We start from the raw sequence: 55,555 nt of genomic DNA on the forward strand, positions 1-55,555 counted from the left end.
CCAAGCTCGACGCTCGAACGCCCTCATCCGGCGCTACGCGCCACCTTCTCCCGAGGGGAGAAGGGATGCAGCGGGCGGATTCAAACGATCGGCGGTTCGTCGGACTCGATGTCGCGGGTCATCGCTTCGAGTTGGGTAAACGCCAGCGAGGTCACGCGCGGGTCGGCGACTTCGGCGATGTGAAACACCGCGTCGCCCTCGTGGACCAGCGGCAGGCTGAGACGGCCGATCACCAGGCCGTCGTCTGGCGCCACGATCGGCACATCGACGCCGCCGAACGGGTCGCCGACCACGCCGAGTGTCTGGCCGGCGCGGACGTGATCGCCCAGCGCCACCTGGGCGCGCAGGATGCCGCTGGACGGCGAACGCGCCCAGCGGCTGGCGCGTGCCAGCACCGGCGATGGCGCGGCCGGTGCGCCATCGGGCAATCGCGGCAGCATCTCCAGCTCGCGCATCACGTTGAGCACGCCTTGCACGCCGATACGGATCGCCGTCTCGTCGAAGCGCAGCGCTTCGCTCGATTCGTACAGGATCACCGGGATATTGCGCCGCGTTGTGTACTCGCGCAGCGTGCCGCTGGCCGGCTTGGAGTTCAGGAACAGCGGCGCGCCAAAGGCCTGCGCCAGCCGCAGATTGACCGGGTTGCGCAGGTCGGTGCGGATCTGGGGCAAGTTCGGACGATGGATCGCGCCGGTATGCAGGTCGATGCCGTAGTCGCTGCGCTCGACCACTTCGCGAATGAACACGTGCGCCAGCCGCGCTGCCAGCGAGCCGCTCTCGCTGCCGGGGAAGCTGCGGTTCAGATCGCGACGGTCGGGCAGATACCGCGACTGGTGCAGGAACGCCATCACGTTGACCACCGGTACCGCCAGCAGTGTGCCGCGCAGCTGTTGCAGCACTGGCAGCTTCAGCAGCCGGCGGATCACCTCCACGCCGATGATTTCGTCGCCATGCAGCGCCGCACTGACGAACAGCGTCGGGCCGGCGACGCTGCCGCGCTGCACGATCACCGGCAGCGACACCGGTGCGCTGGTGTACAGCGTGGCGATCGGCAGATCGACGTTGCGCCGCTGCCCTGCCATCACGGCGATGTCGCCGATCGTGAAAGGCGTAAGGCTGTCGGTGCCGGAACTCATGTCGGCATGGTAGCGCGCGGTACCGTCATCGGCGCCGTCGTTGGGCTGGCCGATGCCGACGCTCAGCCGCGGCCTCGCGTCCGCGTGCGCCAGGGGCGCGCATTGTTCTCGATGAATTCGATGATCTGCGTGGCGACATCGACCTTGCTGACCCCTTCGATGCCCTCCAGCCCTGGAGAGGAATTCACCTCCATCACGACCGGTCCGTCGGCGGAGCGCAGCAGATCGACGCCGGCGACGTTGAGTCCCATCGCGCGCGCGGCGGCCAGCGCCGTGCGGCGCTCTTCAGGCGTGATCTGTACCGGCAGTGCGGTGCCACCGCGATGCAGGTTGGATCGAAACTCGCCCACCTTGGCTTGGCGCATCATCGTCGCGACGACCTTCTTGCCGATCACGAAGCAGCGGATGTCGGCACCCTTGGCCTCGGCAATGAAGCGCTGCACCAGAAAATGCGCGTCCAAGCCGCGGAACGCATCAATCACCGATGCGGCCGCCGGGTCGGTCTCGGCCAGCACGACGCCCTGGCCCTGGGTGCCTTCGATCAGCTTGATCACCAGCGGAGCCGGACCGACCACCTTCATCAAGTCGCCGGTGTCGTCGGGCGAATGGGCAAAGCCGGTCACCGGCATGCCGATGCCGTGGCGCGCCAGCAGCTGGTGTGCGCGCAGCTTGTCGCGGGCGCGCGTGATCGCCACCGACTCGTTCAGCGAGTAAGTGCCCATCATCTCGAACTGCCGCACCACCGCGGCGCCGTAGAACGTCACCGACGCGCCGATCCGCGGGATCACCGCGTCGAAGCCTTCGAGCTTCTTGCCGCGATAGTGAATCTCGGTGCAGTTGGGCGCGATCTTCATGTAGCAGCGCAGCACGTCGATCACTTGCACGCTGTGGCCGCGCGCCTTGGCGGCTTCGATCAAGCGGCGCGAGGAATACAGCTTGGCGTTGCGGGACAGCAGAGCGATTTTCATTGAACGGTGTGCCATCAGCTGGTCCGCCGTGCCGGGCGATGGCCCAGCACGAAGCTGGCGCCGGGGTCGACCTGCACGCGCCCTGCCAGTGCCGAGCGCCCCAGCAGCATCCTGAAACGCAGGTTGTCGCGCGCCGTCAGCGTCATCTCCATCGGCCAGGTCTGGGTGCCGATCGTCACCGGCGTCAGGATCACCGGCCGCAGTTCGCGGTGGCCGCCGGAGTCGGTGATCCAGCGCTCATCGAGCAAGTCGGTCTCGCACCACACCGGCGCGTCGCTGAGCTGTACCGGATGGACGCCGAAGCGGACGCGGCCCGGCTGCGGCCGCTCGACGGCGAAAGCGTGGATCGTCGACGTGCGCGCACCGGTATCGATCTTGGCCTTGATGTACGGAATCGACAGTGCCGGCAGTGCCACCCATTCGCGCCAGCCGACCAGAATCCGCTGCGCGGGCACATCGCCGCTGCGGCGGCTGCTTGAGAACGTCGTGGGCTTCATGGATCGGGCGGCCGATGGCGGGCGATGACGGGGCCGAAAGCCTAACCGGTCCGCGATGGCCTGCGCGTGAAGCGCGGACCCGCCGGCATCGTCGCCCCGGCGACGGCGGCGATCAGCGTGGCCGCTGCTGCAGTTGCTGCATCCGTTGCAGCATTGCGCGCAAGCGATCGTCGGCGTCACGCGGCGGCGATGCCCGGCTGCCACTGCGCGCGGTATTGAGCTCGCGTTCCAGCGTCGCAATCGTCCAGCGAAGCTCGACCTGAACCATGACCTCCCGAGCCAGCGCTCGCAGCGCGCGCAGCTGATCTTCGCTGAGCTGACGCGGGCGTTGGTCGATCGCGCACAGCGTCCCGATGGCATGACCGCCCGGCGTCACCAGCGGAACGCCGGCATAGAAGCGGATTCCCGGCGCTGACGTCACCAGCGGGTTGCGGGCAAAACGCTCGTCGAGTCGCGTGTCGGGAACCTGCATCACCGCGTTCGGATCAAGGATCGCGTGGGCGCAGAACGCGATATCGCGTGGTGTTTCAGTCGCCTCCAGTCCGATCTTGGCCTTGAACCACTGACGGTGTTCGTCGATCAGGCTGACCAGGGCGATCGGCGTCTGGCAGATCTGCGACGCGATGAACGCCAGGTCGTCGTATACCGCCTCCGGCAGCGTGTCGAGCAAGCGATATTGGTGGAGCGCGGCGAGCCGTTGGGATTCGCCGGCGGGCAGCGGCGCCGCTTGGACGCCATCGGTGTGGGGGGATGACGGCACGGGATCCTCAGTGGATGGGAGCGAGGCGGTTCAGGCGTTGTACCAAGGTTTGGTAGCGCGACAACATCGGACCGGCGTCGGTCAACGCCGTGTCGAGATCGACGGCGGCGCGCAGTTCGACCTGACGGCATAGCGCCGCCAACTGCAGCGCGCCGAACATCTCGCAGTTGCCGCGCATCGTGTGAGCTTGGCGGATCAGTGGTGCCGATTGACGTTGCTCAATTGCCAGGGCGATCTCACGCTGCTGCCGGGGCAGGTCGAGCACCAGCGCGGCGACGATCTCTTGCAGCCCTTCGTCGTCGAACGTCGCCCGCACCGACGCGACCATGTCCGGGTTGAAGTCGCGGTCTTCGTCGACGGCGGCGAGGTCGTCGCGGCGCGGACAGCGCTGTAGCGCGTCGACCAGCCGCTCGGGCGCGACCGGCTTGGCGATGTAGTCGTCCATGCCGGAGGCTTCGCAAGCGCGGCGGTCCTCCAGCGTGGCGTTGGCGGTCATCGCGACCAGCCGGGGCCGCTGCCCCGTCGGCCAGCGCTGCGTGATTTCGCGTGCTGCAGACAAGCCGTCCATGACCGGCATCTGCACGTCGAGCAGCACCAGATCGTAGGTCTGGCGCTCGACCGAGGTCACCGCCTCCCGGCCGTCGCCGACGAAGTCAGCGTTGTAGCCGAGCCGCTGCAGCAGCAGCCGCGCGACCTTCTGGTTCACGGCGTTGTCTTCGGCCACCAGAATCCGCAACGGATGGCGCTCGCCCAAGTCGTGCGGCAGCTTGTAGCTGGCGCTGGCCGCGGGCCGCACGGCCGTCGTCTTGAGCAGCACGGCGTTCATTTCTTCCAGCAGCCGCGATGGCTTGATCGGCTTCATCACGATGCCCGACACCACGCCGGGCTCGTGCACCTCCTGCGCGGCCGAGCTGAGAATCAGAATCGGCAGTTCGGCTTCGCTGCGCAGCTCGCGCAAGGCCCGCGACAGTTGCATGCCATCCATGGCCGGCATGTTGAAATCCAGCAGCGCGAAGTCGAAGGCGTCACCGCGCTGCACCCAGTTCAGCGCCTCGATCGGCGAGGTGGTGCAGACCGGCGTCATGCCCCATTGCTCGGCGTAATGACGCAGAATCCGCTGGTTGATCTCGATGTCGTCAACGATCAGTACGCGACGCCCGCGCAACGACGCGGAGCTGAGCGTCGATGCGGCCACACGCTGCTGCAGTGCCACCGCTTCGGTGCGGAAGCTGAAGCGGAACACCGAGCCGACACCGGGCTCGCTTTCGGCGCCGATTTCGCCGCCCATCAACTCGACCAGGCGCTTGCTGATCGACAAGCCCAGGCCGGTGCCGCCGAAGCGGCGCGTGGTGCTGGCATCGGCCTGGGTGAAGGCGTCGAACAAGGTCGGCAGCACCGCCGGGTCGATGCCAATGCCGGTGTCACGGACGTCGATCATGATCTGGTACGCCTGATCTGCCAGGGCTTGGGCGTGAACCTCGATCGACACCTGACCGCCGTCGGGGGTGAACTTGACGGCATTGGACAGCAGATTGACCAGCACCTGGCGCAGTCGACCGCTGTCGCCCAGCAGCGTGTCCGGAAGGCCCGCCGCGATCAGGTAACCCAGCTCCACATTCTTCTTCTGCGCACTGCCGGCCACCAGGTCGATCGAGGTTTCGATGCATTCGTGCAGGCTGAACGTCGTGTATTCCAGCTGCATGCGCCCAGCTTCGATCTTCGAATAGTCGAGGATGTCGTTGATGACGGTCAGCAGATGCTCGCCGCTGCTGCGAATCACTTCGGCGCTGTCGCGCTGCTCGGCGCTGAGCGCGGTGTCGAGCAAGATGCTGGTCATGCCGATGATCGCGTTCATCGGCGTGCGGATCTCGTGACTCATGCTCGACAGAAACGCCGACTTGAGCTGCGAGGCTTCCACGGCCGCCGCTTCGCGTACTTGTGCCTGGCTGTGTGCGAGTTCGAGCTGGCGCAGTTCGGTGATGTCGTCGCAAATCACCACGCCGGCGAGAATCTGGCCGGTGTTGTCACGCACCGGCGCCGCCGACATCCGCAACAGGCCGCGGCTGCCGTCGCCGCGCTCGATCTCCACATGCTCCCCGCGGACCACATCGCCGCTCAGGATCGCGCGCGCCATCGGCCATTGCCGGTTGTCGTAGCGGCGGCCTTCGGCGTCATAGCCGCGCCATTGCCCGTAGTCGTCGAAGCTCATCACCGGCTGCACGCTCTGGCGCCATAGCGCGTCGAACGGCTCGTTGGCGTACATCAGGCGACCGCTCGGCGCTTCACAGATGAACAGCGCCGACGGCAGCGCTTGCAGCGTGGACTCGAACAGCCTCACGCCCTGATCGCTGATCTCCTGCCAGCGGTTTTCCAGTTCGCTGATGTCGACGCCGATCACCTGCAGATGCACGACGCGACCGTGGGCGTCGCGCAGCGGCGTCAGCGTCAATTCGATCGACCGTTGCTGCAGCTGGCCTTCGGCATCAAGCAACTGGCAGCTGCGTTGCTCGCGCGAGATCACGCCCGCCGCCGCGACGTTGATCAAGTGGCGACCTTGGGCTCGGTTGATCTCGTCGGGATTCCAGCAGGGTGCATCCCAGAACGGCTGGCCGATCAGCACCTCGCGCGGCCAGCCCGACAGCATCACGGCTTGATCATTGGCGGCGATCACGTCGCCGTCGAGCGTCAAGACGGCCTGCATGATCGGTGACTGGTCGAACAGCGCCGCCCAGTCAGGGCCCTGGACCGGCGTGCCGGTCTCGATCGGCCTGCGCAGCTGGGGCGCCTCGCTGATCCGGTCGAGGCCGGCATCGGCGGTGATATCCCGAGCCACTGGGGCGTCGACGTCGGGCGCATGGTCGAGCCCGCCCGCTGCCGGCAACCGCGGCTCGATCGCCACGTCGGAGCGGGTCCAGTCGCGCGGCGGGAGGCCGATGGAGGGTTCGACTCGTCGGCTCATGGAGCACGTCCCTGTGGAATGAAACGGTTTATCGGTCGAGACTCGCCGATCTAAAGCGGGCTGTGGCCGCGGGCGGCCGCTGATAAAATCGCCAACCGCGTCTGATTCCGCAAGTGTCCACCATGTCGACTTCCGATCTGCAGTTCGATGTCATCGTCATCGGTGGCGGCCATGCCGGCACCGAGGCGGCGCTGGCGTCCGCGCGCAGCGGCGCGCGCACCTTGCTGGTCAGCCAGTCGATCGAGACGCTGGGCCAGATGTCCTGCAACCCGGCCATCGGTGGAATTGGCAAGGGTCATCTGGTGCGCGAAATCGACGCGCTCGGCGGCTTGATGGCGCAAGCCGCCGACCACGCCGGCATCCAGTTCCGCATGCTCAATGCGAGCAAGGGGCCGGCTGTGCGGGCCACGCGCGCGCAGGCCGACCGGGCGCTGTACAAGGCCTATGTCCGCAGCGCGCTCGAAAACCAGCCGGGTCTGCAGCTGTTCCAGAACGAGGTGGACGACCTGATCGTCGACGGCACGCGCGTCGCCGGCGTGGTCACGCGGATCGGTCTGCGTTTCACGGCCCGTGCGGTGGTGCTGACGGCTGGCACCTTCCTCGGCGGCCGCGTCCATGTCGGCCTGGCCCACCATCCGGGCGGTCGTGCCGGCGATGCGCCGTCGCTGCCGCTGGCAGCGCGGCTGCGCGAGCTGATGCCGCGCACCGGCCGGCTCAAGACCGGTACGCCGCCGCGGCTTGACGGCCGGACCATCGATTGGTCGGTGCTGCAGCCGCAGCCGGGCGACACGCCGACGCCGGTGTTCTCGTTCATCGGCGACGCCGCTCAGCATCCGCGGCAGGTCGATTGCCACATTACGCACACCAACGAGGCGACGCACGAGATCATCCGCAGCGGCTTCGACCGCTCGCCGATGTTCACTGGCGTGATCGAGGGCATCGGCCCGCGCTACTGCCCGAGCGTCGAAGACAAGGTCAACCGCTTCGCCGACAAGTCCAGCCACCAGATCTTTCTCGAGCCCGAGGGCCTGAGCACGCACGAGATCTATCCCAACGGCATCTCGACGTCGCTGCCGTTCGACATTCAGCAGCGCTTCGTGCGCAGCATCAAGGGGCTTGAGCACGCGCAGATCGTGCGTCCTGGCTACGCGATCGAATACGACTACTTCGATCCGCGCGACCTGCAGCGCAGCTTGCAGACCAAGGCCGTGCAGGGCTTGTTCTTCGCCGGCCAGATCAACGGCACCACCGGGTACGAGGAAGCCGCTGCACAGGGCTTGCTCGCCGGCATCAACGCCTCGCGGTATGCGCGCGGCGAAGCGGCCTGGGTGCCGCTGCGTCACGAGGCTTACATCGGCGTGCTGGTCGACGACTTGATCACGCTCGGCACCAATGAGCCATACCGGATGTTCACGTCGCGCGCCGAGCACCGGCTGTTGCTGCGTGAAGACAATGCCGACTTGCGGCTGACGCCGGTTGGCCGCGACATGGGCCTGGTCGACGAGCGGCGCTGGCGGCACTTCAGCGCCAAGTGCGATGCGATTGCCGCCGAGCGCTCGCGATTGGAGTCGCATTGGCTCAAGCCGGCCGAGTTGGCGGCGCCGGAGATCGTCGCCGTGTTCGGTCCGGCACCGACGTCGAACCGCGTGTCGGCGCTCGATCTGCTGCGCCGCCCCGAAGGCAGCTATGAGGTGCTGCGTCGCTTGGGCCTGGCGCGCGACGATGTCGACGCGGCTGCCGCCGAACAAGTCGAGATCGACGTCAAGTACGCCGGCTATGTGACGCGGCAGCAGGCCGACATTGCGCGCGCCGCGCGCTACGAGCAGGCGCCGTTGCCGCCGGACTTCGACTATGCCGCTGTCGCCGGGCTGTCCAACGAAGTGCGGCAGAAGCTGTTGCAGCATCGGCCGGAGACGCTGGCGCAGGCATCCCGTATCGCCGGCGTCACGCCGGCGGCGGTGTCACTGCTGCTGGTGCATCTGAAAAAGCAGGGCCTGCTGCGGCTGGCCGCTGCCGGCTAGCCCGGGCCGGCGTCGCTCAGACTTCGACGCCCGAGCAGACGTCGCCGATTGCACGCAGCGCATCGCGCCGCGAAATGATGCCGACGACCTTGCCGCCATCGACGACCGGATAGCGGCGGTGCGATGAGTTGGTGAACAGCGAGCACAAGTGGGTCATGCTGGTGTCGGGTGACACGCTGACGACTTTGGTGCTCATGAACTGGCTCACCGGCCCGGCGACGCACGTGTCGCTCGATGCAATGAACGCGATCGACAGGCAGTCGCGCTCCGACAGCATGCCGATCAGGTTGCCCTGAGCGTCGAGCACCGGCGCGCTGGCGATCCGATGGCGGACCAGATCGTGTACCGCCGACATCACTTCGGTATCCGGGGAGAACGACACCAGCGTGGTCGTCATGTAGCTGCGGACGACGACCGAATCGAGTGTGGCCATGAGCGGTTCCATTGCAGGGCGGTGCCGGGCAAGTTACTCCCGACCCCGCGCTGCCACAACCGTCGTTCGGACGAGCCGCGACCCCCGCGGCGCCGGCTGTCGGCCTTAGCCGTTCAGATACCAGTGCAGCCGTTGGCCGTGCTCGCGCAGCCAGCGGCGGTGACGCTCGAAGTCGGGCATGTGGTGCTCGACCAGGCCCCAGAAGCGGTCGGTGTGGTCCATGTGCACGCGGTGACACAGTTCGTGGATCACCACGTACCGGAACACCTCGGGCGGCGTCAGCACCAGTCGCCACGACAGGCTGATCAAGCCCGACGGCGCACAGCTGCCCCACAGCGTCTTTTGATCGGCAATCCGCGGCCCTTCGAAGCTGACGCCGATGCGCGCCGCTTCGACGGTCATCCAGTGCGTCGCGTCATGCAGCGCTTCTTTCTTCAGCGCATCGCGCAGCAGCTTTTCGAGCTTGGACGGCGTCGACAGCGCCGCGGGCGGGCAGAACAGGCTCAGCGCCTCGGGCTCGATCCGCAGCATCGGCGCACGCACTTGCGCCGGGATCACGCGCAGCGGTGTCGGCTTGTCGCGCAGCGGCAGGCGGTCGCTGCCGTCCCAGCGCAGCTGCGGCGACGGACCGGCCTGCGCATCGCGGGCGGCGCGCAGCTTCATCTCGGCGATCTTCTGCCGCACCCAGTCTTCGCGGCTGCGCAGAAACTCGTGCGCCACCGTGCGCGATACGAATCGCGGAATCACCAGCACCACTTCGGTCGGCGAAATGACTTCGACGCGGATGCTGTGCGACTTGCTGCTGATGCGCTCGGTCACCTGATAGGCGTCGAACATCAGGTCGAGCTGATTCGTCGGGTTCACGGGGTCGGGTCAGCGCGCGGGGCGGGGCTTGGAAGCGCTATTGAATCACGCGACAGCCGGCGGCGTGGAACCGCGCTGCATCGGCGCCGGGCCGAAGTACGACGCGGCGCCAGCGGGACTAGCCCAGGCGATTGAATGCATCCAGCTCGGCCTGGTTTAGCAGCACGATCTGCTGCTCCGCGGCGTGGCGCTCGATGTCGCCGCGGCCGACGTTCATCAACTTGAGCCAGTACGGCACCAAGGCCAGCCGCAAATGCTTTTCCAGCGTGCCGTGATGCATGCCGAAGTCGTGCTCGACGACGCGCCGCTGCGGCTCGGTCAGGCCGGGATGCGGGCCGACGCGCACGGTGACGTGGTTGCGCCAGTCCCAGTCCTGCGCGCTGTCGATGCCGGCACTGTCGCCGAGGCCCGGCAGCCCGATGATCCGTGACAGCAGAAAGTCGCGGAAGCCCTGATGTTCCAGCGAATAGGCGCGTGCGTGCCAGCGTCCGACGTAGGCCAGAGAATGCGGTGCGATCTGCAGCGCGCGCGGATCGGGTCGGTTCATCGACTGGTATTCGATCGACAGCCAGCGCTGTTCGCGGATCGCAGTGCCCAAGCGCTGCAGCACACGCACGTCGAATTCGCGCTGCGGCAGTTCGAGAATCTCGGCAGGCACATGACCGGCGGCGGCCATCGCCAGCGGCAGGTCCTGCGCCAGATCGTGATGGCGCAGCACGCTCAGCCATTCCTCGGCGCTGCCGCGCAGGAACGCAGGCTCGAAGCGATCGCTGGCGCGGTAAACGCCGGTGGCGACGTCCAGATCCAAATTGTCCGGGCAGCGTGCGCGGTACAGCGCAATATCTTTCTCGGCTTTGCGCGTGCTGATGTCGAATGCGTCGCGCAAGTCGCCCGCGCGAATCAGCCCGTCCCAGATCACGCGTGCTTCGAGCAGCATCAAGCGCTGGCGTTGGTCCCAGGGCAGACGGGTCGGGCTGAGAGAGTTCATATCGGCTCGTTGAGCTTGCGAAAAAAAACGGCGGTGTCGGCATTGACAGACGCGCAGTATCGGCGAACACGGTGCTGACGGTCGTCGAGCGGTAAAAAAATCGTCATCGGGCTGCGCGGCGTTGTTTTACCGTCATTCGCGCGCATCAAGGCGGTGCTTATCCACAGGCTTATCCCCGCGATCTGTCGATAACTTTGGCGATGGATCGCAATGCAACATGCGCTCTGGCGCAGTGCCGTTCGTCAGTCCGCGCGGTAGCCGATCCGTTCAAGCAGGCCTTCGAGCTCGTCCAGCGAATGGAACTTGACCTTCAGTTCGCCTTCGCCGCTGCGTTCGGCGCTGACGCTGACCGGATAGCCGAGTTGATCCGACAGCGCGCGCTCCAGTGCAGTCCAGTCGCTGGCCTTGCCCGCGGGCTTGAACACAATGCGCGCATCGCGCATCGCCGCGATGCGCCGCTCCAGCGCGCGCACCGTCAGCTTGTGGCGGATCACCTCGTCGGCCATGCCGACCTGGTCGCGCAGTGCCAGGCCCGCCAGCACCTTGGCATGGCCCAGGTGAATGTGGCCTTCGTTGACCAGTGCGGCCACTTCGGGCGCCAGATGCAGCAGCCGCAAATAGTTGCTGACGTATTCGCGCGACTTGCCGATGCGCTTGCCGATCTGCTCATGCGTCAGCTCGAACACTTCGCCAAGGCGCTTCATGCCCGCGGCCGCTTCCATCGGCGTCAGCGATTCGCGTTGCAGGTTTTCGATCAGGCCGACGACGAAGGCTTCGGTGTCGGACAGATCGTCACGGATGATCGCGGGAATCGCGTGCAGCCCCGCGCTCTGCGCGGCGCGCCAGCGGCGCTCTCCGGCCAGCAGCTCGTAGCCCCAGACGCGAGTGCGCAGTACCACCGGCTGGACCACGCCCGACTCGCGGATCGACTCGGCCAGCTCGGCCAGACTCGCCGCGTCGAAGTGGCGGCGTGCCTGCTGCGAGCCGGGCCGGATCAAGTCGACCGGAATCGTGCGGATGGTGTCGGCGGGGCGAGTGCTCATGCTGCAGTGCGGCAGGGAATCCTGATGGTGAAACGGGGAGCGGGCTGAATCCAGCGGGCCGGCGCGACCGAAAGCCTATGCGACAATGCAGAACAAGCCACCCCAGAAGGGCATTATCGTGGAAGAGCACTACCGAGCCATCATCGAGGCTCTGGGCGAGAACCCGGACCGCGAAGGCCTGCTGCGCACGCCGGCCCGTGCCGCCAAGGCCATGCGGTTTCTGACGCAGGGTTACGAGCAGGATATCGACACCATCGTCAACGGCGCCATTTTCGAGTCGAGCAACGACGAGATGGTCATCGTCCGCGACATCGAGCTGTATTCAATGTGCGAGCACCATCTGCTGCCGTTCATCGGCAAGGCGCATGTTGCCTACTTGCCGCAGGGCAAGGTCGTCGGCTTGTCGAAGATTTCGCGCATCGTCGACATGTTCGCGCGGCGCCTGCAGATCCAGGAAAACCTGACCAAGCAGATCGGCGAGTGCATTCAGCAGGTGACCAACGCCGCGGGCGTGGCCGTCGTCATTGAAGCGAAACACCTGTGCTCGATGATGCGAGGTGTCGAGAAGCAAAACTCGGCGATGGTCACGTCGATGATGATCGGTCGCTTTCGCGAGGATTCGCGCACCCGCACCGAGTTTCTGAACCTGGTCCGCGGCTAGACCGACCCCATTCGCTTCCGGCCCGGACGGGCTGGAACGTCAGCTAGAATCCAGGCCGGCGCGCAGGTGCCGCCACCGCCACCGGCCCTGTCAAACCCACAAGCGCGCGTTACCCACGCTGGAGATTGAATCATGGGAGCTGCACCCGGCATTGCTCTTGAGAACTCGGCCCAAGTCGAGGTCCTCGCCTCGATGGAGGCTTTCGTTCGTGACGAAATGGAGGCGCACAAGGAGCGCCGCAATCTGTGGTTCCCGAACGAGCTGGTCCAGGCCGATGCCGACACGGCAGCCGAGTGGGACGAGCAGCTGGTCGAAGTGCGCGCGGGTGCGCGCGAGCTGCCCGACGCCGTGCGCGTCGCCGTGGCGCTGAACCTGTTGACCGAAGAAGGCCTGCCGCATTTTCACCGGCTGATCGCGGTGCATTTCGGCGAGGAATCCGCGTGGGGCGACTGGAACAACATGTGGACGGCCGAAGAAGACCGCCACGGCTGCGCGCTGCGCGACTACGTGCGCGACGCGCGCTTGTTCAACATGGGCGAGCTGGAGCGTCTGCAGTATTCGTACATCGAAGCCGGCTTCAATCCCGAGTGGGAGAAAGACCCGTACCGTCTGCTGGCTTACACCTCGCTGCAGGAAAAGGCCACGCAGCTGTCGCATGCCAACACCGGCCGTCTCGGCTCGGGTCGCGAACCGCTGTTGCAGCGCGTGCTGGCGCATCTGGCCGGCGACGAGTCGCGGCACTACGTGTTCTACCGTTCGATGTTTGGCGAGATCCTGAAGCGCGATCCGAACCGCGCGCTGGTGGCGCTGCAGAAGATCGTCAGCAATTTTTCGATGCCCGGCCATCGCATCGCCGGCTTCGACGACATGAGCGAAGTCGTGCGCCGCTCCAACATCTTCGGGCCGCGCCAGTTCCAGCGCATCGTCGAAGAAGTGCTCGAGGTCTGGCAGCTGGGCGCGATGAGCGGCCTGTCGGCCGAGGGCGCCGAGGCGCAGGACAAGCTGATGAACGTGGCGCCGCGTCTCGAAAAGCTCGCCGACCGCGTCGACGCCAAGCAGAAGCCGCGCACGTTCCGCTTCGCGTTCGCGTATCACCGCGACATCACGCTGTAGGCCGCTGCCCATGACGCTCGCCGGCCAGCGGGTCCTGATCACCGGTGCCGGCAGTGGCCTGGGTCGCGCGCTGGCGCTGCAGTTCGCCAGCGCCGGCGCCCGGGTTGCCTGTACCGACGTCAATTTGGAAAGCGCGCAGCAAACCGCCGCGCTGCTGCCGCCGCGCGGCGCCGCTGCAACGCTGGCGCTGGCGCTGGCGCTCGACGTCCGATCCGAAGCTGAATTCACCGATGTCGTTGCCGCCGTGCAGCAGGCCTGGGGCGGCGTCGACGTGCTGGTCAACAACGCCGGCGTGGCCACCGCGGGCACGGTGGCCGAGTCGCCGCTGGACCAGTGGCGCTTCATCATCGACATTAATCTGCTCGGCTGCGTGCGCGGCGCGCGCGCGGTGATTCCGCTGATGCAGCAGCAGCGCGCCGGCCACATCGTCAACATCGCCTCGTTCGCCGGCATCGCCAATCCGCCGGCGCTGGCCAGCTACAACGCGACCAAGGCGGCCGTGATTTCGCTGTCGGAGACGCTGCGCTTCGAGATGGCGCCGCATGGCGTCGGCGTCAGCGTCGCCTGCCCGTCGTTCTTCCAGACCGCGCTGATGGAAACCTCGCGCGCTGCGGCACCCGCGGCCGGTGGCGATGTGGCGCCGCAGATGAGCCGCATCGTCGCCCGGCTGATGCAAAAGGCGACCGTCAGCGCCGACGACGTCGCCGCCGACATCGTCGATGCGGTGCGCCGCCCGCGGTTCCTGGTGATCACGCATGCCGATGCCCGACAGCGCTACCACCTGAAGCGGCTGCTGCCGGAGCGCTATTTCCGGATGGCGCGCAAGGCGACCGAGGCGTTTCTGGCGCGTTGATGAGCCCGTCGCCGTCGTGCCGCGCGGTGCGGCGACTCGACGGTGGCGACGCGGATGGGCCGCCTCCGCGCGGGTAGGGCGCGGCCAGTTGATCGATTGTTTAATAACGCGGAGCGGGCTCGCCCCGCGCTCCATTCCGAGGTCGGTCGCATGAGTCGCACGCTGTCGTCACCCGGTACCGGCATCGACCGGCGCCAGTTCCTGAAGCTGTCGGCTGGCGGCACGGCGACGCTGGCCCTGCTCGGCGCCAGCAGCCAGCTCACCGGCTGCTCGGCGACCGTCATCGCCGCCCCTGGCATGCAGTTCCTGACGCCGGACGACGTGGCGCTGTTCACCGCGCTGCTGCCGGTGGTCAACGGCACGGCGTATCCGGCGGCTGACGCGGCGGTGCGCGACCGGGCGCTGCAACGGATCGACGAGGCTTGCGCGCTGCTGCAAGCGCCGGCCCGCGCCGAGCTGCGCAAGCTGATCGGCCTGCTGCATCTGCGCGTGTTCCGCCGGCTGGTCTGCGGCGTGTCCACTGGCTGGGATCAGGCCAGCGCCGGCGAGCTGACCGCGTTTCTGCAGCGCTGGCGCGACAGCCGCGTCGGCTTGTTCAACGCCGGCTACCGCGCGCTGACCAAACTCGCAGCGGTGGGTTGGTGGAGCCAAGCCGCGAGCTGGCCCGGTAGCACCTATCCCGGTCCGCCCGCATGGGCGCTGGCCGCCTTGAACGCGCCGTCCGCCTAGACCCCGCCGCCATGTCCACTATCAACGATATTTACGCCGACGGCATCGCCAGCGGCTGGAAGCTGATCAACGCGGCAACGCTGACCGAGTCGCGCACCTTCGAGGCCGATGTCGTCATCGTCGGCAGCGGCGCCGGTGGCGGCACCGCCGCCGAAATCCTGGTCGAAGCCGGCCTGAGCGTGCTGATGCTCGAAGAAGGTGCGCTGTACACGGCAGCCGACTTCAAGGACATGGACGAGTGGCGCGGCTACACCACGCTGTATCAGGAAGGCGGCGGCCGCAGCACGTCCGACGGTGCGGTGGCGATCTTCCAGGGCCGCGCGGTCGGCGGCACGACGACGGTCAACTGGACCACCAGCCTGCGCACGCCGGAGCAGACGCTGGCGCACTGGTCGCAAGCCTTCGGCGTGCAAGGGGCCGACATGGCGACGATGGGCCCCTGGTTCGAGCGCGCCGAAGCGCGGCTCGGCATCGCGCCCTGGGCCGCCGAACCCAACCGTAACAACGCGCTGCTGCGCGACGGCTGCGAAAAGCTTGGCTGGAAGTGGAAGACGATCCCGCGCAACGTGCGTGGCTGCTGGAACCTGGGCTACTGCGGCATGGGCTGCCCGACCAACGCCAAGCAGTCGATGCTGGTGACGACGATCCCCGCTGCGCTGCAAAAAGGCATGACGCTGCTGCACCACGCGCGCGTCGACCGGCTGCTGCTCGGCCCGGCCGGCGTCGAGGCCTTGAGCATCAGCGCACTGGGCCAGGATGTGCGCACCCCGACCGGCTTGAAGCTGACCGTGCGCGCACGCCATTACGTGCTCGCGGGCGGCGCGATCAACACGCCTGCGCTGCTGCTGCGATCCAGTGCGCCCGACCCGCACGGCACGCTTGGCCGGCGCACCTGTATTCATCCAGTCAACGGCACGCTGGCGCTGTTCGACGACAAGGTCAACGGCTTCCACGGCGCGCCGCAGTCGATCTACTCGGATCAGTTCCTGTGGCCGGAGCAGGGCGTCGGCTACAAGCTCGAAGTGCCGCCGCTGCAGCCGATGCTGACCACCGGCTTGTTCGGCAGCCATGGCGCCGATCTGACCCGTGACATGGCGCGGCTCGACCATGCCCAGGTCAACGTCGCCCTGATGCGCGACGGCTTTACCGAGGCCACGGCCGGCGGACGCGTGCGTATCGACGATGCCGGCAATCCGCTGCTCGACTACGAGATCAGCGACGAGTTGTGGGCAGCGTTCCAGCGCTCGTTCCTGAGCATGGCCGAAGCCCAGTTCGCTGCCGGCGCGCGCAGCGTACGGCCCGGACATCTGGACGGCCGCGACTACACCAGCTGGGAACAGGCACGCGAGGCGATCAAGTCGCTGGCGATGCAGAAGCACCGCGTCACGCTGTACACGGCGCACCTGATGGGTGGCTGCACGATGTCGAGCGACCCGGGGCGTGGCGTCGTCGACAGCAACGGCCAGCATCACCAGCTGCCGAACCTGTCGGTGCTCGACGGCTCGATCTTCCCGACCAGCATCGGCGCCAATCCGCAGCTGTCGATCTACGCCTTCGTCGGCCGTAACGCCACGCATCTGGCGCAGACGCTGAAGGCCTGACGCCAGGGCGGCGCTAGTCGCGCCGCAGCTCGAAGCCCTGGAGTCCGGGCGACGGCTCGGCTGCCTGCCAGTCGAGGGCATCGACCCGCGCGGCCGGCGGGCCTTGCAGCAGCCATTGGCGCAGTTGATCAAGCGCGGCGGGCGCACCCAGTGCCAGGCCCTCGACACGGCCGTCGGCGAGGTTGCGCACCCAGCCCTGCAGTCCCAGCCGACGGGCCTGGTCGCAGGTACTCTGGCGGAAGTACACGCCCTGAACCCGGCCGTTCACGCTGAAGCGGTAACATTCGGTCGCAGGCGGGTTCATCGGCACAGGGCTCGGCAGGAGTCGGAAATGGGAATGTTAAAGCGCTGGCGTGATCGTCTGGAGCGTCGCAACGCATCGTTGACCGGTGACGACGACGCGGCTCAGACCGAGCGGTACCGGTTCTCGGCGGCGATTCCGGTCGCGGGCCTCGGCTCGATCTGCCGCATCGACCTGCAGTTGCTGCGCGAGCCGCAGCGCGACGGCGAACGTCTGCATCTGCGTGCCCACCTGCAAACCAACTTCGGCTCGGTGCTGCGCCCGGCGCTGGCCCAGGCCGCCAGCGCCGAAGTGCTGGACGCGCCGCGCTCGGCGTCGCGGTCGCTGGCGCCGGCCGACCGCGCCGCGCGGCTCGCCACCCGCGGCCTGCAGCGCGTGCTGGCCACGCCGCTGGCGCAGCGCATCGGCGATTCGCTGGCCACGCATGACTTCAACACCTGGGTCGAGGTGCAAGCCTCGACCGAGCCGCTGAACGACGGCGCGCATTCGCTGGTGCCGCAGCAGGACAAGCTCGCGGCGATGGGCATCGTCGCGGCGCGCGGCAGCGGCCCGCAGAACTGGATCACGCGCAGCGCCCAGGGCTTTGCGCAGCTGTCGCTGCTGCAGCTGGACAAGTCCGACCTGCCGCCGGACCTGTCGCGCCGCTTCGGCGATCAGCCATTCCAGCTGGCCGCCGCGATCGTCAACACCGCCGAGCGCAAGTAGCGCCCGCCACCGTCAGCGCTCGGCCACACCGAGCGCTTGCAGCGTCTCCACGGTGAGCCCGGCCGGCGTCAGCCCAGCCGCGCGTTGATACGCCCCCAGCGCCTGTGACGAGCGCCGTCCCCAGCGACCGTCGCGCGTGCCCGGATCGTGACCGGCGGCGCCCAGCGCGGTCTGGACGCGGCGCAGCAGTTCGGGCGTGGCGTTGGTGTCGCAGATCACGCTGACCCAGCGCTGCTGCGCCGGCGCGACCTGCACCAGGCGCTCGCGCATCTCGTAGACCGCCGGGACCGGCACGCTGATTTGTCGCTCGGGCTCAACCAACTGGCGCACGCGGCGCATCACAGTGCGCTCCGGTACGTTGACCCAGCGTGTTTCGGCCGGCGTTACCAAGCGCCGCTGGCGCACGGTGCGGGTCACGGCCGCCACCGGCTCGCTGACGCGTTCGGCCGGCGTGATCTGCCGCTGACGGCGGACGATCTGGTACTCCACCGGGCCTTCGACGGCACACAGCTCGCCGGTGATCGGGTCTGGCTTGAGCACGGTGCCGGTGCGCGTCGCGACGCGTTCTTCGACCGTCTCGTACTGCGCCGGGCGCAGCGTGCGCTGACGGCTGCCGGCCGGCGTGACGTCGACGGTTTGCTCGGTGATCTCGTATTCGGCCGGCCGCACGACGACGCGGCGTCTGCCGGCGGGCCGGCGCTCCGGCTGCTCGACCCACTCGTAACGCGCCGGAATCGTCTGCAAGCGCGTGGTTTCGGGCGTCACCAGCACCGATTCGCTATGCCGCTCGAATCGCGCCGGCTCCACCCACTGCGCCCAGCATTCACCGGGCCGCGCTTGCGGCGGCTCGGCCAGCTGCAGCGCATCGGGGAGCGGCTCGGCCATCGCCAGCGGCGCGGCCCAGCACAGCCACCACCACCAGCGCGCGCGCGGCAGCCGGCTGGCGTGCTGGGGCGTCATCGGCCGTCGCGGCCGTCGGCGAGGCGGACGCCGAGGCCCTGCAGCGTCTCCAGCGTGATGCCGCCCTGAGCCAGGCCGTTGGCGGCCTGGTAGCGGCGCACGCCGTCGACAGTGCCCGAGCCGATCCGCCCGTCGATCGGGCCGCTGTAGAACCCGGCACTCTTGAGCGCGTTCTGCAGCGCGCGGACGGTGTCGGGCGTGGCGTTGGTCTGGCACAGCACGCCGCGCCATTCCATGCGGCCGTCACTGATTTTTTCTTCGCGGCTGACGGTCTGATACTCGGCCGGCACCGCGATCCGCTGCTCACGCGCCGGCTCGACGAGCTTGCGCACTTTGACGGTCTGGTACTGCGCCGGCACGGTCTCGCGACGCACCTCGGCCTCCTTGACCAGCACCTGGCGGCGCACGGTCTGGTATTCGGCCGGCACCGTCACGCGCCGCGTCGTGGCCGGCTGATCGACTTCGCTGCGGGTTACGTCGCGGTATTCGGCCGGCGTTTCGACCAGGCACATGATGTCGCCGGTCAGGTTGTCGACTTTCTCGACCAGGCCGCGGCCGCGCTGCCATTGCTGGCTGGCCGGACGCACCAGCTGGCGCTCGGTCACGTTGCGATAGGTCGCCGGCACCTGCTCGATCCGTTCGGATTCAGGCTTGACCAGCACCGACTGTTCTTCCCAGCGGTATTCGGCCGGCACGACTTCGACGATGCGCTCCGAGGCCGGCTTGACCATCACCGTCTCCTCGGCCCACTCGTAGCGTTCGGGGACGATCTCGATGCGCTCCGACGCCGCTTTGCGCAGCACCGACTCGGTGACGGTCTTGAACTGTGGCGGCGTGTAGACGCGCGCATAGCATTCGCCAGGGCGTGCCAGCAGCGGCAGGCTGGCGTCGTAGGCGGTGGTGGTCTGCTGCGCCAAGGCGAGCGGGCTTGCGATCAGCGCTGCCAGCAGCAGGCCGGCATGGATGCGATGCCCCGACATGAAGATCCCCCCAGGTAAGTCGTCAGCCTATCGACGCACGCGGCGCAAGCCAAGCCAAGCCAACAATCCATACCGTTGCCCGGTCGGCGTCGGATCGGCGCCGGTGCGGCCGGTCAGCTCAGGCGCAGCTTGAACAGATCGCGCGACCGCGCCCAGATGTAGCTGACGATGCCCAGCGTCGCCACGCCGCCGGCCAGCACCGACGGCACCGTGCCCATCAGCCGCGCCGCCAGCCCCGACTCGAACGCGCCAAGCTCGTTGGACGCGGAGATGAAGATGCTGTTGACCGACGACACGCGCCCGCGCATGTGCTCGGCCGGCAGCGTCTGCATGATCGTGTTGCGGATCACCACGCTGACGCTGTCGAAAGCGCCGGTGGCAAACAGCGCGGCCGCCGACAGCCAGAACACCTCCGACACGGCAAACACCAGCGTCGATACGCCGAAGCCGGCGACGACGATCAGCAGCGTGCGCCAGGGCCGGCGCGTTGGCGGATACCAGTTGCAGATGATCACCGTGATCAGCGCGCCGGCCGCGGGTGCCGAACGCAGCAAGCCCAGCCCCTGCGGCCCGACCTTGAGAATGTCTTCGGCGAAGATCGGCAGGATCGCGACCACGCCGCCAAACAGAACCGAAAACATGTCCAGCGAGATCGCGTACAGGATGATCCGCGTCTTCCAGACGTAGGCGATGCCCTCCCGCAAACTCGCCCACAGCGCTACGCCCGGCGGCGCCGGCGGCACCGGCTGACGCGGAATGCGGCCGATCAGCACGATGTTGGCGATCACCATGCCGAGCACGACCCACAGCGTGCCGGTCAGTCCGAACAGCACGTACAAAAAACCGGCGATCGCCGGCCCGGCGATCGCGCCGGCCTGGAAGAACGTCGCCGCCCAACTCGCCGCGCTGGAATAGGCGTCGCGCGGAATCAGGAACGGCCGCAGCGCGCCGGCCGTGGGCGAGTAGATGCCGCGCGCCAGGCCGAGCATGAAGATCGAGCCGTAGACGATGCCCAGCATCGTGTTCTGCGGCAGCGCGGCCTGCGTTGATGGCAGCGTGGCCCAGATCAGCAGCAGCGAACCGGCGACGATCACGGCGCCGGCCATCTGCATCAGCCCGGTTTTTTCGCGCCGGTCGGCCAGATGCCCGCCAAACAGCGCCAAGCCGATGAACGGCAGCGCCTCGGCAAGCCCGACCAGCCCGAGTGCCAGTGGGTCGTGCGTCAGCCGGTACAGCTCGTAGCCGACGATCACCTCCTGGATCAGCAAGGCCGTCGACAGCAGCAGATTGGCGGTGATCAGCCGGCGAAACGCCGGAAAACGAAGCGCCGCGTAGGCGTCGTGTCGAGAAGTGGGGGTGCTCATGGAGGCGCGCAGCGTAGCGAGAGCCGCGCTGGCTGTCGCGTCCACGAAAAAGGCCGGACGGCTTGCGCCGTCCGGCCCTGATTCAACGTGCTGCGGTGAGGCTTACTTGCTTAGCACGCGGAACTCGACGCGGCGGTTCTGCGCACGGCCGTCGTCGGTGTCGTTGCTGGCCACCGGAGCGACCTCGCCGTAACCCTTGGCGACCAGGCGGGTCGAGGCGACACCCTGGCTGACCAGATAGGCCTTGACCGAGTCGGCGCGGCTCTGCGACAGCTTCTTGTTGTACGCATCGCTGCCCTTGCTGTCGGTGTGACCGGCCAGCTCGACCCGCATGTCGGGGTCGCTCTTGAGGCCGGCGGCAACGCCGTCGAGCACGGTCTTGCTGTCAGCGGTCAGCGTCGACTTGTTGAACTCGAAGTTGACGTTCTGCAGCACGATGGTCTGGGCTTCGCGGACACAGCCGGTGGCGTCGACCTTCAAGCCGTACGGCGTGTTCGGGCACTTGTCGGCAAAGTCCGGCACGCCGTCGCGATCGCTGTCGAGCGGGCAACCGCTGGCATCGACCGAGGCACCCTTGGGGGTGTTCGGGCACTTGTCGAGGTAGTCGGCCACGCCGTCACCGTCGGAGTCGACCGGGCAGCCCTGAGCGTTGACCGGCGCGCCCTTGGGCGTGTTCGGGCACTTGTCGAGGTAGTCCGGCACGCCGTCGCCGTCCGCGTCGAGCGGGCAGCCGCGGGTGTCAACCGACACGCCAGCCGGCGTGTTCGGGCAGGCATCGTTCGGGTCGACGACGCCGTCACCGTCGGCGTCGAGCGGCTTGCGCTTGCCGATGTCGGCTTGCAGCGCCAGGCCAACCTGCACGTCGTACAGCGGGTCGTCGCCATTGGTGGAGGCGAAATCGTTGAACACGGCTACATAGCGGCCTTCGGTGCGCAGCTTCAGGCCTTCCATCAGCGGCACGAAGAAGCCGACGCCTGCATTGGCGTAGCCGGCGCCTTCATTGCTGCCGTTGACCTTCTCGTCGACATAACCGCCGCCGGCCAGCACGAACGGCTGGAAGCCGCCGGTGGTGAACGGGAACAGGAAGTCGCCGCCAACGCCCCAGGACGAATCCTTGCCGTTGCCGACCTGGCGCTCGCCCTGCAGGCCGAACAGGTTGCCTTCGAACATCAGGCCGCTGTTCAGACGCGTGCCGAGGTAGACGCGAGAGCCCCAGCCATCGTCCATGTTGCGGTTCGAGTCGGGCTTGTTCCAGAACGCACCGCCGCCGACATAGGCCTTGGGTTCTTCGTAGCCTTCGGTTTGGGCAGCAGCTTTTTGCGAGAAACCGGCAACCGCGCAGAACGCGGCGGCCGAGAGCGCAAGACAACGCAGTCGGGACGACATGAGCAACCTCCTGTTAGGGGAAAATCCCACAGCAATAATTTGTTCGAACGGTTTCGCCGCCCATCCGGGAGTCCCCCCGATGCTGCGCCGACCCATCAAGCAGGCGCTATGGTTGGCTGAACCAATTAACTCAACCTGAACGTCAGTGATGTAAGCCCAAGTAAAAAGAGCATTTTTTGCTCTTGGGAGCGTTCTATATCACGCGCCGCCGTGTTCTTTTGTGTCAAGGAAACGCACGTCTGGATGGCGCTCCTGGGTCATCGAAAGGTTGACGCTGCTGGATGCAAGATAGACCAGGTCGCCGTAGTGATCCTTGGCGATCCGGGTCTCGTTCTTGTCGACGAAGGCCTTGAACAGCTTGTCGTCGCTGCCGGTGACCCAGCGCGCGCAGTAGACCTGCACCGGCTCGAACACGCACTCGACGCTGTACTCGTCGCGCAGCCGGAACTGCACCACGTCGAACTGCAGCGTGCCGACCGCGCCGAGGATGATGTCGTTGTTGGTCAGCGGCCGGTACACCTGGGTGGCGCCTTCTTCGCTGAGCTGGTCCAGGCCCTTGTTCAGCTGCTTGGCCTTCAGCGGGTCCTTCAGCACCACGCGCCGGAACAGGTCCGGCGCGAAGTTCGGGATGCCGGTAAAGCGCAGCGGCTCGCCTTCGCTGAACGAGTCACCGATGGCGATCGTGCCGTGGTTGTGCAGGCCGATGATGTCGCCCGGATACGCCTCTTCGACCGATTCACGGTCGGCGGCCATGAAGATCAACGCATGGTTGACGCGCACCGGGCCACCCAGGCGCACGCTGTGCAGCGTCATGCCCTTGCGGTAGATGCCCGAGCAGACGCGCAGGAACGCGACGCGGTCGCGGTGCTTGGGGTCCATGTTCGCCTGAATCTTGAACACGAAGCCGCTGAACTTGGGCTCTGTCGGCGCCACTTCCCGCGATTCGGTGTGCCGCGGCAGCGGGTCAGGCGCCCAGTCGGTAAAGCCGTTGAGCAGCTCGCGTACGCCGAAGTTGTTGATCGCCGCGCCGAAGAACACCGGCGTCAGCTTGGCTGCGCGGTAGCGCTCGAGGTCGAAGTCGGTGCCGGCCATCTGCAGCAGCTCGATCTCGTCGAGCAGCGTCTGGTACGGCGCGCCGAAGCGCTCGGCCAGGCCCGGCGTGTTCAGGCCGTCGATGGTCTCGATCTCGGACACGCGGTGCTTGTCGCCCGAATACAGATAGAAGCGGTCTTCGAGCAGGTGGTAGACGCCCTTGAACTCGCGGCCCATACCCAGCGGCCAGGTGATCGGCGTGCACTGGATGCCGAGCACTTTTTCGACTTCGTCGAGCAGCTCCAGCGGCGGGCGGCCTTCGCGGTCGAGTTTGTTGACGAAGGTGATGATCGGCGTATCGCGCAGCCGGCAGACCTCCATCAGCTTGATCGTGCGGTTTTCGACGCCCTTGGCGGCGTCGATGACCATCAGCGCGCTGTCGACCGCGGTCAGCGTGCGGTAGGTGTCCTCGCTGAAGTCCTCGTGACCGGGCGTGTCGAGCAAGTTGACGATCTTGCCGTTGTACGGGAACTGCATCACCGAGGTGGTGATCGAGATGCCGCGCTGCTGTTCCAGCGCCATCCAGTCCGACGTGGCGTGACGGCTCGCCTTGCGGCCCTTGACGGTACCGGCCAGCTGGATCGCGCCGCCGAACAGCAACAGCTTCTCCGTCAGCGTGGTTTTGCCCGCGTCGGGATGGGAAATGATGGCGAACGTGCGGCGGCGCAGCGCCTGCTCGGCGACGGTGGACATGTCGGGGCGGCTTTCCTGAAGGGCGCCGATTGTAGCCCCTCGACGCTGATGGCCGTTGACGGGATTGTCTGACAGGGCCGCGCCAGGCCTTGGGCTAGACTGGTGGCGATTGGGGGCGGGGGCCATCAATATGAGTTTGCAGCACGACCTGCCTCGCGGCCGGGTCACGTTTGTGATGACCGACATCGAAGGATCGACGGCCTTGATGCGCCACCTTGGCGAAGCCGGTGCGCCGTTGGTGATGCGGCAGCGCGCGATCATCACCGAAGCGGTGTCGCGTTACGTTGGCGTCGTGTTTGGTCACGAGGGCGACGCCTGCTTTTGCGCCTTTGCCGACCCCTTGCTGGCAATGCTGGCCTGCGTCGACATCCAGCGGGCGTTGCTGGCCGAGCCCTGGCCAGATGGTGCGGCGCTGCGCGTTCGGATCGGCGTGCACACCGGCCTGGCCCAGCCTTATGGCGACAACTACATCGCACTGGCCGTGCACCAGGCCGCCCGCGTTGCAGCGGCGGCACACGGTGGCCAGGTGCTGGTGTCGCACGAGACGGTCGATGCGGTCCATGGTCGTCTGCCGCCGGCGCTGTCGCTGGCCGACCTGGGGACTTATCAGCTCAAGGATTTCCCCGAGCCGCAGCGACTGATGCAGTTGCTGCACGCCGACCTGCCGCTCGACTTTGCGCCGGTGCGCAGCCTGTCGCTGACGCGCCATAACCTGCCAAGGACCACGACCTCGTTCATCGGCCGCAGTGCCGAGCGCGCCGAGCTCGGCCGCTTGGTCAGCGACAGCGCGCTGGTCTGCGTCGTCGGCCCGCCCGGGATCGGCAAGACCCGCCTGGCGCTGGAGCTGGCGGCTGATGTGCTGCCGCACTATGCCGACGGCGTGTGGCTGGTCGATCTGGCCAGCTGCGATGACCGCGATTCGTCGCTGGCGGCACTGGCCAGCGCGCTGGGCGTGCTCGATTCACCCGCACTGCCACTCGATCTGGCGGTGCAGGCGTTCGTCGCCTCGAAAGTGATGCTGGTTTGGATTGATCGCTGCGACCACCTCGATGCCGAGGTCGACTCGCTGGTCGAGGTGCTGTTGCACAACCCGGCCTGCCGCGTCGTCGTGACGCGTTGCGAGCCGCTGCGGCGGGTCAACGCCCGCCTGCTGCGGCTAGGGCCGCTGCCGGTCGAAGCCGGTAGCGGCGGCGAGTTGTCGGATGCCGAGCGGCTGTTCGTCGAGCGCGTACAGGAACGCCGCCCGGCATTTCGGCTGGATGCGGTCCAGGCGCGGGCCGTTGCCGATATCTGTCGCGGGCTCAGCGGCACGCCGCTCAAGCTGGAACAGGCGGCGGCCAGCGCGCGGGCGCTGCCGATGGATCAACTCGCGGCGAAACTGCGGCAGGAGGGATTGGAAGGACTGATCCGCAGCGACCGCCGTCGCCGTCTGCTGCAGCGCGCGGCATGGGCCGCCGGTGTCGCCCTGGCCGCGGTCGTGGTGGTGAGCCTGCTGAACGTCCAGCAGCGCCGCTTCACCAGCCGCGAGCAGGCCGAGCAACGCGTCCGGCTGATGGAAGCCGGACGCCAAGAGCTGCTGGCCGGCTCGCAAATGCGCGCAGCAGTGTTCTTGTCGGAAGCTTATCGCCGCGGCGTCGACACGCCGGCGCTGCGGCTGATGTTGCGCCAGGCGATGCAGCCGATCGACGCACTATCGCAGGTGATCAACACCGGCTCGGTGCTGCGCACGATGGAGCTGAGCGCCGACGACCGGACGCTGGTGGCGCTGTCGTCGACCGGTGACGTCAGCGCCTGGGAGCTGCCCAGCGGACGACAGCTTGCGAGCTTTCACGGCTTTGATCTGGAGCAGACGCAATCCTTCTGCGGCCCGACGTTGAGCAACGACGGCCGCTGGCTGTCGCTGTCGTATATGCCGACATCCGGCGGCGACGGCACGCTGCGCGTCTGGCAACTGCCCGAGGGCGTGCTGCGGCTGGAAACGCCGATCGACAGCACCAACTGCACGATTGCCGTGCCGTTCACGCCGGACGGCGAACACATCGTCGCCGTCGCCCCAGACGGCCGGCCGCAGCTTTACCCGATGGCGGGCGGCGCGCCGTTTTCACCGGCCGACGCCGCGCCGGGGCAGGCGACGGTCGCCACGCTGAGTCGTGATGGTCGCTGGCTTGCGGCCGGGGGGCGCGACGGCCAAGTGCTGGCCTGGCGCCTCGGCGAACCGGGCCCAGCGCTGCGCTTGATCGGGCTGGGTCAGCCGGTGACCGCGCTCGATGTGCATCCCGACGGCAGCTTGCTGGTGGCCAGTGGCGCCGCGGGTGCGCTGCGCGCCTGGAGCCTGCCTGAGGGCCGCGTCGCATTTGCCGGCGGCCACGCCCAGCCGATCTACCAGTTGCAGTTCGCGTCGGCGGGCCGCCGCTTGCTGACGCTGGGCGCGGACGGCGAGCGCGTCTGGAGCACCGACAACGGCGCGCTGGTCTATGCGGGGCCCAGCAGCAGCCGTTATGCGTTCAGCTCGCTGCGCGCTGACGGCGAGAAGCTCGGCCGCGTCGATTGGCGCCAGACGCTGGTGTCCGACGTGCTCAGCTCGCGGCCGCTGTTTGCGTTCAGCATCGACACGATCGTGGCGCTGTTCACGCGCCACGGGTCGCAGCTGGTGAGTGCCGACCAGAACGGGCAAGTCGCCGTCTGGGACGAGCGCTTCCGGCCGTTGTCGAGCGCGCGCCATGGTGCGCAGGTCGGTGAGGCGCCCGGCTGGTGGTCGCCGGCCGTCAACTTCACGCAGTTGCCAGACGGCGAGGTGATCAGCGGCGGCCCTGACGGCCGGGTGCGGCGCTGGACGCCGCGCCGGCTGGAGCCGGTTGGCGAGCTGGCCCGGCTCGATGCGCCCATCAGCGCGGTCACCAGTACCCCTGATGGCCGCCGCGTAGCCGCGGCGACGGCGCAAGGCGACCTGGCCGTGTGGGACCTGCCCAGCGGCCAGGTGGTGCAGCGCCTGGCGGTGCCGGGGCGGTTCTTCTCGGTCGTTCGGTTGAGCCCGGACGGGCAGCATCTGTTTGCCGCCGAGCGATCCAACATCGGCCGACTGTGGCGGCTCGACACCGGCGCACTGCGAGCCGAGTGGGCGCTCGATTCGCGCTTCGCATTCGACTTCAGCCCCGACGGCCAGCACATCGCGATCGGCCTTGGGCACCAGGTACAGGTGCTCGATCTGGCCACGCTCACCGTTCGCGAGCAGGCGCCGCTGTCGGCCGACGCGCCGCCGGTGGGCTGCATGCGGTTTGCGCACGATTCACGGCAGCTCGTCGCGATGGCCGATGACGACAGCGGAGCCGCGGCCTGGTATCTGCTGGGCAGCGGGCTGCGCCATTCGCGAACCATCGAAAGCACCTACGGCTGCGTCTATGCCGAGTTCAACGGCGACGACCGGCGCGTGCTGTTGATGCAGGGCGGGTCATCGGCCGTTGTCTGGGAGCCGAGCGCCAGCGAGGGCGGCAGCGTGATCAACATGGGCGAGCACAACGGCACCGTGTTCACAGCCCGCTGGAGCCCGGACGGCAACTTTGTTGCCACGGCCGGCAGCGATGGCGTGGCGGCGCTGTCCGACAGCCACGACGGCCGTCTGCTGCAAACACTCGCCGTGCACGCCGGGCAGGTGGTGAATGTGGCGTTTTCGCGCAATGGCGACACGCTCTATAGCGGCGGCGACGACAGCCGCTTGCAGGCCTGGGAAGCCGCGCTGGAAACCCGCAGCGCCGACGACATTGCCCGGCGCGTGGCCTGCGTGACACCGTGGCGGCTGGTCGGCATGGAACTGCAACCAGCGCCCGTCGACCTGCGCCGCTGCGTCGCGCCGACGGCCGGCGGCAGCTGATCAGCCCGGCCGCGATCCCAGCAGCACGCCGCGCTCCAGCAGCTGCCGCAGCAGCTGCGTGCCGGCTTCGACGACGGCACCGGCGTCGGCATGACCGAGTTCGTCGGCCAGCGTCGCGAGCAGGTCGGCCGCAGCGACGTCGGGCTGGCTGTCGATCGCACGCAACAGCAACAGTGTCAGCGCGTTGATCTCCATGAAACGCACCGCGTCGCTGCGGTCGCGGTAGGCGATCAGATAGGTCGGTTGCGCCGGCGGCTCGCCGGGGATCGCGTCGGGGCCGATCTGGTGGACGGCGTAGCGGTAGCTCAGCGGCCAAGCCAGCGGCGATACCAGCGGCGGGCGGTTCATCGCAAACGCAGCCGCCTTGGGCAGCGGCGTGGTGTCGTCGCCGAGCGCGCGCTCCACCCATTCGTAATGACACAGCTCGGCCAGCCAGGGCGGATCCTGCTGCCGTGCCTCGTCGCTGCGGCCATCGAGCCAGGCGATGAACACCTCGGCCAACTTGCGCAGCTGCGGCTCGTCGATGCCGTGTTCGGCGACAAAGGCGTCGACGCGCGCCGCCCATGCGGCGTCGTCACTGATCGCGCGCAACACCGGGAACGCCCGCGTCAGCGCGCGATCGATGTTGCCGCGCAGCAGCTGCCGGTACAGCGCCAGCGTTGCATCGGGTACGCCGTCGGGCGCTGGCGCTTGCGGGTTGCGCAGTGCCGCCGTCAGCGCGCGCTGGGCCGCTTCCAGCGGGCTCATGCCGCCACTCGCGCAGCGGCGTGATGCGCAGCGACGCGCTGCAATTCCTGCATCAGCTCGCTCCAGGGCGGCAAGTTGAAGTCGCGTTCCAGCACCGTCGGCAGCGTGCCGAAGCGCGCATAAGCGTGGTCGAGCAGCGACCACACCGGGTCGATCACCGGCTCGCCGTGCGTGTCGATGCGCAGGCCGTCGTTGTGGCGCTGCCAATGCCCGGCGACATGGATCGCGCGGACGCGTCCGGCCGGTAACGAGTCGATCAGCGCAAGCGCGTCTTCGCCGTGATTCATCGCATTGACGTAGACGTTGTTGACGTCGAGCAGCAGATCACAGCCGGCACGGTCGAGCACCGCGTTGATGAACTGCGCTTCGCTCAGCGGCGCGGGCCAGCGCAGATAGGCGCTGATGTTTTCCAGCGCGATCGTGCGTTCCAGTACGTCTTGCACGATCGCGACGCGCTGCGCGACGTGCTCGACCGCTTCGTCGGTGAACGGCAGCGGCAACAACTCGTGCAGATAACCTTCGTCGCCGCAAAACGACAGATGGTCGCTGTAGTCGTCGATATCGTGCGCGTCGAGAAACACGCGCACGCGGCGCAGCCATTCGAGGTCCAGCGGCGCCGGGCCGCCGATCGACAGCGACAGGCCGTGTGCGCGCAGCGGATAGCGCTCGGCCAGTGCCGCGAACTGCCGGCCTTGCGCGCCGCCGATGTCGATCCAGTTTTCCGGCGCGACTTCCAGATGCCCAGGCACCGGGCCGGCCGCCGCACGATCGTCGGCGGCGCTCAGCAAGGGCGCCAGCAGCGCGCGGCGCAGGCCCAGGCCGATATCGCCGTCCAGCGACGGCGACGCGCTGCTTGGCGGCGGGTTCAGCGCTTAGCTCTTCGGCGCCGGAGCCGGGGCCGGCTTGCCGCTCTTGTCGGCGTCGGTCTTCTTGCCGTCGTCCTTGCCGGTGTCGCCGCCCATCGCGCCGCAACCACCTTCGCCGCAGGCGTGCTCGCCGCCGGTCTTGCCGTCACCGGCCATCGCCACCGCGTAGCCCGAGGCCAGATCGCGCGCTTCAAACAACGACGTGCTGCCGGCCTGCGCCGCACCGATCACCGACAGGCTCAGGCCCGCGCCGACCAGCAACTGCTGCAGCGACAGGTTCGACTTGCTGCTGCGATTGGAAGCATTCATGGAATCAACTCCGTAGAGAACGAGTGACAAAACCGTCGTCGGCAATACCGCCACGGCCCAAAAAAGGATGCGCCACCGGCCGCGCCCGGCGCCGGGGCAGTTTACCGACCCGAGCCCGCGCCGCGCAGCGCCCGCCTGCCCCCGCCGCCGCAAGCCGGCCCGCCCCCGCGATCGTTTATCATCGCCTCGCTCCCGCCACCCGCGCGGCGAGCCCATCTGCGCCAGGGCCTTTAGCTCAATTGGTTAGAGCAGGGGACTCATAATCCCTTGGTTGTCGGTTCAAGTCCGACAGGGCCCACCAATGGTTGGTTCGGCGTTTCTGACGGTACTCCCGCCTTTTGCAGCCTTCCGTTTCAGAGCCCGCACCTGTTACGCGCGGCATCGCGTCTACCGTGACACTCGCGTTGTACGCACGCCGCTAGCCCGCACCGCCGCCCCGACGTCGTCCGATCCACGCTCGATACGCTGACGGGGTCATGCCGGTGTGGCGGACGAAGGCGCGGCGGAAGCTGCCTTCGTCGCGCCAGCCGCAATCCTGTGCGACGGCCTTGACCGCTGCGCTGCCGGTTTCCAGCAGCGTGCGGGCGGTTTCCAGCTGTACGCGGGCGATGAAGCCTTTCGGTGATTCTTGCCCCAGGCTTTTCAGGCGCCGGTGCAGCGTGCGCTCGCTGGTGGCGAGCTGGGCGGCCAAGGTCTGCGGTGTCAGCGGCGTGTCGCCGCGGTGATTGCGTACCGCCTTCTCTGCCGCCAGCAGAAAGGGGTTGTGGGCCTGCATATGGCGGGGCGGCACGTAGACGCTCTGGGTCAACGGCGCGGTATCCACCACGGCAAAGTCGGCGGCGATGCGCGCGGCTTCCGGCCCGACCAGGGTGCGGATCGTGTGCAGCGCCAGATCGATCCATGACAGCGGTCCGCCAGTGGTGACGACGCGGCCGTCTTCGATCAGCGCACTGCCCCAGGCGGCGTCGGCCTTCGGAAACCGGCGCCTCAGTTCGTCGTGAAGCCACCAGGTCGTGGTGCAGCGACGGCCGTTGAGCAGGCCGGCTTCGCCCATGACGAACACACCGGCGCAGCTGCCGCCGATCAGGGCGCCGTGTGCATGCTGGCGGCGCAACCAGGCCGCTGCTTTGGCGGTCTGCGCGGTCTGCGGCGGCAGGCCGTCACTCGCGGGCATCAGTCCCGGGATCAGTACCGCACTGGCTTTGACCACGTCCTCCATCGCCGCATCCACGGGCAGCTTGCGACCACGCCCATCGGTGACGGGCTTGCCGTTGGCGCTGGCCACGATCACGTCGCACAGCGGCCAGCTCTGCGCCTTGGGCTGGCTCTGGCTGGCCTGCGCTGCCAGCCAGAACACGTCGGCAAGGCCGACGAGGCCGGACGGCAGGTTGCCATCGAGGGCGAGCAGGACGATGTGCATGCAGTCGGACCGGCTTGGACGATTGGCGGATTTTGCCTGTTCCTTGTCTTGCCTGCCACGCAATATCTGCCGCCCGTGGCCACACACTCTCGCCCCGTCAGTCGCACTCCCACGACGTTACCGAGATCGCCATGAAGCACACGCTCACCTTTGCTGCCCTTACGTTTGCCGCCGCTGCTGTCACCGCGCAGGCGGCCCCGGCCGACAAGTCCACCGCCGCTCTGCTGGCCGCCGACCAGTCCTGCGCCGGTCTGCCGACCCATGCCGAGTTCAAGGCGGCGCTGCAGGCCGCTCAGAAGGAAAAGAACGCCGCATTCGGACTCAACATGTGGGGCGCCGTGGTCAATCGCGCGGGCATCGTCTGCGCAGTGGCGTTCACCGGCGACAATTGGGGCGACCAGTGGCCCGGCAGCCGCATCATCGCCGCGCAGAAGGCCGGCACCAGCAACAACTTCAGCCTGCCGAAGCTGGCGATGGCCACTGCGAATCTGTACAGCATCGCGCAGCCCGGCGGTTTTGCTTTCGGCATCCAGGAAGCCAACCCGATCGTGCCCGAGCATGTTTACGCCGGCCCGACGGCCTACTGGGGCCAGGCCAACGACCCGATGGTCGGTGAGCGCGTCGGCGGCTTCAACGTGTTCGGCGGCGGCCTGCCGCTGTACAACGCCAAGGGTGAGCTGCTGGGCGCGCTCGGCACCTCGGGCGACAGTTCCTGCGCCGATCACTACATCAGCTGGCGCACGCGCAACACGCTGAAGCTCGACTACGTGCCGGCCGGGCTCGGGCCCAATGGCGTGGATCAGATTGCGTTCAGCGGCCCTTGGAGTCAGCCAGTCTGCGGCGAGCTCAAGGCGCACGAAGCCGTCGTGAACAGCCTGCCGCCGACCCGCAAAGTCGCTCCGTGATCCGCTGATCGCCACCGAAGCACCGTGCCACGGCCCCGATGGACGATGACCAGTCCACCGGGGCTTGTAGCGTGGCGCGGGCGCGTCGCATGCGGGCCCGAAACCTCCAAGCGCATCCATCACCCTTAACGAGAGAATCACCATGATGATCCCGAATGGTTCGTTGATCACGGCCACACCCGAAGAAGGCCGACAGCTCGCGATGACGATGGCGAGACTCGTCATCAAGGCCACACAACCCGACGAGGCAGTGCGATCGCGGCTGCGCGATGTCTACGCCAATGACGCGATGGCCTTGCTGCAGGTCGGGCAGACCGTCGCGATCGAATTCGCCACGATTGCGGCCGCTAACGGCTACTGGAGAACCTGAGCGCGCGCCGTATGCGCAGCGCTCGCTGACGCAGCGCATCAGCGTGGTCGGCGCCGTTTAGCGCCGCTGCTCCCGAGCCGCCATTGATCGAACGGAGCCGTCTCGGCCGTCGCCTCGCTCAACCGCTGCCGCTGCGCCATTGCTGAGGCGATACGCCGGTCCAGCGCCGGAACGCGCGGGTGAATGCGCTGTGTTCCGAATAGCCGAGCAGCCACGCGACCTCGGCCAGCGACAGCCGCGGATCACGCAAGTGGTTTTCGGCCAGTTGGCGGCGCGTGTCATCGCACAGTTGGCGGAACTGCAGGCCGCGATCGCTTAAGCGGCGATGCAGCGTGCGCGGCGTGATGTGCATGGCGGTCGCGATCGGCTCCAGGCTCGGCTCGCCGCTCTGCAGTTGCCGCGTGATCGCCTGCCGCACCTCGCGTTCCAGCTCGTCACCGGCCGGCAATTGCGCCAGCAGCGTGCGCGCCTGCTGTTCCATCAAGTCGAGCAGTGCGTCGTCGGGCTGGCGCAGCGGTTGTTGCAGCAAGTCGGCGGCGAAGCGCACGCCCGGCAGCGGTTGGTCGAACAGAACCGGGCAGCCGAAATACGCTTCGTACGGCGTCACGTCGGCCGGGCGTGGATGCGGAAAGCGCACGGCTTCGATTTGCGGCGCGCCAACCGTGATGTTGCGAGCGAACTGCACCAGCGCGGTCAGCGCGGTTTCGTCGACCAGCGCGCCCATCGATTCCGGCGCGTTGCGCCATTCGATGGTCACCGTGTGCGGCTCGACGCGCACGTCCATCTGCGCCACATGCGCGATCAGCCGGTCGTATTGCTGCCAGCGCAGCAGCGCGGCGCCGACGTCGCGGCAGGCATGCAGCACATACCCGAGCACGCCCAGATGCGCAGTGCGAATCTGCTGGCCCAGGTGCAAGCCGAGCAGCGGGTCCTGCAGCGCCGCCGCTGCGCGCTCCAGCATCTGCCGCCAGTGGCGGCCGGCGTAGCGGCCCAGGCCGCGGTCAGCATCGGCCGGCCGCGCCTCTCCCAGCACTTGCTGCGCGTCGAGCCCTTGCAACGACAGGTAGTCGAACAGCAGCCGAACATAGGTGCTGGAGTAGTAGACGTCGTGGATCGTCGTCGGCGAAGGCGTGGCCATGTCCGAAAATGTCAAGCGATTGGCTCCCGCTGTCAACGCGGTGGCGCTGGTGCCGCGGCAAGCTGTCGGCACTGAAACAGTGCGGGGAGCCGATGATGGCATTCGAAACCGTGGGGTCGTTGATGGCGGATCTGTGGGCCGGGCTGCGCCCGCTGCTCGGTGACGACGTCGATTGGAAGCAGGTGTTTCTGATCGGTATGACGCCGCTGTTTCTGCTGGCGTTCATGACCGAGTTCGTCGTCGAGCGTCGCCGTGGTCGCCGCGCTGCGTTCCATTGGAAGGAGATCGCCGCCAACCTGTCGCTCGGCGCCGGCTACCAAGTGGCCGAAGTGCTGATGTGGACGCTGCTGACCGGTGGCATCTTTGCCTGGGTGTATCAGCACCGGCTGTTCACGGTGCCGGTCAACGGCTGGACGATCCTGCCGATCTTCGTGCTGGTGGAGCTGTGCTATTACGCGTTCCATCGCAGCTCGCATCGCGTGCGCTGGTTCTGGGCCGCGCATGTGCCGCATCACAGCGGCCAGGTGATGAACTTCACCACGGCAATGCGCCAGTCGGTGCTCAACGCGTTCGTCGGCACGTTCGTGTTCATGCTGCCGCCGGTGTGGCTCGGCGTGCCGCCGGCGGTGGTGATGTTCCTGCTTGCGGTGGACTTGGCGTACCAGTACTTCGTGCACACCGAAGCGGTCGGACGCTTTCCGCGCTGGTACGAATACTGGTTCGACACGCCGTCGAATCACCGCGTCCATCACGGCCGCAACCCGCAGTACATCGACCGCAACTATGGCGGCGTGCTGATCGTGTTCGACCGCTGGTTCGGCACCTACGCCGAAGAACGCGAGCCGGTCGACTACGGCATCACGCGGCAGATCCGCTCATACAACGTGTTTGTGCTCAACTTCCACGAGTTCGTCGATATGTGGCGCGACGTGCTGGCGCCTGGCCCGCTGCGGCAGCGGCTGCGCCACTTGTGGATGCCGCCCGAATGGCAGCGTGAAGGACACACGCCGCTGCACACTTGGACGGTCGAGTCGGTATCGTCGCCGTCGTCTTCAGCGACAGCGACGACGACCGTAGCATCCGCTGCATCACCATCGGGCGGCGCCATGCCGGCAGCGTCCTGAGCCCCGCTCCAACACGTTCACGAGGCTTGCATGCTCACTTTCACCCGTGTCTTTCTGGCGCTGTCGGCGCTGGCCTTTCTGCTGATCGGGCTCAACACGTTTCACGACCCGGTCGCGGCGATGGCCGGCATTGACCTGGTGCCGGCCTCCGCCAGCGCGCTGAACGAAGTGCGCGCCAATTACGGCAGCCTGCAGATCGCATTCGGTGCGCTGTTGCTGGCCGGCGCGCTGTCGGCGTCGTTCCTGCGGCCGGCGTTATGGATTTATTTCGCGATTTGCGGCGGCCTCGTCGCGGGCCGCATCGTCGGGCTGGTCGTCGATGGCTTGCCCAACCACGTGATCCTGACGCTGATGGCCACCGAAGTCGTCACCGCGCTGGTATCGGCGCTGCTGTTGTGGCGTCTGCCGCGCGCGGCTTGAGCTGGCTCAGCCGTTGGGCGTCGCGTCGATGAAGCGGCGGATCGCATCGGCCACCGTCTGCGGCTGTTCCACGGCAAGCCAATGGCCGGCGTCCGGCACGGCCACGATCTGGCGCGCGCCGAAGCGGTCGGCAAACTGGCGCGGCAGATAAGGATCGCGTTCGCCCCATAGCACCAGCGTTGGCACGCGCTGTGTCAGTGCCAGCAGCTGATCTTCCCAGCCGCGGAAGTTGGCCGGGTCCGACTTGCGGTACAGCGCCAGCACCATGCGCCGCATCGATGGCGTCATCAGCGCGTAGGCGGCGTCCAGATGCGCGTCGCTGATGTGTGGCGAGCCGCGCCGCGTTTCCAGCGCGAGTATCCAGCGGTTCATCAGCCGCATCGACAACTCGCCGAGCCACGGCGTGCGCCACACGCGGCCCCAGAAATGCCAGCGGTAGTCGGAGAAAAACAGCGTGTTGTTGACGACGATGCGCCGCACCTTGTGCGGATGGCGCACCGCCCAGGCCATGCCGTAGGGGCCGCCGAAGTCGTGCATCACCAGCGTCAGCGGTTGATCGATGCCGGCTTGCGTCACCGCGTGGTCGACGAAGGCCGCCATGTGCTCCAGCGAATAATCAAAGCCGGGCGGCACTGGCGTGGCGCCGAAGCCGGGCAGGTCGGGCGCAACGCAGCGCAGCGTCGGCGCCAGCCGGTCGATCACCGGCTGCCACATCGCCGACGAGTCGGGGTTGCCGTGCAATAGCAGCACCGGCTCGCCGTGACCAACGTCGATGCGGTGTACCGGGGCGTTGCGCAGCAGCGGAGCGGAGGCGGTCATGGCGAGGGCCAATAGCAGGGGCAAGCGAGGTTATGCGCTGACCAACGGCGCGGCACCACCCGGCGCAGGCTCGGGCTATGCTCGCCGCGCCGGGCGCAGGGCCCGGATACCCTGGGGAGGGGTTCAATCATGATGACGAGCAAGCAGTGCATGGCGGCTCTGATCGGGCTGGCCGCGTCGGTCGTAGCGACGCAAGCAGCGGCGACCGACGATCTGGAGTTCGTGCTGAAGAACAAGACGTCGGAGGCGCTGACCGAGTTCTACGCATCGCCTCCGGGCACCGACGACTGGGAAGAGGACATTCTCGGCCGCGACGTGCTCGAGCCCGGCGAGAAGGTCACGATCACGATCGCCGACAAGCGCGAAGACTGCCGCTACGACTTGAAAGCCGTGTTCGAAGGCGGCGAAGAAGTCGAACAGCGCAAAGTCGACCTGTGCGACACCGAGGTCTACGAGTTCACCGAGTAAGCGCGCATCCACTCGCGGCGACCGTGCACGGTTGCGCACGGTCGCCGCGATTCGTGCATCACCGCGATCAGCCGCGCAGCTTGTCGCGCCACAGCGTGGCGTTGGCGATGCCCAAGGCGTCGGGGTCGAACACTGGTGATTGGCCGGCCTTCTTCTGCGCTTCGTAATCCTTCAGCGCGATCAGCGCCGGCTTTTGCAGAATCAGAATCGCGATCACGTTGAGCCAGGCCATCAGGCCTACGCCGATGTCACCGAGCGCCCATGCCGTTTCGGCGCTGCGCACGGTGCCGTAGCCCACCGCCAGCAACAGGCCGACCCGCAGCACTTGCGTCATCCAGGGCCGATGCACTTTGCGGTTGATGTACGCGATGTTGGTTTCGGCCATGTAGTAGTAGGCGACGATCGTCGTGAAAGCGAAGAACAGAATCGCGATCGCAACGAAGCCGGCGCCATAGCCGGGCATGATCGATTCAACGGCCGCCTGAGCGTAGCCGGGGCCAGGCGACACGCCGGGCAGCGCTTCGGTGATCATGCCGCCGGCCGGGTGGATCACGTTGTACAAGCCGGTCGACAGGATCATGAACGCGGTCGCCGAGCAGACCATCAGCGTGTCGACGTAGATCGAAAACGCCTGCACGTATCCCTGCTGCGCCGGATGCGCCACTTCGGCCGCCGCGGCCGGATGCGGCCCGGTGCCCTGGCCGGCTTCGTTGGAATAGATGCCGCGCTTGACGCCCCATTCGATCGCCAGGCCCAGCACCGCGCCAAACGCCGCGTTGGCGCCGAACGCGCTGCCGATGATCAAGCCGAACACTTCGGGCACTTTCGACACGTTGCTGAACATGATCGCGAACGCCACCAGAATGTAGGCCCCGGCCATGAACGGCACCACCAGCTCGGCAAAGCGCGCAATGCGGCGCACGCCGCCGTAGATGATCACGGCCAGCGCCACCACCAGGCCGCCGGCCGTCACCGCCGGCGCGACGCCCCAGGCGGTGTTCAGGCTCGCCGCGATGCCGTTGGCCTGCACGCCCGGCAGCAGCAAGCCGGTGGCGATCACGGTGGCGATCGCGAACGTCCACGCGTACCACTTCTGGTTCATCGCCTTTTCGATGTAGTAAGCGGGCCCGCCGCGATACTGGCCTTGCTCATCGCGCTCTTTGTAGATCTGCGCCAGCGTCGACTCGACATAGGCCGTCGACGCACCGAGGAAGGCCACCATCCACATCCAGAACACCGCGCCGGGCCCGCCATAGGCGATCGCCGTGGCGACGCCGGCGATGTTGCCGATGCCGACGCGCCCCGACAGCGACATCGCCAGCGCCTGGAACGCCGACACGCCCGACGCGGATTTTTCGCTATGTGCCATCAACCGCAGCATCTCGCCCAGGCCGCGCACCTGCATGAAGCGCGTGCGGATCGAAAAGTACAGGCCGGCGCCCAGGCACAGCGCGATCAGCGCCCGGCTCCAGACGAGGTTGTTGATGGCGCCGATAATGGCATCCACGATGAGGGTTCTCCTTGGGGGCAGGGACGGCGTCGGCGCTGACAAGCAAGATCCGGCGCAGGCGGGCGCCGGCCGATTCGCGCCGGTCACCGTCAGCGGCGATGATGCGCGGCCTCCATGCTACCGGCCTGACGCCGTCCCGATGAACTCGCGCCTGAACCTGCGCCTGAGCTTGATCCTGTTCACCGTCGTGCTCGACACCGCCGGCATCGGCCTGATCATGCCGGTGCTGCCGCGGCTGCTGCGCGAACTGATGCAGGCTGCCGACGTCAGCGCCGTCTACGGCCTGCTGCTGGCGCTGTACGCGCTGATGCAGTTCGTGTTTTCGCCGATCCTGGGCGCGCTCAGCGACCGCTACGGTCGCCGGCCGGTGCTGCTGGTGTCGATCGGCGGTGCCGCGCTCGACTATCTGGTGATGGCGTCGAGCACGACGCTGAGCCTGCTGGTGATCGGCCGGCTGGTCGCCGGCATCACCGGCGCCAACGTCGCCGTGGCCACGGCCTACATCGCCGACATCACGCCCGAATCGCAACGCGCGCAACGCTACGGCTGGTTCAATGCTTGTTTCGGTCTGGGCTTCATCGCCGGGCCGATGCTCGGTGGCCTGCTCGGCGAATGGTCGCCGCGCTACCCGTTCGTCGCAGCGGCCGTGCTAAACGGCCTCAACTTCCTGATGGCGCTGCTGGTGCTGCCCGAGTCGCGCAGCGGCGCGCCGCGCTCGCTGAGTTGGGCGGCGATCAACCCGCTGGCGGCCTTCACGCGGCTGGCCGCGATGCCGGCGCTGCTGCCGATGATCGCGATCTACTTCGTGATCTACCTGATCGGCCAGTTGCCGGGCTCGCTGTGGGTCATCTACGGCGAGGACCGCTTCGCGTGGACGCCGCGGCTGATCGGCATCACCTTGGCCGGCTTCGGCCTGCTGCATGCGCTGGTACAGGCGCTGGTCACTGGGCCGATGACGCGCTGGCTCGGCGAACGCCGCGCGATCATCGTCGGCATCGTCTGCGACGGCAGCGCCTATGCGGCGATGGCCTTCGTTACCGGCACCGGCGCGGTGCTGGCGCTGATGCCGCTGTTCGCGCTCGGCGGCGTCGCGCTGCCAGCGCTGCAGGCGCTGATCTCCTCGCAGGTCGATGAGAGCCGCCAGGGCCAGCTGCAGGGCACGCTGGTGAGCCTGGTCAGCTTGAGCGCGATCATCGGGCCGCTGGCGGCAACGGCCGCTTATGCCGCCAGTCGCGACGCGTTTCCGGGGCTGGTGTGGCTGGCCGCGGCCTCGCTGTACCTGCTGTGCATTCCCTTGCTGCGCTATCGCGCCGGCGGCCACTGAGGGTTTTGCAGGTTTGCGCGGCGGCGAGCGCCACGCTGACAATGCGGCGCTCGTCATACCAGGGGTCTCCAAGCCGTGAACGCAGCCCAACCTGCCGTCCGCCAGCTGTCGCTGCGCGCCGTGATCCTGTCGATGGTGCTGGCGATGATCCTCGCCGCCGCCAACGCCTACCTCGGCTTGTTTGCCGGCTTGACGATCGCCACGGCGATTCCGGCGGCCGTGGTGTCGATGGCCGTGCTGCGGTTGTTCGGCGGCGGCAGCATTCTGGAAAACAACATCGTGCAGACCGGCGCCTCGGCCGGCTCGTCGATCGCGGCGGGCGTGATTTTTACGATTCCGGCGCTGGTGATCCTCGGTTACTGGCAGGACTTCCGCTACAGCTGGGTGCTGGCCATTGCCGGCCTCGGCGGCCTGCTCGGCGTGCTGTTCTCGGTGCCGCTGCGGCGCACGATGATCGTCGAAGAGCCGCTGGCTTTTCCCGAAGGCAAGGCCGCGGCCGAAGTGCTGAAGGCCGGCGAAAACCCCGGTGACGGCGTCAAGACGCTGGCCTTTGCCGGCGCGCTCGGTGCGGTGATCAAGCTTGCCGCGGCCAGCGGCCTGCGACTGATTCCGGATGCCGCGATCGGCGCGACGTTCTTCGGCCGCTACTTCGCGTTCATGGGCACCAATCTGTCGCCGGCGCTGCTCGGCGTCGGCTACATCGTCGGGCTCAACGTCGGCATCGTCGTCGTCGCCGGCAGCATCCTGTCGTGGAACATCGCGATCCCGCTGTATCACGCGTTCTTCCTCGACAGCGATCCGACGCTGGCCGCGAAGATCGCCGGCGCGGGTGCCGAAGATATCGGCTACGCGATCTGGTCGGCCAAGATCCGCTATCTGGGCGTCGGCGCGATGTTGATCGGCGGCGTGTGGACGCTGTTCTCGCTGCGCAAGTCGCTGGCCAGCGGAATCAAGAGCGGCCTGGCGGCGGCGCGCAAGAACGTCGGCGGGGTGGCCGTGGCCGAGGTGGATCGCGACCTGCCGATGAAGTGGATGCTGATCGCGCTGGTGGTGTTCACGATCCCGCTGGCGCTGCTGTATCAGGCCATCGTCGGCAGCTGGCTGGTCGCGATCCCGATGACGATCATCATGATCGTCGCCGGCTTTCTGTTCGTGTCGGTGTCGGGTTATCTGGCCGGCCTGGTCGGCTCGTCAAACAACCCGGTGTCCGGCATCACAATCGCGACGATCCTATTCGCGTCGCTGGTGCTGATTCTGCTGCTGGGCCGCGACTCGCCGATCGGCGCCGTCGCCGCGATCATGATCGGCGCCGTGGTCTGTTGCGCGGCGGCGGTCGGCGGCGACAACCTGCAGGATTTAAAGGCCGGCTACATCGTCGGCGCGACACCGTGGAAACAGCAGCTGATGCTCGGCATCGGCGCGTTTTCGTGCGCGCTGGTGATGGCGCCGGTGCTCAATCTGCTGGCCGCAGCCTACGGCATCGGCGCGCCGACGCCAGAGCATCCCAATGCGCTGGCCGCACCGCAGGCAAACCTGATGGCCTCGGTTGCCCAGGGCATGTTTGGCGGCCAGTTGCCGTGGTCGATGATCGCCATCGGTTCCGGTATCGGCGCCGCTGTGATCGCACTCGACGAATGGCTCAAGGCGCGTCGCAGCAGCTTCCGCGTGCCGGTGCTCGGCGCGGCGATCGGCATTTACCTGCCGCTGGAACTGATGGTGCCGATCTTCGTCGGCGGTCTGCTGGCGTACATCGTCGAGCGTCGCCACGGTGTGCTCGGCGCCGCCGAAGAAGAGCGCGAGCGCGTGCATCGCCCCGGCGTGCTGTTCTCGGCCGGCTTGATCACCGGCGAGGCCCTGATGGGCATCTTCATGGCGATTCCGATCGTGGTGTCCGGCAGCGCCGAGGTGCTGGCGCTGCCGGAGAGCTTCCAGTTCGGCAAGTTCGTTGGCTTGGTGGTGCTGGCGCTGATCGCGGTGCTACTGGTGCGCGCAGCGGGCAAGCGCGCCTGACGCACGCGCTCAGCGCGCGCTGCGTCGCTAGTCGGCCGCGACCGCGTGCGCGGCACCGCGCGGCCGCCGCGTCAGCCAGACGATGCCGGCGACCGAGAAGCTGATCCAGCCGCAGATCCAGAAGAAGTCCAGCGCCGACATCAGATAGGCCTGGCTGCTCATCGTGCGCGTGATCGCGCCAAGCGCCTGCGTCGGGTTGAGCCCTAGATCGCGCAAGCCGCCCAGCGACTGCTGCAGGCGCGGATCGTAGACGCTGGTGGCTTCGGCCAGGCGTGACTGGTGCAAGGCCGCGTGGCGGTCCCAGAACGTGGTCGTGATCGACGTCGAGAACGAGCCGGCCGTGATCCGCAGGAAGTTCGACAAGCCCGACGCGGCGGGTACGCGCGCATCGGGCACGCCGTCGAGCAGTATCGTCAGCATCGCCACGAAGAACATCGACATGCCGATGCCCTGCACCAGCAGCGGCAGCATGTAGGTCACATAGCTGGCGTCGGCCGTGTAGTTCGAGCGCATGAAGTACGAGATGCCGAACACGATGAACGACGCGGTCGCGAACCAGCGCGGGTCGAAGCGGCCGATGTTCTTGCCCACCAGCGGCGACAGCAGCACGGCGACCATGCCGCTGGGCGCGGCGACGAGGCCGGCCCAGGTCGCGGTGTAGCCCAGCCAGGTCTGCATCCACAGCGGCTGCAGTACGACCGAGCCGAAGAACAGCGCGTAGCCGATGCAGAACGCGAGCACGCCGAAGCTGAAGTTGCGGTTGCGGAACAGCGACAGGTCGATGATCGGGTTCTTCTCGCCCAGCTCCCAGATCATGAACGCAATGAAGCCGACGCCGGCGACGATGGCTTCGACGACGATCGCCGGCGACGAAAACCAGTCGGCGTCCTTGCCGGTGTCGAGCATGATCTGCAGGGCGCCGACCCAGACCACGAGCAGGCTCAGCCCGATGCCGTCGATCGGGATCTTGCGCGTCGGCGTCTCGCGGCCTTTCAAGCCACTCCAGCAGATCGCCGCGCAGAACAGGCCGACCGGCACGTTGATCAGGAAGATCCACGGCCATGAATAGTTGTCGGAGATGTGGCCGCCGAGCAGCGGTCCGCAGATCGGCGCCACCAGCGTCGTCATCGACCAGATCGCCAGCGCCATCCCTTTCTTGTGTGGCGGGAAGATCGAGATCAGCAGTGCTTGCGATCCGGGAATCATCGGGCCGCTGACGGCGCCTTGCAGCACGCGAAACAGAATCAGCGACGGCAAGCTCCAGGCGATGCCGCACAGAAACGATGCGATCGTGAACGCCAGCACCGACAGCACGAAGACGCGCACCACGCCGAAGCGCTGCATCAGCCAGCCGGTCAGCGGCACCGAGATGCCGTTGGCCACAGCGAACGAGGTGATGACCCACGTGCCTTGGTCGTTGGCCACGCCCAAGTTGCCGGAGATCGTCGGGATCGACACATTGGCGATCGTCGTGTCGAGCACCTGCATGAACGTGCCGACCGCCAGCGCGGTCGCCACCAGCGCATGCGAGCCTTTGACCGGCGGCATCGCCGGCGCGGCCGACGCCGCAGCGGCGCTCATGGCGCCGCGTGAGGCGCGCGTGCGGCGCCGCCGCGATGCGCGGCGATGATCCGCGCGATGCGCGCATCAACGTCGGCATCATTGCCGTCGGCAGTGATCGTGCGCGGCGGCAGCGCGCGCACCGTGTTGCTGGCCACGCGCGAGCCGCTGGTGTCGTGCAGGTCGATCTCGGCCTTCATCGACAAGCCAATTCGCAGCGGATTGCGTTGCAGCGCCTCGGGGTCGAGCGCGATGCGCACCGGCACGCGCTGCACGATCTTGATCCAGTTGCCGCTGGCGTTCTGCGCCGGCAGCAGCGCAAACGCGCTGCCGCTGCCGGCGCCGAGGCCGACGACGCGCCCGTCGTACTCGACGCGGCTGCCGTACAGGTCAGCCTGCAGCTTCACCGGCTGGCCGATGCGGATATCGGCCAGCTGCACTTCCTTGAAGTTGGCGTCGACCCAAGCCTGATCCAGCGGCACGACCGCCATCAGCGGCGCACCGGCCGCGATCCGCGCACCGATCTGCACACTGCGCCGCGCCACCGTACCGCTGACCGGCGCAACGATGCGCGTGCGCTTCAGCGCCAGCGCCGCTTCGCGCAGCCGGGCTGCCGCGGCGAGCACCTGCGGATGCGTGTCGATATCGGTATCGGCGATTTGCGCCTGCGTCGTCACCAGTTGCTCCTGGCTGACGGCCAGTGCCGCGCCCAGCTGCGCGACCTGATCGCGCGCGTGCTGCAGCTCTTCAGCCGACACGCCGCCGTCACTTGCGGCGTCGATACGACGCTTCAGGTCGGCGCGTGCTGCGGCCAGCGCGATCTCGCGTTCGCGAATCTGCGCGCGAATGCCGTCAGCCTGCGAAAACGCACCGCGAACCTGGCGCACGCTGCGCGCCAGCTCCGCTTCGGCCGCGGCCAGCGCGACGTTGGCGTCGGCCGGATCGAGTTGCAGCAGCGTCTGGCCGCGCTCGACGTGTTGCGTGTCGTCGACATTCAGCGCGACGACCGTGCCGGCGACGTCGCTGGTGATCTGCACCAGATCGCCGGCGACGTAGGCATCGTCGGTTTCGACGAAGTAGCGCGCATGCAGGCTCCAGTACGCGGCGTAGGCGCCGACTGCAACGATGACCAGCAGTGCCAGCGCGATCAGCCGGGCACGACGCGGATTGGGGGGGACGGTCTGGTTCATGAAGCAGCTCCGGCAACCGCTGCCGCGGAAGAAAGGGAAGAAGGTGAGGGCGCAGCGTCATCCGCCACGGCGTCGGCAGGCGGCTCGAAGCTGCCGCCGAGCGTCAGCAGCAGCGATACGCGAGCGATCACCAGCGCCGACTCGACGCTGATCAGGTCACGCTCGCTGCTCAGCACTTGCGACTCGGCATCGAGTGCGGCGCGTTGTGTCGCAAGCCCGGCGCGATAGCGGCTGCTGGCCAGTGCCAGCGCCTTGCGTGCCGCTTGCAAGGTCTGCTGCGCTTGCTCGCGCTGCAGCAACAGCGAATCACGCCGACTGAGTTGGTCGCTGACGTCGTGCACGGCGCCGAGCACGGCGTCGTTGTATGCGGCCACGGCGGCGTCGAGGTCCGCCGTGGCGCCGTGGTACTTCGCTTTCAAACGCTGCGAATCGAAGATCGGCAGGTGCAGCGTCGGCCCGGCGCCATAGACGCGGCTGCCGGCGTCGAACAACTGATCCAAGCCGACCGACTGGAAGCCGGCAAACGCATTCAGGCTAATGTCCGGATAGAACGCGGCGCGCGCGGCCTCGCTGCCGGCGCGCGTCGCATCGACGCGGGCGCGGGCGGCCAGCACGTCGGGACGGTGCGCCAGCAAGTCGATCGGCAATGCGTCCGGCAGCGGCAGCGCGGTATCGAGTTGAATCTGCGGGCGCTGGATCTGCGCGTAATAGTCGGCGCCGTGGCCGGCGAGCGCGGCGAGTCGGTGTACCGCCAGTTCGCGTGCATCGTCAGCCTGCAAGCGCGCCAGCTTGGCCTGCGGCAGCAGCGCTTCGGCCGTGCGTTGGTCGAGCTCGTTATCGAGTCCGGCGCGAACGCGGCTCTGCGCCAACTTCAGCAGGGCTTGGCGCTGCGCGATGGCAGCGTCCGCCACGTCGGCGAGCGCATAGGCGCGATACAGGTCGACATAGGCTTGTGCAATCGCGCCCGACAGCGCCAGGCGTGCGGCGGCGACGTCGAGGTCGGCCGCACGCTGCTGCGCTTGCGACGCTTTCAGCAGGCTGGCCTGACGGCCCCAGAAGTCCAGATCCCAGTTCAGATTCACTGCGAGCTGACCGACCCAGTACGTGCCGCCGCCACCCGCCGGGAAGCCGAGCGAACGCGGTGGCGCCGTGTAGTTTTCCGACAAACGCTGACGCACTTCCTGGCCGTCGAGCGTCAGGCCCGGACGCAGCGGCGCGCCGACGGCCTGTGCTTGCGCTTGCGCGGCGCGAACGCGGCTGAGCGCTTCGTCGAGCGTCGGGTTGTGCGCCAGCGCTTCGTCGATCAAGGCATCGAGCTGGCGGTCGCCGAAGCCCTTCCACCATTGCGGATCAACCGGCGCGCGCGCTGCACTGCCCAGGCCGAGCGTTTCCTCAGCGACTGTTTCGACGGTGGGTGCCGACGTGGGTGCGGTCACGCAACCACCAGCGAGCAGTGCGAGTGAAGCGCCGAGCGCGATCCGCGGCCCGTGTGCGGACAAACGGCGTGGGACGTGCATCAGTCGGCTCCTTCGATTGGCGTCTTGCGGATCGTGTCGATCAGCTTGTTCAGCAGACGCGACAGTTCGTTGAACTCTTCTTTGCTGAAGTCCGCAAGCGCTGCGTTGAGCTTGTCGACGATGATCGGCGTCAGCTCGCTGCATTTGCCGGCGCCGGCCTCGGTCAGTTGCAGGTGCACCACGCGTCGGTCGTCGCGGCTGCGCTGGCGGCTGATGTAGCCGCGTTCTTCGAGCTGGTCGAGCAAGCGCGTCAGGGCGCCGGTGTCGTGTCGTAGCGTGCGGCACAGGTCGCTGGCGGTCAGCTCGCGGCCTTCCTTCAGGCGCAACAGCACCAGCCATTGCTGAAACGTCACATCGTGGCCGGCAAAAGCGGCCGTTGCGTGATCGTGCATCAGCATGTGCGCCATCTTGGCGAGGTAGCCGATGCTGGTCGCGGACTTGAAGTTGCGGGCGGTGTAGTGGCGAACCGTCATTGATTATCGCTGCCTAGGCAGATATTGCGCGGGCAGATGCTGCTCGCACAGAAAAAGCCTGTCAAGCGGGTGCACGCGCCGCTGCTAGTCCGTGCGGGGTATGCAATTCGGTGGGCGATTCTCGAAACTCTGAACATGAGCCCGGATGCCGCCGATACGCCGTCCCAGGCCCCGAGCGCGGCTCCGCGCGTGGGTCGTCCGCCGCGCGTCAATCTGCAGCGCATCGTCGATGCGGCGCTGGAGATCGGCTTGGACCGCGTCAGCCTGCCGATGGTCGCCGACAAGCTCGGCGTCGGCTCGTCGACGCTGTATCGCCACGTGCGCAATCGCGACGAGTTGTTGCGGCTTGCCACGGTCAAGGTGGCGCTGGAGCGGCGCTTGCCGAGTGCACCGCAGACGCACTGGTCGGCGTTGGCGATGCGCTACGCGCAGAGCTTGTTCGACTCCTTGTCACGCGAACCTTTGGTGATCCAGGAGTTGATGCGCGGCCGCTTGGGTCCCGACGTCGAAGTCGATTATCTGGAGCCGTTTCTGCTGGCGATGAGCCAGCATGGCTTTACCCCGGCCGAAGGTCTGCACTTGTTTCGCGCGATCGGCATGGTCACCGTCGGCGCTGCTGTGGGTGCGACCGCCGTGCAGGCGCGCGTTGCTGCTGGCGACAAAGATGGCGCCGACGCGTTTGCTCGCGTGCTCGCCGAGCGCGCGCCCTCCGAATTGCCGCTGATCCGCGCTGCGCTGGCCGAGCGTGTTGATCTGGTCGGCAACCAGTGGCCAGGCTTGCTGCATTTGTTGCTGGCCGGCATCGCCGCGACCCGTGGCGAGGTTCTGCCGCCGCTGGAACCTGCCGGCTGAAGCGTCGTCCAAGCCATTGTCGATACCGATCGACCAAATACTTAACTTGGATGAGGTGAGCTTGTGGCGGCCGTCGGACGATGTCGCCCTAAGCACCCCGCCAATATGACAGGCCTACACAGCGGCGATCGACGATCACCCGTCGACACCAGCGCCGGGCCAATGCGACAAACGAGGAGAACTGTATGAAGCGTGCATTCCGGTTAGGTAGCGGCCTGGCCCTGTTGGGCGCATTGCTGCTGCCGGCCGCCGCGATGGCGAAAGTCAGTGCCGACAAGGCGGCCGAACTCGACGGCCCCAAGCTGACCTGCGTCGGCGCCGAGCGCGCAGGGACGCCCAGCGGCGTCGCCGAGTTCACCGGCAAGTGGGTTGGCAAGTGGCCCGGCATGAAGGGCGAATACGGCTATGAACCCGGCCCCTATGCCGACGAGAAGCCCAAGTTCACGATCACCGCCGCCAACATGGCGCAGTACGCCGCCAATCTGACCGAAGGCCAGAAGGCGATGCTGAAGAAGTACCCCAACTACAAGATGAACGTGTACCCGAGCCATCGCGACTTCGGCGTGCCGTCGTGGGTCTGCGATACCGCCAAGAAGAACGCGACGACCGGCGAGCTGGTCGACGATGGTCGCGGCGCAACCGGCATCGGTGGCGCATCGTCGTTCCCGATTCCGCAGAGCGGCCTGGAAGTGATCTGGAACACGACGACCTCGTTCCGCCCGAGCACCGAAAAGGCGGTTTGCGATATCGCCAACGTCTACGCCAACGGCAGCGTTGCGTGGGGCCGCAACAAGTTCATGACGTACAACTTGATGAACGACCCGAAGAAGCGTCTGTCGTTCGCCGAGCAGCGCATCAACGCTTACTTCTACACCGGCTACTCGCTGCCGGAGCGCGACAAGGGTTACGTCGCGGTCGGCTTCCAGCCAAACAACTTCGCCAAGGATCACACGCAGGCCTGGCAGTATCTGCCCGGTACGCGCCGCGTTCGCCAGGCGCCGGAAATCGGCTTTGACTATCCGGTGCCGCCGGCGGGCGCGCGTACGATCGACGACGACTATGGCTTCAACGGCTCGCCTGAGCGCTACACGTGGAAGCTGGTCGGCAAGAAGGAAATGTACATCCCGTACCACAACTTCAAGATCAACGATCCGTCGCTCAAGTACGCCGACATCATCAAGCCGGGCGTGCCGAACTCCGACCTGATCCGCTACGAATTGCACCGCGTCTGGGTGCTGGAAGCCACGCTCAAGGACGGTGTCCGCCACATCTACAAGAAGCGTCAGATCTACGTCGACGAGGACAACTGGCAGGTGATGTGGGCCGACAACTACGACGGCCGTGACCAGCTGTGGCGCATCAGCATGATCACGTACCACTACTCGCAGGAATCGGCGAGCTTCCACCGCGGTGCGTCGTTCTACGTCGACCTGATCGCCGGCGGCTACGAAGCGGGCTATCTGGTCAACGAGCGTGGCAACGATTGGTGGCGGATCAACCAGCCGATGTCGCCGTCGCAGTTCACGCCGGAAGCCGCCGGCCGCGCCGGTCACTGACGCCGCCGCGCAGCCGCAATCAACAGGATCGATGCGATGAACACAGCCACTGACATGCCGATGCCCACCGCATCGATCCGCGCCACGTTCGACCGCGTGCGGGCGCTGGCGCCGCCGTTGGTCGACACCACGGCCGACCAGCGCATCGCCAAGATTCAGCGGCTGATGAAGACGCTGATGAAGTACCGTCAGCAGATCTACGAGACCGGCAAGCTGGAGCGGGGCCTGTCGCCGCCGGACATGGATGGCGAGTTGGTGATGCTCAAGTTCGAGGCGGAGTTCATCGCCAAGAACCTGCACGACTGGATGACGCCCAAGCCGGCCGAACCGTCGCTGATGACGCTGGGCAAGAAGTGCTACGTCCGCTACGAGCCCAAGGGCACGGTGCTGGTGTTGCCGAGTTGGAACGCGCCCTACGTGATCGGCTTTCTGCCGGTGCTTGGCGCGATCGCTGCCGGTAATTCGATCATCCTCAAGCCCAGCGAGCTGTCGCCGCATTCGTCGGCGCTGTGCGCACGGATCGTCAAGGAAGCGTTCCCGGACGGCGAGGTCAGCTGCATCGAAGGGGGTGCCGAAGCGGCGCAGGCGCTGCTGGCCTGCCCGTTCAATCACATCTTCTACATCGGCAACAATCACGTCGGCCGCATTGTGATGAAGGCGGCGGCGGATCACTTCGCGTCAGTGACGCTGGAGATGGGCGGCAAGAATCCGTCGATCATCGACAAGAGTGCCGACGTCGAAGACGCGGCACTGAAGACCAGCTGGGGCCGCATGTGCAATGCCGGCCAGGCCTGCATCGCACCTGATTACGTGCTGGTGCACGAATCGGTGGCGCAGCGCTTCACCGAGGCGCTGGTGCGGGAAATCAAGGCGATGTACAACCCGAAAGGCACGGGCTTCGAGAACAACCCCGAGTTTCCGCGGATCATCAACACGCGGCATTTCGAGCGCATCAAGGGTTTGATCGAAGATGCACGCGCCAAGGGTGCGCGCTTCGAGATCGGTGGTGAGTACCGCGCCGAGGATCGCTACATCGCGCCGACCGTCGTCACCCAGGTGAATGACGACATGCGGCTGATGAAGGAAGAAATCTTCGGGCCGATGATCGCTGTGGTGCCGTATCGCACCCGCGAAGAAGTCGTCGAATACATCGCCGCTCGCGACAAGCCGCTGGCGCTGTATGTGTTTTCCAAGGATGCCGACGCAACCGAATACTTCATCCGCCACACCACGTCCGGCAGTTCGGTGGTCAACCACAATGTGGTCCAGTCGGGTACCAATCCGCATCTGCCGTTCGGTGGCGTCAACTCCAGCGGCATCGGTCGCATGGTTGGCTTCGCGACGTTCAACGAATGCAGCAACGGCCGCGCGATTGTCGAAGAAGGTCCGCCGCTGATGGACCCGCGCGAGATGTTTCCGCCGTTGACCGACAAGTACAAGAAGCAGCTCAGCGACTTGCTGGACCGCGAAAAGCCGATTCCGGGCTTCGTCGTGCCGATGGTGTCGGCGATCATCAAGCTGCGGACGATGTTCTCTCGCCGCTGATCGCCTTGCGGCACGTCGTGCCGCGTCGCGACGCCTCAGTGCGACGCTCAGATGTAGCGCGCTGAGGCGGCCCTGTCGGGTCCGCCTAAGTTTCAGCCAGCGCGGTTTAGCATCGGCGCCGATCGGTCGATCGCGCCGCCGGTGGGGCGTGACAGCTCGGCCGCACTCTGCAGGCCGAGCAGGATCAGCGTCAGCGCCGCGAGAACGATCAGCACCGGCGTCAGCATTGACGGCTCGCGGTCGTCGGCCCGGCGATCGAGGCCGTGGTCGTCGGGTATCGAAGTCAGTGTGTCGTCCATGATGGGGGTACCGGCGGGTTGCTCAGGACGCTGGCATGCGCGAACCATGCCGCCGCCGGCACGCGGCGTCGTGGTCGACGCCACTGTCCGCCAACGGTATTGGAACCGGCGACGAGCGGACGGTGGCGGCGCACAAGCCGCCACCGGATTCACCGCGCAGCAGGCCTCAGGCCGTGGCATCGGCCGTGACCGCCGCTGCCGACGCCGACAGACGGGGGTAGTCGACATAGCCCGATGCACCACCGGCGTACAGCTTGCTGAAATCGACGTCATTCAGTGGTGCACGCAGGGCGAAGCGCTCGACCAGATCCGGATTGGCGATGTACGGCTTGCCATAGACGATCGCATCGGCGACGCCACTGGCGATGTCGGCTTCGCCGGCCTCGCGGGTATAGCCGCCATTGAGCAGCAGCGGCACGCGCTTGAGGATGCCGCGCGCCAATTGGGCCAGCTCGCGCTCGGCCGCGTCGTCGAACTGGTTGTGACGCAGTTCGAAGAACGCAGCGCCACGCGCTTCGAACTGCTCGGCGACGTAGCGCACCAGCGCAACCGGGTCGGAGTCGCTGATGTCGTTGTAGGCCACCAGCGGCGAAATCCGCAGGCCGACGCGGTCGGCGCCGTACACCTCGATCACCGCGTCGACGATCTCGAACAGCAGACGGGCGCGATTCTCGATCGAGCCGCCGTATTCATCCTGGCGATCGTTGACGCTGTCGCGCAGGAACTGGTCGATCAGATAACCGTGGGCGCCATGCACCTGCACCGCGTCGAAACCAGCGCGCTGGGCGTTGACCGCGGCCGCGCGGAACTGCGCGACGATGCCGGGCAGTTCGTCGAGGCGCAGCCGGCGCGGTGCGACTTGCGGCACCGTGCCCTGCAGCGTCGGAATGCCATCGTCCTTGATCGCGCGATCGGTCGACGACACGGTCTCGGCGCCGTCGTTGTTGAACGGGTGCGCCGCCCGCCCCGGATGCCAGATCTGCAGGGCGATCAAGCCGCCTTCGGCGTGTACGGCGTCGGTGACCTTGCGCCACTGCGCGACTTGTTCGTCGGAATAGATGCCCGGATCGGTGATGAATGCCGATGCCTTGGGTGCGACCATCGCGCACTCGGTGATGATCAAGCCGGCGCTGGCGCGCTGGCGGTAGTAGTCGACCATCAGCTCAGTCGGCACGTGGTCGAACGTGGCGCGGGTGCGCGTCATCGGCGACATCACGATGCGGTTGCGCAGCGTCAGCGCGCCGAGGCGGGTCGGGGTCAGCAGGGAATCGTGGCTAGGCATGGGGCTCATTCGAAAAAGGTCCTTTCGGATCGGATTTGGGATTCAGAAATCGAGAACTACCAGGGCAGGGTTTCGCCCAGGTGAGTGAAGCTGCCGCTGGGGCCGTCGTCGGCGATCAGTGCCATCGCCACGCTGGTGCGCGCGCCTTCGGGCACTTCGAGTTCGCCGCCGCCTCGGTTCATTTCGGTCTTCACATAGCCGGGATGAATCGTGTTGACCTTGATACGCGACGCTTTCAGCTCGTAGGCCAGCTGTACGGTCCACGCATTCACGGCGCTCTTGGAGACGTTGTACGCGGGTATGCCTTTCATCTCGTAGATCGGTGATCCCGGCTGGCCGTGCAACGCGATCGAGCCCAGCACGCTGGACACGTTGACGATGCGGCCGGCGTCGGACCGATGCAGCAGCGGCAGCATGGCCTGGGTCACCTCGATCAGGCCGAACAGATTGGTGTCGAACACCTCGCGCCACTGCGCCAAGGTCTGCGCAGACGGTCCGGCGACCATCTCGCCGAGCACGCCGGCGTTGTTGACCAGAATGTCGAGCCGGCCATGGCGGGCGTCGATCGCCGCGGCCGCCGCGTGCACGCTGGCGCTATCGGCCACGTCGATCACCACGGATTCGGCGGCCACGCCCTCGGCTTTCAGCGTGGCGGCAGCCTGCTCGCCGGCCGCCGCCCCGCGCGCACCGACGATCACATGGACGCCCTGCTGGCCGAGCTGTCGCGCGGTTTCCAGTCCGATGCCGCGATTGCCGCCGGTGATCAGTGCAATGCGAGTGCTCATGTTCGACTCCTGCTGAAATAGAGAACGACCGGTCTGCGCTGGGCTTTGACGAAGCCGGGTGCAGCGGAGAGAATGCCGTCCGTGTGTTACCGGTCAGTAACGATGAGTTATAGTTACTGACCGGTCACACCCCTGTCAAGAGGTTGCGATGATCCCGAACAACGCCGTTACGACGACCGAAATCGAGCCTGGTTCCTCGCTGTGCGATGGCGATACGGCGCCGGGCGCTGCCGCCTGTGCGGCCAAGGTGCGGGTACGCGACCGCATCTTCGACACCGCCTGCGAGTTGTTCTATCGCCAGGGCATCCGCGGCGTCGGCGTCGACGCGATCGCCAGCGAGGCCGGTACCAACAAGATGAGCTTCTATCGAAGCTTTCCGTCCAAGGACGAGTTGGTCGCCGAATACGTGCGCGAGGCCGCGCGGCAGTTCGACGCCTGGTGGCAGCAGACGATCGCGCCGCACGCCGGCGATCCGCGCCGTCAGGCCGAAGCATTGTTCGAAGCCACCGTCGACCGGCCGACGCAGCACTGCGACCGCGGCTGCGCAATGGCCAATGTGATGGTCGAAATCCACGAGCAGGACCACGCTGCGTTGCAGGTCGTGCGCGAGCACAAGGCCGATGTGCGCCAGCGCTTGCGCCGTCTGGCCGCCGATATGGGCGCTCGCGAGCCCGAGCAGCTCGGCGATGCGCTGATGCTATTGCTCGGCGGTACCCATCAAACACGGATGATGTTCGCGGCCAATGACTCGCCGGTGGCGGTCGCCGCCTGCGCCGCCAAGACGCTGATCGAAGCGCATTTGCGCCGCGGCTGAGGCATTTCGCTCGGTTGATGGCCTATCGGCGGACGCCGTTGCGGCGCCCGGGACCTGGCCGGACGGAAGCCCATCGATGTGTGGCGGGCCTCGCCGGCGTCGAGCGACGTCACCGGCGGGTCTTGCCGGCCTGGATCACAGCACGGTCAGCTTGACGTCGAGATTGCCGCGCGTGGCATTCGAGTACGGGCAGACCTGGTGCGCTTTTTCGACCAGCGCGACCGCCGCGTCGCGCTCGACGCCCGGCAGCTTGATCGCCAGCGCCACGTCGAGGCCGAAGCCGCCCTCAGAGCGCGGGCCGATGCCGACCGTAGCCTGGACCGTCGTGTCGGCCGGCACTTTGGGGCCGCCCTGCGATGCGACGAACTTCATCGCGCCGAGGAAGCAGGCCGAGTAGCCCGCCGCGAACAACTGCTCCGGATTGTTGCCGGGGCCGCCGGCGCCGCCGAGTTCGCGCGGGGTGGCGAGGCGGACGGCAAGGCTGCCATCGTCGACGGCGGACTGGCCATCACGGCCGCCATTGGCGGTGGCGCTGGTGCGATACAGGACATTGGTCGGCATTGGAATCTCCTTGGAGTGGGTGGGTTCAACAGCGGCCACGTTAGCGGCAATTAGATTGCACACAAAGTATTTATTCGGACTGAGCCGGTCGGTTCTTATGCCATTCGATGCCGTGCAATCGAATTGCGCACAATCGTTCATACTCAGGCGTCTGATCCGGAGTCCCGATGCCCAAGTCCGCCCCTGCGTTCGACGCGCCGCTGCCGCTGGCCGACAACCTGTGCTTTGCGGTCTATTCCACGGCGCTGGCGTTCAACGCGGTCTACAAGCCGATCCTGGATCGGTTGCATCTGACCTATCCGCAGTACCTGGTGATGTTGGTGCTGTGGCAGCAGGACGATGTGCCGGTCAAGGACATCGGACGTCTGCTGCATCTGGATTCGGGGACGCTGACGCCGCTGCTGAAGCGGCTGGAGGCGATCGGCTACCTGGCGCGCCGCCGCCATGCGGCCGACGAGCGCCAGCTGCGGATCACGTTGACCGATGCGGGTCGCGCGCTGGCCGACCAGGCGCGGTCGATTCCGCAGGGGATCGGCGCGGCCTGCGGCCTCGGTTGGGACGAGCTGGGCAAGCTGCGCGATCAGCTGACGCAGTTGCGTGAGCAACTCGATCGCGCCGCCGAGGCTTCGCGCCCGGCGCCCGCCGCCGTCCGCTAGCGCATCGCAGGCGGCCGCTGGCGCCGGGGCTATCGATCGTGCCGATCGCGTTGCCCGGTGCTGCCCTGATGTCCGCCGTGCTCGGGCCGGCGGCGATGCGGGTCGTCACACGCGGCGCCATCGGCCCCTCGTGGTGCATCCTGCGGCGGCGGCGTGGCCGAATCGGTGTGGGTGGTGATGGCGCGCGGCGCCTTGTTCCGGGTGGCTTTCATGGACGGACTCCGGTTCCAACGTGGAGGCCCAGCGTGGTCGCCGGCCCCAGCACCGTCGATGAACGAATGCGCGCACGGAATCGCGATGCCGAGGTCTTACACTGCGGCCATCCTGACCGTGTTGCCTTTTCGCATGCCGACCCTGCCTTTCCGATTGCCAGCCGCCACGTTGCTGCTCAGCCTGTGGCTCGGCGGCTGTGCCAGTGACGATCTGTCGCCGTCTCACGACCGCAGCCGGTCGCCGATCCCGTTCCAGGCTTTCGAAGACGCCGACACCAATCACGACGGTCGGCTCGACCGCGATGAAGTGGCGGCCGTGCCGGACATCGAACCCTTGTCGCGGGTGTTCGAGCGGATCGACGCCGATCACAGCGGCTACTTGTCGTGGAACGAGGTCCGCGCCGGCCGGTTCCCGTTCTACCGATTGCCGCCGCTGCCGAAGCAGTGAACAAAAATAAACTAATAGTTTAATGATCAATATTAAATCTCGGCTGTCCCGATGACCCTGGCCCTTTCGCTGATCGTCTTGATCGATGTGCTGCTGCTGGTCGCGGTCGTGGCCGGCCGCTGGCCTCGCCCGGGCGACGGCCGCTGGATGCCGATGTCACCCAGCTTGCGCGCTGGTCTGGTCGCCGTTGCGCTGGCACTGGCCTGTGCGGGTTTTGCAGCGCGGCAGGGCTGGCTCGGCGCCGCGCCGTCGAGCGCGCCAGCGCTGGTCTACAGCAGCCCCGGCGTCCCGCGGCCCGTGGCGCCGCTGTGGGATGAATCACAGGCCAACGCGGTGCCGTCGACTCAAGCCGAGCCGGCGGCGTCGGGCGCGGCGCCGCTGCTGCCGCGCTCGGCGCTGG

General features: G+C 67.2%; 53 protein-coding genes and 1 tRNA gene (1 of these 54 cut by a window edge). 23 read left to right on the forward strand and 31 right to left on the reverse strand.

From position 1 onward, the window contains the following. Positions 1–80: 80 nt before the first annotated feature. The 5 genes from BUB09_RS04940 to BUB09_RS04960 form a co-directional block, all read right to left on the reverse strand. Entirely contained in the window at positions 81–1,136 is a 1,056-nt protein-coding gene (locus BUB09_RS04940; protein ID WP_072894924.1) for a succinylglutamate desuccinylase/aspartoacylase family protein, read from the reverse strand. Positions 1,137–1,198: 62 nt separating this feature from the next. Further along, positions 1,199–2,104 (reverse strand): 30S ribosomal protein S6--L-glutamate ligase, encoded by a 906-nt coding sequence (rimK, locus tag BUB09_RS04945; protein WP_072894926.1) that lies wholly within the window; start codon positions 2,102–2,104, stop codon positions 1,199–1,201. A 14-nt stretch (positions 2,105–2,118) separates the two neighbouring features. Next, entirely contained in the window at positions 2,119–2,601 is a 483-nt protein-coding gene (locus tag BUB09_RS04950; protein WP_072894929.1) for an ATP-dependent zinc protease family protein, read from the reverse strand. 112 nt (positions 2,602–2,713) lie between these two features. After that, on the reverse strand, positions 2,714–3,361 hold the full coding sequence (locus BUB09_RS04955; protein WP_072894932.1) for a GAF domain-containing protein: 648 nt from the start codon (positions 3,359–3,361) through the stop codon (positions 2,714–2,716). 7 nt (positions 3,362–3,368) lie between these two features. Further along, positions 3,369–6,320 carry a response regulator gene (locus tag BUB09_RS04960; protein ID WP_072894934.1) on the reverse strand — a complete coding sequence of 984 codons (2,952 nt, stop codon included), beginning with the start codon at positions 6,318–6,320 and terminating at the stop codon, positions 3,369–3,371. A 122-nt stretch (positions 6,321–6,442) separates the two neighbouring features. On the opposite strand from BUB09_RS04960, the gene mnmG reads away from it, so the two are divergent. Continuing rightward, on the forward strand, positions 6,443–8,341 hold the full coding sequence (mnmG, locus tag BUB09_RS04965) for a tRNA uridine-5-carboxymethylaminomethyl(34) synthesis enzyme MnmG (protein ID WP_072894936.1): 1,899 nt from the start codon (positions 6,443–6,445) through the stop codon (positions 8,339–8,341). 16 nt (positions 8,342–8,357) lie between these two features. Here the strand turns inward: mnmG and BUB09_RS04970 are convergent, their stop codons facing one another. The 4 genes from BUB09_RS04970 to BUB09_RS04985 all read right to left on the reverse strand — a co-directional run bounded on the left by BUB09_RS04970 (position 8,358) and on the right by BUB09_RS04985 (position 11,669). After that, entirely contained in the window at positions 8,358–8,774 is a 417-nt protein-coding gene (locus BUB09_RS04970; RefSeq protein WP_072895479.1) for a CBS domain-containing protein, read from the reverse strand. A 105-nt stretch (positions 8,775–8,879) separates the two neighbouring features. Then, positions 8,880–9,638, reverse strand: coding sequence for a M48 family metallopeptidase (locus BUB09_RS04975; protein ID WP_072894938.1), 759 nt, complete (start codon positions 9,636–9,638; stop codon positions 8,880–8,882). Positions 9,639–9,756: 118 nt separating this feature from the next. Next, a complete protein-coding gene (locus tag BUB09_RS04980; RefSeq protein WP_072894941.1) occupies positions 9,757–10,626 on the reverse strand; it encodes a BrxR family helix-turn-helix transcriptional regulator in 870 nt (289 codons plus the stop codon). Positions 10,627–10,868: 242 nt separating this feature from the next. Continuing rightward, positions 10,869–11,669 carry a ParB/RepB/Spo0J family partition protein gene (locus tag BUB09_RS04985; RefSeq protein ID WP_072894944.1) on the reverse strand — a complete coding sequence of 267 codons (801 nt, stop codon included), beginning with the start codon at positions 11,667–11,669 and terminating at the stop codon, positions 10,869–10,871. A 118-nt stretch (positions 11,670–11,787) separates the two neighbouring features. On the opposite strand from BUB09_RS04985, the gene folE reads away from it, so the two are divergent. The 5 genes from folE to BUB09_RS05010 all read left to right on the forward strand — a co-directional run bounded on the left by folE (position 11,788) and on the right by BUB09_RS05010 (position 16,626). Beyond that, positions 11,788–12,330 (forward strand): GTP cyclohydrolase I FolE, encoded by a 543-nt coding sequence (gene folE / locus BUB09_RS04990; protein WP_217650232.1) that lies wholly within the window; start codon positions 11,788–11,790, stop codon positions 12,328–12,330. Positions 12,331–12,462: 132 nt separating this feature from the next. Continuing rightward, positions 12,463–13,443, forward strand: a complete 981-nt coding sequence (locus tag BUB09_RS04995; RefSeq protein WP_072894950.1) for an acyl-ACP desaturase — start codon at positions 12,463–12,465, stop codon at positions 13,441–13,443. Positions 13,444–13,453: 10 nt separating this feature from the next. Continuing rightward, positions 13,454–14,296 carry an SDR family oxidoreductase gene (locus BUB09_RS05000; protein ID WP_072894952.1) on the forward strand — a complete coding sequence of 281 codons (843 nt, stop codon included), beginning with the start codon at positions 13,454–13,456 and terminating at the stop codon, positions 14,294–14,296. A 150-nt stretch (positions 14,297–14,446) separates the two neighbouring features. Then, the gene (locus BUB09_RS05005) at positions 14,447–15,025 is read left to right on the forward strand and encodes a twin-arginine translocation signal domain-containing protein (RefSeq protein WP_072894955.1); all 579 of its coding nucleotides are present in this window, start codon (positions 14,447–14,449) and stop codon (positions 15,023–15,025) included. 11 nt (positions 15,026–15,036) lie between these two features. Beyond that, on the forward strand, positions 15,037–16,626 hold the full coding sequence (locus tag BUB09_RS05010) for a GMC family oxidoreductase (protein ID WP_072894958.1): 1,590 nt from the start codon (positions 15,037–15,039) through the stop codon (positions 16,624–16,626). Positions 16,627–16,639: 13 nt separating this feature from the next. Here the strand turns inward: BUB09_RS05010 and BUB09_RS05015 are convergent, their stop codons facing one another. Next, positions 16,640–16,930, reverse strand: a complete 291-nt coding sequence (locus BUB09_RS05015; RefSeq protein ID WP_072894961.1) for an acylphosphatase — start codon at positions 16,928–16,930, stop codon at positions 16,640–16,642. 27 nt (positions 16,931–16,957) lie between these two features. Between BUB09_RS05015 and BUB09_RS05020 the strand changes: the two genes are divergently transcribed. After that, positions 16,958–17,632 carry a hypothetical protein gene (locus BUB09_RS05020; RefSeq protein WP_139250123.1) on the forward strand — a complete coding sequence of 225 codons (675 nt, stop codon included), beginning with the start codon at positions 16,958–16,960 and terminating at the stop codon, positions 17,630–17,632. Between the two features lie 12 nt (positions 17,633–17,644). Here BUB09_RS05020 and BUB09_RS05025 read toward each other — a convergent pair whose 3' ends face one another. The 5 genes from BUB09_RS05025 to BUB09_RS05045 all read right to left on the reverse strand — a co-directional run bounded on the left by BUB09_RS05025 (position 17,645) and on the right by BUB09_RS05045 (position 24,107). After that, positions 17,645–18,592: a peptidoglycan-binding domain-containing protein gene (locus BUB09_RS05025; protein WP_072894966.1), complete on the reverse strand. Its 948-nt coding sequence runs from the start codon at positions 18,590–18,592 to the stop codon at positions 17,645–17,647. Further along, positions 18,589–19,572: a peptidoglycan-binding domain-containing protein gene (locus BUB09_RS05030; protein WP_072894968.1), complete on the reverse strand. Its 984-nt coding sequence runs from the start codon at positions 19,570–19,572 to the stop codon at positions 18,589–18,591. The genes BUB09_RS05025 and BUB09_RS05030 overlap by 4 nt, the downstream gene beginning before the upstream one ends. 113 nt (positions 19,573–19,685) lie before the next feature. Continuing rightward, complete coding sequence (locus BUB09_RS05035; protein WP_072894971.1) at positions 19,686–20,936, reverse strand: MFS transporter; 1,251 nt, start codon at positions 20,934–20,936, stop codon at positions 19,686–19,688. A 102-nt stretch (positions 20,937–21,038) separates the two neighbouring features. Then, positions 21,039–22,322, reverse strand: a complete 1,284-nt coding sequence (locus BUB09_RS05040) for an OmpA family protein (RefSeq protein WP_072894974.1) — start codon at positions 22,320–22,322, stop codon at positions 21,039–21,041. A 198-nt stretch (positions 22,323–22,520) separates the two neighbouring features. After that, complete coding sequence (locus BUB09_RS05045) at positions 22,521–24,107, reverse strand: peptide chain release factor 3 (protein WP_072894975.1); 1,587 nt, start codon at positions 24,105–24,107, stop codon at positions 22,521–22,523. 175 nt (positions 24,108–24,282) lie between these two features. Between BUB09_RS05045 and BUB09_RS05050 the strand changes: the two genes are divergently transcribed. Beyond that, positions 24,283–27,975, forward strand: a complete 3,693-nt coding sequence (locus tag BUB09_RS05050) for a WD40 domain-containing protein (protein ID WP_175550108.1) — start codon at positions 24,283–24,285, stop codon at positions 27,973–27,975. On the opposite strand, the gene BUB09_RS05055 is transcribed toward BUB09_RS05050, so the two are convergent. Genes BUB09_RS05055 through BUB09_RS05065 form a run of 3 tightly spaced genes read right to left on the reverse strand, consistent with a single transcriptional unit; the run spans position 27,976 to position 29,897 of the window. Beyond that, a complete protein-coding gene (locus BUB09_RS05055) occupies positions 27,976–28,722 on the reverse strand; it encodes an HvfC family RiPP maturation protein (RefSeq protein ID WP_072894983.1) in 747 nt (248 codons plus the stop codon). It abuts the gene before it with no gap. Then, positions 28,719–29,591, reverse strand: a complete 873-nt coding sequence (locus tag BUB09_RS05060) for an HvfB family MNIO-type RiPP peptide maturase (RefSeq protein ID WP_072894985.1) — start codon at positions 29,589–29,591, stop codon at positions 28,719–28,721. The genes BUB09_RS05055 and BUB09_RS05060 overlap by 4 nt, the downstream gene beginning before the upstream one ends. 3 nt (positions 29,592–29,594) lie before the next feature. Next, the gene (locus tag BUB09_RS05065; protein WP_072894988.1) at positions 29,595–29,897 is read right to left on the reverse strand and encodes a hypothetical protein; all 303 of its coding nucleotides are present in this window, start codon (positions 29,895–29,897) and stop codon (positions 29,595–29,597) included. Positions 29,898–30,121: 224 nt separating this feature from the next. On the opposite strand from BUB09_RS05065, the gene BUB09_RS05070 reads away from it, so the two are divergent. Beyond that, positions 30,122–30,198: transfer RNA gene (locus BUB09_RS05070), tRNA-Ile, on the forward strand. Between the two features lie 117 nt (positions 30,199–30,315). Here BUB09_RS05070 and BUB09_RS05075 read toward each other — a convergent pair. Next, entirely contained in the window at positions 30,316–31,317 is a 1,002-nt protein-coding gene (locus BUB09_RS05075; RefSeq protein WP_072894991.1) for a GlxA family transcriptional regulator, read from the reverse strand. Positions 31,318–31,448: 131 nt separating this feature from the next. On the opposite strand from BUB09_RS05075, the gene BUB09_RS05080 reads away from it, so the two are divergent. Then, positions 31,449–32,222, forward strand: a complete 774-nt coding sequence (locus BUB09_RS05080; protein WP_072894994.1) for a heme-binding protein — start codon at positions 31,449–31,451, stop codon at positions 32,220–32,222. Between the two features lie 142 nt (positions 32,223–32,364). After that, positions 32,365–32,592 (forward strand): hexameric tyrosine-coordinated heme protein, encoded by a 228-nt coding sequence (locus BUB09_RS05085; protein WP_072894997.1) that lies wholly within the window; start codon positions 32,365–32,367, stop codon positions 32,590–32,592. 118 nt (positions 32,593–32,710) lie between these two features. Here the strand turns inward: BUB09_RS05085 and BUB09_RS05090 are convergent, their stop codons facing one another. Next, entirely contained in the window at positions 32,711–33,730 is a 1,020-nt protein-coding gene (locus BUB09_RS05090) for an AraC family transcriptional regulator (protein WP_072895000.1), read from the reverse strand. Between the two features lie 95 nt (positions 33,731–33,825). On the opposite strand from BUB09_RS05090, the gene BUB09_RS05095 reads away from it, so the two are divergent. Together BUB09_RS05095 and BUB09_RS05100 are read left to right on the forward strand one after the other, a co-directional pair. Further along, a complete protein-coding gene (locus BUB09_RS05095) occupies positions 33,826–34,854 on the forward strand; it encodes a sterol desaturase family protein (protein ID WP_245793138.1) in 1,029 nt (342 codons plus the stop codon). A gap of 30 nt (positions 34,855–34,884) precedes the next feature. Beyond that, entirely contained in the window at positions 34,885–35,274 is a 390-nt protein-coding gene (locus BUB09_RS05100) for a DUF4345 family protein (RefSeq protein WP_072895002.1), read from the forward strand. A 6-nt stretch (positions 35,275–35,280) separates the two neighbouring features. On the opposite strand, the gene BUB09_RS05105 is transcribed toward BUB09_RS05100, so the two are convergent. Further along, a complete protein-coding gene (locus BUB09_RS05105) occupies positions 35,281–36,093 on the reverse strand; it encodes an alpha/beta fold hydrolase (RefSeq protein WP_084083172.1) in 813 nt (270 codons plus the stop codon). 129 nt (positions 36,094–36,222) lie between these two features. Here BUB09_RS05105 and BUB09_RS05110 point away from each other — a divergent pair, with 129 nt between their 5' ends. Further along, positions 36,223–36,561, forward strand: coding sequence for a hypothetical protein (locus BUB09_RS05110; protein WP_084083173.1), 339 nt, complete (start codon positions 36,223–36,225; stop codon positions 36,559–36,561). A 67-nt stretch (positions 36,562–36,628) separates the two neighbouring features. Here BUB09_RS05110 and BUB09_RS05115 read toward each other — a convergent pair whose 3' ends face one another. Beyond that, positions 36,629–38,068 (reverse strand): alanine/glycine:cation symporter family protein, encoded by a 1,440-nt coding sequence (locus BUB09_RS05115; protein ID WP_072895004.1) that lies wholly within the window; start codon positions 38,066–38,068, stop codon positions 36,629–36,631. 142 nt (positions 38,069–38,210) lie between these two features. Between BUB09_RS05115 and tet the strand changes: the two genes are divergently transcribed. Together tet and BUB09_RS05125 are read left to right on the forward strand one after the other, a co-directional pair. Continuing rightward, on the forward strand, positions 38,211–39,395 hold the full coding sequence (gene tet / locus BUB09_RS05120) for a Tet(A)/Tet(B)/Tet(C) family tetracycline efflux MFS transporter (protein WP_072895486.1): 1,185 nt from the start codon (positions 38,211–38,213) through the stop codon (positions 39,393–39,395). A gap of 75 nt (positions 39,396–39,470) precedes the next feature. Beyond that, positions 39,471–41,405: an OPT family oligopeptide transporter gene (locus BUB09_RS05125; protein ID WP_072895007.1), complete on the forward strand. Its 1,935-nt coding sequence runs from the start codon at positions 39,471–39,473 to the stop codon at positions 41,403–41,405. Between the two features lie 27 nt (positions 41,406–41,432). Here the strand turns inward: BUB09_RS05125 and BUB09_RS05130 are convergent, their stop codons facing one another. From BUB09_RS05130 to BUB09_RS05145, 4 genes are read right to left on the reverse strand one after another with little or no spacing between them, the layout of a single operon-like run. Continuing rightward, the gene (locus tag BUB09_RS05130; protein ID WP_072895009.1) at positions 41,433–42,986 is read right to left on the reverse strand and encodes a DHA2 family efflux MFS transporter permease subunit; all 1,554 of its coding nucleotides are present in this window, start codon (positions 42,984–42,986) and stop codon (positions 41,433–41,435) included. Continuing rightward, positions 42,983–44,155, reverse strand: a complete 1,173-nt coding sequence (locus tag BUB09_RS05135; protein WP_072895011.1) for an HlyD family secretion protein — start codon at positions 44,153–44,155, stop codon at positions 42,983–42,985. Before BUB09_RS05135 ends, BUB09_RS05130 begins: the two co-directional genes overlap by 4 nt. After that, positions 44,152–45,672 carry an efflux transporter outer membrane subunit gene (locus tag BUB09_RS05140; protein WP_072895014.1) on the reverse strand — a complete coding sequence of 507 codons (1,521 nt, stop codon included), beginning with the start codon at positions 45,670–45,672 and terminating at the stop codon, positions 44,152–44,154. Before BUB09_RS05140 ends, BUB09_RS05135 begins: the two co-directional genes overlap by 4 nt. Beyond that, positions 45,672–46,145, reverse strand: a complete 474-nt coding sequence (locus BUB09_RS05145) for a MarR family winged helix-turn-helix transcriptional regulator (RefSeq protein ID WP_072895017.1) — start codon at positions 46,143–46,145, stop codon at positions 45,672–45,674. The genes BUB09_RS05140 and BUB09_RS05145 overlap by 1 nt, the downstream gene beginning before the upstream one ends. Before the next feature lie 135 nt (positions 46,146–46,280). Here BUB09_RS05145 and BUB09_RS05150 point away from each other — a divergent pair, with 135 nt between their 5' ends. From BUB09_RS05150 to BUB09_RS05160, 3 genes are all read left to right on the forward strand, one after another. Beyond that, a complete protein-coding gene (locus BUB09_RS05150) occupies positions 46,281–46,997 on the forward strand; it encodes a TetR family transcriptional regulator (protein WP_175550109.1) in 717 nt (238 codons plus the stop codon). A gap of 185 nt (positions 46,998–47,182) precedes the next feature. Next, positions 47,183–48,553: a DUF1329 domain-containing protein gene (locus tag BUB09_RS05155; protein ID WP_072895023.1), complete on the forward strand. Its 1,371-nt coding sequence runs from the start codon at positions 47,183–47,185 to the stop codon at positions 48,551–48,553. A gap of 36 nt (positions 48,554–48,589) precedes the next feature. Next, positions 48,590–50,098: an aldehyde dehydrogenase family protein gene (locus BUB09_RS05160; protein ID WP_072895026.1), complete on the forward strand. Its 1,509-nt coding sequence runs from the start codon at positions 48,590–48,592 to the stop codon at positions 50,096–50,098. Positions 50,099–50,190: 92 nt separating this feature from the next. Here the strand turns inward: BUB09_RS05160 and BUB09_RS05165 are convergent, their stop codons facing one another. The 3 genes from BUB09_RS05165 to BUB09_RS05175 form a co-directional block, all read right to left on the reverse strand. After that, positions 50,191–50,397 carry a hypothetical protein gene (locus BUB09_RS05165; RefSeq protein WP_139250125.1) on the reverse strand — a complete coding sequence of 69 codons (207 nt, stop codon included), beginning with the start codon at positions 50,395–50,397 and terminating at the stop codon, positions 50,191–50,193. Positions 50,398–50,563: 166 nt separating this feature from the next. Next, positions 50,564–51,679, reverse strand: coding sequence for an alkene reductase (locus tag BUB09_RS05170; protein WP_072895032.1), 1,116 nt, complete (start codon positions 51,677–51,679; stop codon positions 50,564–50,566). Between the two features lie 56 nt (positions 51,680–51,735). Beyond that, a complete protein-coding gene (locus tag BUB09_RS05175) occupies positions 51,736–52,464 on the reverse strand; it encodes an SDR family oxidoreductase (protein WP_072895035.1) in 729 nt (242 codons plus the stop codon). 148 nt (positions 52,465–52,612) lie between these two features. Here BUB09_RS05175 and BUB09_RS05180 point away from each other — a divergent pair, with 148 nt between their 5' ends. Beyond that, positions 52,613–53,278, forward strand: a complete 666-nt coding sequence (locus BUB09_RS05180) for a TetR/AcrR family transcriptional regulator (protein ID WP_084083174.1) — start codon at positions 52,613–52,615, stop codon at positions 53,276–53,278. A 135-nt stretch (positions 53,279–53,413) separates the two neighbouring features. Here BUB09_RS05180 and BUB09_RS05185 read toward each other — a convergent pair whose 3' ends face one another. Next, positions 53,414–53,839, reverse strand: a complete 426-nt coding sequence (locus BUB09_RS05185) for an organic hydroperoxide resistance protein (protein WP_072895038.1) — start codon at positions 53,837–53,839, stop codon at positions 53,414–53,416. Positions 53,840–54,006: 167 nt separating this feature from the next. Here BUB09_RS05185 and BUB09_RS05190 point away from each other — a divergent pair, with 167 nt between their 5' ends. After that, entirely contained in the window at positions 54,007–54,495 is a 489-nt protein-coding gene (locus tag BUB09_RS05190) for a MarR family winged helix-turn-helix transcriptional regulator (RefSeq protein ID WP_072895040.1), read from the forward strand. A 29-nt stretch (positions 54,496–54,524) separates the two neighbouring features. Here the strand turns inward: BUB09_RS05190 and BUB09_RS17140 are convergent, their stop codons facing one another. Continuing rightward, a complete protein-coding gene (locus BUB09_RS17140) occupies positions 54,525–54,707 on the reverse strand; it encodes a hypothetical protein (RefSeq protein ID WP_175550110.1) in 183 nt (60 codons plus the stop codon). A gap of 133 nt (positions 54,708–54,840) precedes the next feature. Between BUB09_RS17140 and BUB09_RS17145 the strand changes: the two genes are divergently transcribed. Beyond that, positions 54,841–55,155, forward strand: coding sequence for an EF-hand domain-containing protein (locus BUB09_RS17145; RefSeq protein WP_175550111.1), 315 nt, complete (start codon positions 54,841–54,843; stop codon positions 55,153–55,155). Between the two features lie 51 nt (positions 55,156–55,206). After that, positions 55,207–55,555, forward strand: partial view of a hypothetical protein gene (locus tag BUB09_RS05200; RefSeq protein WP_072895045.1) — the start only. It continues 485 nt past the right edge of the window; 349 of the gene's 834 nt are visible here — the first part of the coding sequence; it begins with the start codon at positions 55,207–55,209; its stop codon lies off the right edge, out of view.

This window comes from Hydrocarboniphaga daqingensis (assembly GCF_900129825.1).
Taxonomy (GTDB): Bacteria; Pseudomonadota; Gammaproteobacteria; order Nevskiales; family Nevskiaceae; genus Hydrocarboniphaga; species Hydrocarboniphaga daqingensis.

Coding starts and splice junctions, on each gene's coding strand:
- BUB09_RS05000 (WP_072894952.1), top strand. CDS start 13,454: ATGACGCTCGCCGGCCAGCGGGTCCTGATCACCGGTGCCGGCAGTGGC.
- BUB09_RS04970 (WP_072895479.1), bottom strand. CDS start 8,774: ATGGCCACACTCGATTCGGTCGTCGTCCGCAGCTACATGACGACCACG.
- BUB09_RS05020 (WP_139250123.1), top strand. CDS start 16,958: ATGGGAATGTTAAAGCGCTGGCGTGATCGTCTGGAGCGTCGCAACGCA.
- BUB09_RS05045 (WP_072894975.1), bottom strand. CDS start 24,107: ATGTCCACCGTCGCCGAGCAGGCGCTGCGCCGCCGCACGTTCGCCATC.
- BUB09_RS05180 (WP_084083174.1), top strand. CDS start 52,613: ATGATCCCGAACAACGCCGTTACGACGACCGAAATCGAGCCTGGTTCC.
- BUB09_RS05035 (WP_072894971.1), bottom strand. CDS start 20,936: ATGAGCACCCCCACTTCTCGACACGACGCCTACGCGGCGCTTCGTTTT.
- BUB09_RS05105 (WP_084083172.1), bottom strand. CDS start 36,093: ATGACCGCCTCCGCTCCGCTGCTGCGCAACGCCCCGGTACACCGCATC.
- BUB09_RS05030 (WP_072894968.1), bottom strand. CDS start 19,572: ATGTCGGGGCATCGCATCCATGCCGGCCTGCTGCTGGCAGCGCTGATC.
- BUB09_RS05130 (WP_072895009.1), bottom strand. CDS start 42,986: ATGAGCGCCGCTGCGGCGTCGGCCGCGCCGGCGATGCCGCCGGTCAAA.
- BUB09_RS05095 (WP_245793138.1), top strand. CDS start 33,826: ATGGCATTCGAAACCGTGGGGTCGTTGATGGCGGATCTGTGGGCCGGG.
- BUB09_RS04980 (WP_072894941.1), bottom strand. CDS start 10,626: ATGAACTCTCTCAGCCCGACCCGTCTGCCCTGGGACCAACGCCAGCGC.
- BUB09_RS05100 (WP_072895002.1), top strand. CDS start 34,885: ATGCTCACTTTCACCCGTGTCTTTCTGGCGCTGTCGGCGCTGGCCTTT.
- BUB09_RS05065 (WP_072894988.1), bottom strand. CDS start 29,897: ATGAATGCTTCCAATCGCAGCAGCAAGTCGAACCTGTCGCTGCAGCAG.
- BUB09_RS17145 (WP_175550111.1), top strand. CDS start 54,841: ATGCCGACCCTGCCTTTCCGATTGCCAGCCGCCACGTTGCTGCTCAGC.
- BUB09_RS05080 (WP_072894994.1), top strand. CDS start 31,449: ATGAAGCACACGCTCACCTTTGCTGCCCTTACGTTTGCCGCCGCTGCT.
- BUB09_RS04985 (WP_072894944.1), bottom strand. CDS start 11,669: ATGAGCACTCGCCCCGCCGACACCATCCGCACGATTCCGGTCGACTTG.
- BUB09_RS05085 (WP_072894997.1), top strand. CDS start 32,365: ATGATGATCCCGAATGGTTCGTTGATCACGGCCACACCCGAAGAAGGC.
- BUB09_RS05185 (WP_072895038.1), bottom strand. CDS start 53,839: ATGCCGACCAATGTCCTGTATCGCACCAGCGCCACCGCCAATGGCGGC.
- BUB09_RS05140 (WP_072895014.1), bottom strand. CDS start 45,672: ATGCACGTCCCACGCCGTTTGTCCGCACACGGGCCGCGGATCGCGCTC.
- BUB09_RS05015 (WP_072894961.1), bottom strand. CDS start 16,930: ATGAACCCGCCTGCGACCGAATGTTACCGCTTCAGCGTGAACGGCCGG.
- BUB09_RS05165 (WP_139250125.1), bottom strand. CDS start 50,397: ATGGACGACACACTGACTTCGATACCCGACGACCACGGCCTCGATCGC.
- BUB09_RS05190 (WP_072895040.1), top strand. CDS start 54,007: ATGCCCAAGTCCGCCCCTGCGTTCGACGCGCCGCTGCCGCTGGCCGAC.
- BUB09_RS05150 (WP_175550109.1), top strand. CDS start 46,281: ATGAGCCCGGATGCCGCCGATACGCCGTCCCAGGCCCCGAGCGCGGCT.
- BUB09_RS05170 (WP_072895032.1), bottom strand. CDS start 51,679: ATGCCTAGCCACGATTCCCTGCTGACCCCGACCCGCCTCGGCGCGCTG.
- BUB09_RS05010 (WP_072894958.1), top strand. CDS start 15,037: ATGTCCACTATCAACGATATTTACGCCGACGGCATCGCCAGCGGCTGG.
- BUB09_RS05050 (WP_175550108.1), top strand. CDS start 24,283: ATGACCGACATCGAAGGATCGACGGCCTTGATGCGCCACCTTGGCGAA.
- tet (WP_072895486.1), top strand. CDS start 38,211: ATGAACTCGCGCCTGAACCTGCGCCTGAGCTTGATCCTGTTCACCGTC.
- BUB09_RS04950 (WP_072894929.1), bottom strand. CDS start 2,601: ATGAAGCCCACGACGTTCTCAAGCAGCCGCCGCAGCGGCGATGTGCCC.
- BUB09_RS05175 (WP_072895035.1), bottom strand. CDS start 52,464: ATGAGCACTCGCATTGCACTGATCACCGGCGGCAATCGCGGCATCGGA.
- BUB09_RS05155 (WP_072895023.1), top strand. CDS start 47,183: ATGAAGCGTGCATTCCGGTTAGGTAGCGGCCTGGCCCTGTTGGGCGCA.
- BUB09_RS05110 (WP_084083173.1), top strand. CDS start 36,223: ATGATGACGAGCAAGCAGTGCATGGCGGCTCTGATCGGGCTGGCCGCG.
- rimK (WP_072894926.1), bottom strand. CDS start 2,104: ATGAAAATCGCTCTGCTGTCCCGCAACGCCAAGCTGTATTCCTCGCGC.
- BUB09_RS04995 (WP_072894950.1), top strand. CDS start 12,463: ATGGGAGCTGCACCCGGCATTGCTCTTGAGAACTCGGCCCAAGTCGAG.
- BUB09_RS05025 (WP_072894966.1), bottom strand. CDS start 18,592: ATGACGCCCCAGCACGCCAGCCGGCTGCCGCGCGCGCGCTGGTGGTGG.
- BUB09_RS05055 (WP_072894983.1), bottom strand. CDS start 28,722: ATGAGCCCGCTGGAAGCGGCCCAGCGCGCGCTGACGGCGGCACTGCGC.
- BUB09_RS05090 (WP_072895000.1), bottom strand. CDS start 33,730: ATGGCCACGCCTTCGCCGACGACGATCCACGACGTCTACTACTCCAGC.
- mnmG (WP_072894936.1), top strand. CDS start 6,443: ATGTCGACTTCCGATCTGCAGTTCGATGTCATCGTCATCGGTGGCGGC.
- BUB09_RS05075 (WP_072894991.1), bottom strand. CDS start 31,317: ATGCACATCGTCCTGCTCGCCCTCGATGGCAACCTGCCGTCCGGCCTC.
- BUB09_RS17140 (WP_175550110.1), bottom strand. CDS start 54,707: ATGAAAGCCACCCGGAACAAGGCGCCGCGCGCCATCACCACCCACACC.
- BUB09_RS04940 (WP_072894924.1), bottom strand. CDS start 1,136: ATGAGTTCCGGCACCGACAGCCTTACGCCTTTCACGATCGGCGACATC.
- BUB09_RS05040 (WP_072894974.1), bottom strand. CDS start 22,322: ATGTCGTCCCGACTGCGTTGTCTTGCGCTCTCGGCCGCCGCGTTCTGC.
- BUB09_RS05005 (WP_072894955.1), top strand. CDS start 14,447: ATGAGTCGCACGCTGTCGTCACCCGGTACCGGCATCGACCGGCGCCAG.
- BUB09_RS04960 (WP_072894934.1), bottom strand. CDS start 6,320: ATGAGCCGACGAGTCGAACCCTCCATCGGCCTCCCGCCGCGCGACTGG.
- BUB09_RS05135 (WP_072895011.1), bottom strand. CDS start 44,155: ATGAACCAGACCGTCCCCCCCAATCCGCGTCGTGCCCGGCTGATCGCG.
- BUB09_RS05160 (WP_072895026.1), top strand. CDS start 48,590: ATGAACACAGCCACTGACATGCCGATGCCCACCGCATCGATCCGCGCC.
- BUB09_RS05145 (WP_072895017.1), bottom strand. CDS start 46,145: ATGACGGTTCGCCACTACACCGCCCGCAACTTCAAGTCCGCGACCAGC.